A 56,152-nucleotide genomic window follows, 5' to 3' on the forward strand; every position below is an offset into this window, starting at 1 on the left:
TGCATCCGGGAGGATTCGAACCTCCGACCGCTCGGTTCGTAGCCGAGTACTCTATCCAGCTGAGCTACGGATGCATCGGGATTTACTACTGTACTGCTCGATATTCATATCACTTCGAAAGCAATATGAAGTAATAGATGGTGCATCCGGGAGGATTCGAACCTCCGACCGCTCGGTTCGTAGCCGAGTACTCTATCCAGCTGAGCTACGGATGCAAAATGGCGGTGAGGCGGGGATTCGAACCCCGGATGCAGCTTTTGACCGCATACTCCCTTAGCAGGGGAGCGCCTTCAGCCTCTCGGCCACCTCACCACACAACGCCTCTTTCGAGTGCTTCGAGTGACTCGTTAAGAGCTTCTCGTCGCTGCGTGGCGCATATATTACTTTCTGGGACTTATAAGTCAAACAATTTTCCAAAAGCTTTTATCGTTTGCACAAATCACACGCAATTCGCATGTAAAAGCCGCAAAGAGGGTGTTTTATAAGCGGATTTTGCAGGCAATGCCACAGAAAACATCTGCCGAAATGGCGGTATTGAGACGAGTTAAGGGTAACGGAGTGGTTAAAAAGAGAGCGATTGAAATTAAACGGTAACTTTGAGCAGGAAAAATACCGGGAGGGTTGCGTCTCGCCCGACAGCGAGACGCGACAATATCAGTAACTGGACTGCTGGGATTTTTCAGCCTGGATACGCTGGTAGATCTCTTCACGGTGGACAGATACTTCTTTAGGAGCGTTAACACCAATACGTACCTGGTTACCCTTTACCCCTAAAACTGTCACGGTGACCTCATCCCCAATCATGAGGGTCTCACCAACTCGACGAGTCAGAATCAGCATTCTTTGCTCCTTGAAAGATTAAAAGAGTCGGGTCTCTTGTATCCCGGCATTATCCATCATATAACGCCAAAAAGTAAGCGATGACAAACACGTAAAGTGTAAGCAGTCACGGCATCACATTCTGTTAAACGTAAGTTTAGCCGATATACACAAACTCAACCTGACTTTATCGTTATCGATAGCACAGTGAACAAGACGCCATAACGTTGCCGCTATGGCGTCTGCTTGTGCTTTGTAGTTATTACAGTTTCGCGCTTACCCAGCTTTCAACGCTGGCTAATGCCGCAGGAAGTGCCGCCGCATCCGTACCACCGGCTTGCGCCATGTCCGGACGACCGCCACCCTTGCCGCCCACCTGCTGAGCGACCATACCAATCAGTTCCCCTGCTTTAACGCGGTCGGTCACATCCTTAGAGACGCCCGCAATCAGAGAAACCTTACCTTCTGCCACCGTCGCCAGCACGATAACGGTAGAACCAAGCTGGTTCTTGAGATCGTCGACCATAGTACGCAGCATCTTAGGCTCAACGCCCGCCAGATCGCTGACCAGCAGTTTGACGCCCTTAATGTCTACCGCTTTACTGGAGAGGTTTGCACTCTCCTGCGCCGCAGCCTGTTCTTTCAGCTGCTGGAGTTCTTTTTCCAGCTGACGCGTGCGATCCAGCGCAACGCGCACTTTCTCGCCCAGATTCTGGCTATCGCCTTTCAGCAGCTGCGCGATGTCGTGCAGCTGATCGCTCTGCGCATGCAGACTGGCGATTGCGCCTTCACCGGTCACCGCTTCAATACGACGCACACCTGCAGCCGTACCGGATTCGGAAACAATGCGGAACAGGCCGATGTCACCGGTGCGCGAGGCGTGAGTACCGCCGCACAGTTCGGTAGAGAAGTCGCCCATGCTCAGCACGCGAACGCGCTCGTCATATTTCTCGCCAAACAGCGCCATCGCACCTTTTTTCTTCGCGTCCTCAAGATCCATGATGTGGGTCTCAATTGGCAGGTTACGACGGATCTGCGCGTTCACCAGGTCTTCCACCGCGCGAATTTCAGACGGCTTCATCGCTTCAAAATGCGAGAAGTCGAAGCGCAGCACTTTATCGTTTACCAGAGAACCTTTCTGTGCAACGTGGGTACCCAGCACGTCGCGCAGGGCTGCGTGCATCAGGTGGGTTGCAGAGTGGTTCAGACGAATGCGCGCACGGCGTGCTTCATCAACGTTAGCCTGTACGCCCTCGCCCACTTTCAGAGAACCGGATACCAGTTTGCCCTGGTGACCGATCGCCTGACCGTATTTCTGGGTGTCGCTGACGCTGAAGCTAAAACCGTTGCCTTTCAGTTCGCCTTTATCGCCAACCTGACCGCCGGATTCCGCATAGAACGGCGTTTTGTCCAGAATGACAACGGCTTCCTGACCCGCGCTGATGCTGTCTACGGCTTTACCGTCAACAAACAGGGCGGTCACTTTGCCGGTCAGTTCCAGCGCTTCATAACCTTTGAATTCAGACGCGCTATCAACGCGGATCATCGCGTTGTAGTCTGCACCGAAACCGCTGGACTCACGCGCACGACGACGCTGCTCTTCCATCGCAGCTTCAAATCCTGCTTCATCAACTTTGATGTTGCGCTCGCGGCAAACGTCCGCCGTCAGGTCAACCGGGAAGCCGTAGGTGTCGTACAGGCGGAAAGCGGTTTCGCCATCCAGCGTGTCACCCTTAAGCTTCGCCAGTTCTTCGTCCAGCAGCGCCAGACCGCGCTCCAGCGTACGAGCGAACTGCTCTTCTTCGGTTTTCAGAACCTGCTCAACCTGCGCCTGCTGGCGTTTCAGCTCGTCGCCGGCTGACCCCATCACGCCAATCAGTGGCCCAACGAGTTTATAAAAGAAGGTGTCCTTCGCGCCCAGCATGTTGCCGTGACGGATCGCACGGCGAATGATGCGACGCAGCACGTAGCCACGGTTTTCATTCGACGGAATAACGCCGTCGGCAATCAGGAACGCACAGGAACGAATATGGTCTGCGATAACGCGCAGCGATTTGTTGTTCAGATCGGTCGCGCCGGTAACGTTCGCAACGGCTTTGATCAGAGTGCTGAACAGGTCAATCTCGTAGTTGGAGTTAACGTGCTGCAGAACCGCGGCGATACGCTCCAGGCCCATACCGGTATCAACGGATGGCTTCGGCAGCGGCTCCATAGTGCCGTCAGCCTGGCGGTTGAACTGCATGAAGACGATGTTCCAGATCTCAATATAGCGATCGCCGTCTTCTTCCGGGCTGCCTGGAGGGCCGCCCCAGATATGGTCGCCGTGATCGTAGAAGATCTCGGTGCACGGACCGCAAGGACCGGTGTCGCCCATCTGCCAGAAGTTATCAGACGCATATGGCGCGCCTTTGTTATCACCGATGCGAATAATACGCTCGCGCGGGATACCCACTTCTTTTTCCCAGATTTCGAACGCTTCGTCATCGGTTTCGTAGACGGTCACCCACAGACGCTCTTTCGGCAGGTTGAACCAGTTTTCACCGGTCAGCAGCTCCCATGCGTATTGAATGGCATCATGTTTGAAGTAGTCGCCGAAGCTGAAGTTACCCAGCATTTCGAAGAAGGTGTGGTGGCGCGCGGTGTAACCGACGTTTTCCAGGTCGTTGTGTTTACCGCCCGCACGCACGCAACGCTGTGAGGTTGTGGCGCGGGAATAATTACGCTTGTCGAGACCAAGGAACACATCCTTGAACTGGTTCATCCCGGCGTTGGTAAACAGCAGAGTCGGATCGTTGTTCGGTACCAGGGAGCTGCTGGCAACAACCTGGTGTCCCTTACTATGGAAAAAATCGAGAAACGCCTGACGGATCTCAGCGGTGCTCTTGCTCATAATTATCCTGAAATCAAGCTAACGAAATGTCGTAGCCAGCCTGTATCGGTAAACCGTTGGACGGACCAGCTACTGGAAAAAGTGGGAATAAGATAAGTTTTCTTTAGTGGGAAGTAAAATCCCGCATGCGTTCAATCGGCAAAATTACGCCAGATATCCTGAATATCTTCCATCAGAAAGCCGCGGTAGAGCAAAAAGCGCTGGATTTTGACTTTTTCTGAAAATTCACGCGGCAGCGGTTCGCCGTACTTACGAATCGCCTGCTCTTTTGCCAGTTCGCACCAGTCCGTGTCGCTTTCGCGCATCGCTTTTTCGATGGACTCCCTGGCCACCCCTTTCTGGCTTAGCTCCTGGCGGATGCGCGCGGGCCCATACCCTTTGCGACCACGGCTGGCGAGAAAACGCGAGGCAAACCGGTCATCGTCCAGGTAATGATGCTCATAGCACCAGGCCACCACGCGGTCGTAGTCTTCCGCAGTGGCATCAATCTCTTCCGGCCCGTTTTTGCTCATGACGGGCGCTGACAGCTTCCGCCGCAGCTCCTGTTCACTGTGGTCGCGCACGGCGAGAATGCGTACCGCACGATCCAGCAAGCGCGCGTAGGCGGGTCGGCGTGATGTCGGTTCACTCATAAAAAACCTGCAGAATCAGAAATGCAAAAAGGGCCGCGTCAGCAGCCCTTCATTTTTATACGAGAGACTTAAAAGTCTTCGTTGGTTTCTTCAGCATCCGCGGCATCCACCACGAAATCAGGTTTGGAGTCCTGGTTGTTCAGCAGAAGCTCACGCACCTTCTTCTCAATCTCTTTCGCCGCAGCCGGGTTCTCTTTCAGCCAGGAGATAGCATTCGCTTTACCCTGACCAATCTTGTCACCGTTGTAGCTGTACCAGGCGCCCGCTTTTTCAATCAGCTTCTCTTTCACGCCCAGGTCAACCAGTTCGCCGAGAAAGTTGATACCTTCGCCGTAGAGGATCTGGAATTCAGCCTGTTTGAACGGTGCTGCGATTTTGTTCTTCACAACCTTCACGCGGGTTTCGCTACCCACCACATTCTCGCCCTCTTTCACCGCGCCGATACGGCGGATATCCAGACGGACAGAGGCGTAGAATTTCAGAGCGTTACCACCAGTGGTGGTTTCCGGGTTACCGAACATCACACCAATTTTCATACGGATCTGGTTGATGAAGATCAGCAGCGTATTGGACTGCTTCAGGTTACCGGCCAGCTTACGCATCGCCTGGCTCATCATACGTGCCGCGAGGCCCATGTGAGAGTCACCGATTTCACCTTCGATTTCCGCTTTTGGCGTCAGCGCCGCAACGGAGTCGACGATGATCACGTCAACCGCACCGGAGCGTGCCAGCGCGTCACAAATTTCCAGCGCCTGCTCGCCGGTGTCCGGCTGGGAACACAGCAGGTTGTCGATATCAACGCCCAGCTTACGGGCATAGACCGGGTCCAGCGCGTGCTCGGCATCGATAAACGCACAGGTTTTACCTTCGCGCTGCGCCGCTGCAACAACCTGCAGGGTCAGCGTCGTTTTACCTGAGGATTCCGGACCGTAGATTTCTACGATACGCCCCATCGGCAAACCGCCCGCGCCCAGTGCGATATCCAGAGAAAGCGAACCGGTGGAGATAGTTTCCACATCCATGGAACGGTCTTCACCCAGGCGCATGATGGAGCCTTTACCGAATTGCTTTTCGATCTGGCCCAGTGCTGCCGCCAACGCTTTCTGTTTGTTTTCGTCGATAGCCATTATTACTCCTGTCATGCCGGGAGAAGCAACTGCGCTTCACCATGGACTTCTGTTCTGTTGGTGCAATTATACTGTATAGTCATACAGTATCAAGTGTTTTGTAGAAATTGTTGCCAGAGCGTTTTTAACGCATAAACGGTAGCCTGACGACGCACGCTTTCGCGATCGCCGCTGAAGCACTCCCGGCGGGTGATCCCTTCCCCTTTGGACGTGGCAAACCCGAACCAGACGGTGCCGACAGGCTTCACGTCGCTGCCGCCGTCCGGCCCCGCGATGCCGCTGATGGAAATGGCGTAATCTGCCCGCGCCTCTTTCAGCGCGCCAATGGCCATTTCAATGACAACTGGTTCGCTGACCGCGCCATGCTGTTCCAGCGTGGCTTCGCGCACGCCAATCATCTGCGCCTTAGCTTCGTTACTGTAGGTCACAAAGCCACGTTCAAACCAGGCGGAACTGCCGGCGATATCGGTAATCGCTTTCGCCACCCAGCCGCCGGTGCAGGATTCCGCGGTGGTGATTGTCGCGCCACGCTGCTTCAGGGCAAGGCCAACGATCTCGCTTAGCTGCATCAATTCATGGTCAGTCATTCTAGCTCCAGGCTTGAGAAAAACGTGCAGCACAAGATAGCACTTTCTCGTCAGATATGGGGATGCGCTTCAGGTTTTACGAGGGGGCTTCAGAAAAAAGCCGGTGCGGGCGCACCGGCTGTAGAAATATTATTTCATGCTGTTCGCAAGCGTATCGACATTATGGCGAAACGCCTTAACGTAGGTGTCTGCTGCCCCACCTTTTGCCGACAGGGCTTCCGGGTAAAGTTCGCCGCCCGGCTGTGCGCCCGTCGCCGACGCAATCTGCTTCACCAGACGCGGATCGAGCTGGTTTTCCATAAACCACGTTTTCACGCCGTCGGCTTTAATCTGCTTGATAATCTCCGCCACCTGCGACGCGCTGGCCTCGCTCTCTGAAGAGAGTCCTTGAGGTGCCAGGAAGGTTACGCCGTAAGCGCGGCCAAAATAACCAAACGCGTCATGGCTGGTCAGCACTTTGCGCTTTTCCTGCGGGATCTGGCTAAAGCGCGTTTTGGCCCAGCTGTCCAGTTGGGTCAGTTGCTCAATGTAAGGTTTTCCTGAAGCCTCCAGCGCCGCTTTGTCTTCCGGATCGGCTTTCACCAGCCCGTTCAGAATATTTTGCGCATACAGCGCACCGTTCGCCGCGCTGTTCCAGGCGTGCGGATCGGTCACGGTCTTTCCATCTTCCTCAAGCGTGTGGGTTTTCACCCCGTTTGAGGCAACGACCAGCTGGCCTTTGAACCCGGAGGCTTTCACCAGGCGGTCGAGCCAGCCTTCCAGCCCTAAACCGTTGACCACGACCACGTCAGCCTTGCTCAGCGCCGCGCTGTCCTTAGGCGACGGTTCGAAGGTATGGGGATCGCCGTCCGGCCCCACCAGCGTCGTCACGTTTACACGATCGCCCCCCACCTCCTGCGCGATATCCCCCAGTATCGAAAAGCTGGTGACCACATTCAGCGTTTTCGCCATCACGCTATGCGACATCATCCCCAGCGCTAGCGCCATGATTAATCCTGTACTTTTCATCGTTTCCCCTTGCGTTAATAAAGCGCCCGCAGGCTGCCAGCCAGCCTGCTGCGCGTGCCAAATAAAACGGAAATAAAGAACAGCGCGCTGGCGGTCAGCACAATAGATGGCCCCGCGGGTAAACTTGCCGCCCAGGAGAGGCTTAGCCCCAGCCACGCGCAGAAAATACCGCTGATACCAGCCATCAGGAGTAATCCGGGTAAGGTGCGGACCCAACAGCGCGCCGCCACCGCCGGGAGCATCATCAGCCCGACGGCCATCAGCGTGCCGAGCACCTGAAAACCGGCCACCAGGTTCAGGACCAGCAGCGCCAGAAACAGACCGTGCAATAAGCCTGGTAGCCAGCGGGCATTCACCTGCAGCCAGGCGGTGTCAAACGCCTCCGTCACCAGCCCGCGGTAAAAAAGGGCCAGCATGATAAGGGTGAAGATGCACACGCCGGTCACAAACAGCGCGGCGTCGTTGTCCACCGCGAGGATTGAGCCAAACAGCAGATGCAGCAGATCGACATTCGAGCCGCGCAGAGATACCAGCGTGACGCCCAGCGCCAGTGACCCCAGGTAAAAACCGGCAAAGCTGGCATCCTCTTTCAGCGGCGTGCGGCGGCTGACCAGCCCGGCCACCAGCGCAACGGCAATCCCGGCGATAAACCCGCCGACGGTCATAGCCAACAGCGACATCCCGCTGAGCAAATACCCCACGGCGACGCCGGGCAAAATGGCGTGAGAAAGCGCATCTCCCATCAGGCTCATCCGGCGCAGCTGAAGAAACACGCCGAGCGCGGTGGTGCTGACGGAGAGCGCCAGGCAAACCACCAGCGCGCGGCGCATAAAGCCGAATTCGATAAACGGCTGGAAGAATGTGTGCCAGATCATGCCACCCTCACCCGTTCGGTTTTCCACTGGGGGGCGTCAGCATCCAGCCGCAGCGTCTGCGGGAAGTGGCGCGCCACGCGCTCGCTGTCGTGCAGTACCGCGAGCAGCGTTTGCCCCTGCATATACATCTCCAGCATCAGATCCATCAGCACGTTGCAGGTCGCTTCATCAACGCCGGTGAAGGGCTCGTCGAGCATCACCAGCGGCGCCTGCTGTACTAACACGCGGGCAAAAAGCATGCGCTGAAACTGGCCGCCGGAGAGTTCATCAATGGTGGAGAGCGCCATCGACTCCAGCCCCACGCGCTCAAGTGCACCACTAATGCGCAGACGCGCTTCGCGACGAAAACCGGCGAAAAGCGAAATTCCGGGCCAGCAGCCCATGCTCACCACGTCCTGGACGGTCAGCGGAAATTGCGCTTCCAGCGCGTGACGCTGCGCCAGCCAGCCGATTACCGGTCGTCTACCCTGCCAGTGAAATCTGCCGCTGACGGGCGGAATAAATCCGGCGAGGGTTTTCAGCAGCGTGGATTTGCCGCAGCCGTTGGCGCCGATAATCGCGGTCATGCTGCCGCGTTCAATCATGCCCGAAAGCGGACGCGTGACGGGCTGGCGGTCGTAGCCCGCAACCAGTGCGTTCATCACGATCATGGCAGCGCCACCGCCCAGCGCACGGCCAGCCCGAGAAACAGAATGAGCACCATCGCCAGCAGCAGCCGAACCGGGGATGAGAGAGAAAACAGGGACATGGATATTTCAACTCAAAAATAATGTTATAACATAACAATAATGAAAGACGATGAAGATGTAAACGGCGGGAATGAAATGGGAGTGTGGCGAAATGTTTCTGCGGGAAAGAGGTGCGCGCGGGTGCCCTCTCCCACAGGGAGAGGGCGGAATAAGGCGAGTTACTGACTAAACGGCGACGCCGCCGGGACGCGAGCCTGCGATACCGCCAGCCCCAGTTGCCACACCGCCATCGCATAGTGGGTGCTATGGTTGTAGCGGGTGATGGTGTAGAAGTTCGGCATGCCGTACCAGTACTGGTAGCCGGTTCCCACGTCCAGACGCAGCAGGCTCACCTGGTCAACATTGCCTAGCGGCTGGGTTGGCGTTAAGCCTGCCGCCGTCAGCTGCGCAACGCTGTATTTGGTTTTAAAGCCGTTTTCCAGACCAAACGCTTCGCCGTTCGCCTGCACGGCAACCTGGCCGCCCGGCGTCCAGCCGTGCGCTTTAAAGTAGTTCGCCACGCTGCCGATGGCATCCACCGGATCCCACAGGTTAATGTGACCATCCCCGTTAAAGTCGACGGCATACTGTTTATAGGACGACGGCATAAACTGGCCGTAACCCATCGCGCCGGCAAATGACCCTTTCAGATCGAGCGGATCGTCCTGCTCGTTGCGCGCCATCAGCAGGAAGGTTTCCAGCTCGGAAGAGAAATACTCCGCGCGGCGCGGGTAGTTAAAGGAGAGTGTCGCCAGTGCGTCGAGGATGCGGGTTTTGCCCATCACGCGCCCCCAGCGGGTCTCTACGCCGATAATCCCGACGATGATTTCCGGCGGCACGCCGTAAACCTGCCACGCGCGGTTGAGCGCATCTTCATACTGGTTCCAGAACGCCACGCCGTTTTGCACGTTGTCCGGGGTAATAAACTGTTTGCGGTAGCGCAGCCATGCGCCGTTCGGCCCGCTCGGCACCTGGGCGGATGGTGCCTGCCTGTCCATCAGGCGCAGAACGTAGTCCAGACGCTTCGCCTGAGACAAAATTTCATGCAGCTGCTGGCGGTCGAAACCGTGTTTGCTCACCATTTTATCGATGAACTGCTCGGCCGCCGGGTTATTCGCGAAGTCGCCTCCCATCTGCATCATATTGTGCTGCGGCTCCAGCAGGAATCCCCCGGAAGGCGCGCCCGCCGTTTGCTGAACGGCTTCGGTCTTAGGTTTGCTGCTACAGGCAGACAGCAGGATAAGCGCAGGCAACAGCGCTGCATAACGACGCTTGAACATGAGACATCCATTTAACGGGTTCGATAAGAACCCAGTATGGTAAAGCATCCGCAACACCTCAAGGAAGCGGTACGCGCCTCCACAACGCAAATCCGCGCTTTTTTCCACCGAATATCATTCACCCCACCAATTAACTTTCAAAATAATACATTTTTCTTTCATTGTGAGATCCAACTAACACTTTAAAACCTTTCAAAGTGATTATTATTAGCCGCAGTTATACAAAAACAAAAAAGCCCCACAGGAGAGAAGAATGATAGAGACCATTACCCACGGCGCCGAGTGGTTCATCGGGCTGTTTCAGAAAGGCGGAGAAGTGTTCACCGGCATGGTGACCGGGATCCTGCCCCTGCTGATCAGCCTGCTGGTGATCATGAACGCGCTGATCAACTTTATCGGCCAGCAGCGCATCGAACGCTTTGCCCAGCGCTGCGCCGGTAACCCGCTGTCCCGCTACCTGATATTGCCATTCATCGGCACCTTTGTTTTCTGTAACCCGATGACCTTAAGCCTCGGCCGCTTTATGCCGGAAAAGTACAAGCCGAGCTACTACGCCGCCGCCTCCTACAGCTGCCACTCGATGAACGGCCTGTTCCCGCACATCAACCCCGGAGAGCTGTTTGTCTACCTCGGGATCGCCAGCGGCCTTACCACGCTTGGCCTGCCGCTCGGCCCGCTGGCGGTGAGCTACCTGCTGGTTGGCCTGGTGACCAACTTCTTCCGCGGCTGGGTGACTGACCTCACCACCGCTATTTTCGAGAAAAAAATGGGCATCCAGCTTGAACAGAAGGTCCATCTTTCAGGAGCGACAGCATGAACCGGATCCGCATTGAGAAAGGCACGGGCGGCTGGGGCGGCCCGCTGGAGTTCGACGCCACCGAAGGCAAAAAGATCGTCTACATCACCGCGGGCACGCGCCCGGCGATTGTCGACAAGCTGCGCGAGCTGACCGGCTGGGAAGCGGTTGACGGCTTTAAAGAGGGCGAGCCGCCGGAAGCGGACATCGGCGTGGCGGTGATTGACTGCGGCGGCACGCTGCGCTGCGGCATCTATCCGAAGCGCCGCATTCCGACGGTGAATATTCACTCCACCGGGAAATCCGGCCCGCTGGCGCAGTACATCCTTGAGGACATTTATGTCTCGGGCGTGAAGGAGGACAACATCACTCTGGTGAATGGCACTGCCGCGCCGCAAAAAGCAGCCCCGCGCGAGTACGACACCAGCAAGAAAATCACCGAGCAGAGCGACGGCCTACTGGCGAAGGTCGGGATGGGGATGGGCTCCGCCGTGGCGGTGCTGTTCCAGTCCGGGCGCGACACTATCGACACGGTGCTGAAAACGATTCTGCCGTTTATGGCGTTCGTCTCGGCGCTGATCGGCATCATCATGGCGTCCGGCCTGGGCGACTGGATTGCCCACGGCCTCGCCCCGCTCGCCAGCCACCCGCTCGGGCTGGTGACGCTGGCGCTGATCTGCTCCTTCCCGCTGCTGTCGCCATTCCTCGGCCCGGGCGCGGTGATTGCCCAGGTCATCGGCGTGCTGATTGGCGTGCAGATTGGACTGGGGAACATTCCTCCGCACCTCGCCCTGCCCGCCCTGTTTGCCATTAACGCCCAGGCGGCGTGCGACTTCATCCCCGTGGGGCTGTCGCTGGCCGAAGCGCGCCAGGACACCGTGCGCGTGGGCGTGCCGTCCGTGCTGGTGAGCCGCTTCCTGACGGGCGCGCCGACGGTGCTGATTGCCTGGTTTGTCTCCGGCTTTATCTATCAATAAGAGGTTCCTGCAATGAACGTCATTTACCAGACCACCATTACCCGCATCGGCCAGAGCGCAGCGGACGCGCTGAGCGACCAGATGCTGATCACCTTCCGCGAAGGCGCTCCGGCGGATATCGAAGAGTTTTGCTTTATCCACTGCCACGGCGAACTGAACGGCGAGCTGAAGGCCGGAAGCCAACTGGAGCTGGGCGAGGCGCGCTATGCCGTCACCGCCGTCGGCGACGTGGCCGAACAAAACCTGCGCGAGCTCGGCCACATCACCCTGCGCTTCGACGGCCAGCCGCAGGCGGAATACCCCGGTACGGTTCACGTGGATGGCCCGGTTCCGCAGGCTGTCACCCCAGGCTGCACGTTAAAATTTGTTGCGTAATTAAGGAGAGTCACATGAGTCAGGTTGCCGTTGTCATTGGTGGGGGACAAACCTTAGGCGAGTTCCTCTGCCGTGGGCTTGCCGCAGAGGGCTACCGCGTGGCGGTAGTGGACATTCAGAGTGAAAAAGCCGCCCGCGTGGCGGACACCATTAACACCGAGTTTGGCGAAGGGATGGCGTACGGGTTTGGTGCCGACGCCACCAGCGAGCAGAGCGTGATGGCGCTGGCCCGCGGCGTGGACGAGATTTTTGGGCGCACCGACCTGCTGGTCTACAGCGCGGGGATTGCGAAAGCGGCGTTTATCAGCGATTTCGAACTGGGGGATTTTGACCGCTCGCTGCAGGTGAATCTGGTGGGCTATTTCCTTTGCGCCCGCGAGTTTTCCCGCCTGATGATCCGCGACGGGATTCAGGGGCGCATTATTCAGATCAACTCAAAATCGGGGAAAGTGGGCAGCAAGCACAACTCCGGCTACAGCGCGGCGAAGTTTGGCGGCGTGGGGCTGACCCAGTCCCTGGCGCTGGATCTGGCCGAATACGGGATTACCGTGCACTCGCTGATGCTGGGCAACCTGCTGAAATCGCCGATGTTCCAGTCCCTGCTGCCGCAATACGCCACCAAGCTCGGCATCAAGGCTGAGGAAGTGGAGCAGTACTACATCGATAAAGTGCCGCTGAAGCGCGGGTGTGACTATCAGGACGTGCTGAACATGCTGCTGTTTTACGCCAGTCCGAAAGCGTCGTACTGCACCGGACAGTCGATTAACGTCACCGGTGGGCAAGTGATGTTCTGATCGAGCGGCCTGATGCCCTCACCCTAACCCTCTCCCACAGGGAGAGGGACAATAAGGAGTCGATATGGTCACCGCACTCATCACCGTCGCCGCCCTCGCCTGGCTTTGCCAGATGGCGTTCGGCGGCTGGCAGATCCACCAGTTTAATCGCGCGTTTGATGCGCTGTGTCAGAAGGGCCGCGTGGGCGTCGGGCGTTCCGGCGGACGCTTTAAACCGCGCGTGGTCGTCGCCGTAGCGCTGGACGAGCACGACCGGGTGTGCGATTCCCTCCTCATGCGTGGCATGACGGTATTTGCCCGTCCGGCCAAAATCCAGGCAATCAACGGCTTCTTGTTACAGGAATTGCAGCCTGATGTGATCTTTCCCCATGATCCACTCTGTCAGAATGCACTATCATTAGCGCTCAATCTGAAACATGGATAATTTCGTTGTGAAAGTTATAGACTTGCGAAATTATCATTTCGCAACCTAAGGAACGAAGCGCCTATGAAACCACGTCAGCGGCAGGCGGCCATTCTCGAGCATCTGCAAAAGCAGGGAAAATGCTCGGTAGAGGATCTGGCCCACTACTTTGACACCACCGGCACGACAATACGCAAGGACCTGGTATTGCTCGAAAACTCTGGCGCCGTTATTCGCACCTACGGCGGCGTGGTGCTCAACAAGGACGAAGCGGACCCGCCAATCGATCACAAAACGCTGATCAATACCCACCAGAAAGCGCTGATTGCCGAAGCCGCCGTCAAATTTATCCAGGACGGCGATTCCATCATCCTCGACGCAGGCAGTACCGTCCTGCAGATGATCCCCCTGCTCAGCCGCTTTAACAACATCACGGTGATGACCAACAGCCTGCACATCGTCAACGCGCTGTCGGAGTTCGACAGCGAGCAGACCATCCTGATGCCCGGCGGCACCTTCCGCAAAAAATCGGCGTCCTTTCACGGCCAGCTGGCGGAGAACGCTTTCGACCACTTCAGCTTCGATAAACTGTTTATGGGCACCGACGGCATCGACCTGAACGCAGGCGTCACGACGTTTAACGAGGTGTTCAGCGTCAGTAAAGCGATGTGTAACGCCGCGCGGGAAGTGATTTTAATGGCCGACTCGTCGAAGTTTGGCCGCAAAAGCCCCAACATTGTCTGTAGTCTCGAAAGCGTTGATAAGCTGATTACCGACGCGGGTATCGATCCAGCGTTCAAAAAAGCGCTGGAAGAGAAAGGCATCGACGTGATCGTAACCGGAGAAAGAGATGAGTGATTTTCTGTTAGAAACGGGCCGCCAGACGCTGATGCTGGAGCTGCAGGAAGCCAGCCGCCTGCCGGAACGTCTGGGCGAGGATTTTGTCCGCGCCGCCAACACCATTATCCACTGCGAAGGCAAAGTGATTGTGGCGGGCATCGGTAAATCCGGCCATATCGGCAAGAAGATTGCCGCGACGCTCGCCAGCACCGGCACCCCGGCGTTCTTCGTGCATCCGGCAGAGGCGCTGCATGGCGATCTCGGGATGATCGAAAGCCGCGACGTGATGCTGTTTATCTCTTACTCCGGTTCGGCCAAAGAGCTGGATCTGATTATTCCGCGCCTGCAGGAAAAATCGGTCGCCCTGCTGGCGATGACCGGGAAACCCCGCTCGCCGCTGGCGCTGGCCGCCAAAGCGACGCTGGATATCTCCGTTGAGCGTGAAGCCTGCCCGATGCACCTCGCCCCGACCTCCAGCACCGTTAACACCCTGATGATGGGCGACGCGCTGGCGATGGCGGTAATGCAGGCGCGCGGATTCAATGAGGAAGATTTTGCCCGTTCGCATCCGGCAGGTGCGCTCGGCGCGCGGCTGCTCAACAAGGTTCACCATCTGATGCGCACCGACGATGCCATTCCGCAGGTCAAACTCGATACCAGCGTGATGGACGCGATGCTGGAGCTGAGCCGCACCGGTCTGGGGCTGGTGGCGGTCTGCGATGACGGCGGAAACGTGAAGGGCGTGTTCACCGACGGCGACCTGCGCCGCTGGCTGGTGGGCGGCGGCAGGCTGGAAACAAACGTGTCTGACGCCATGACCAAAGGCGGGCTGACGCTCAACGCCGACAGCCGCGCCATCGAAGCCAAAGAGGTGCTATTGAAGCGCAAAATCACCGCCGCACCGGTGGTGGACGAGCACGGCAGGCTGTGCGGCGCTATCAACCTGCAGGACTTCTACCAGGCCGGGATTATTTAACCCTTCAGCCCAAGCCGCTTCGCCAGCCGGTGCAGGTTGGCGACGTCCATCTCCAGCGCCCGCGCGCACGCCGCCCAGCTGCGGTTATTCTGCTCCAGCGCGCGGGTAATCATCTGACGCTGAAACGCTTCCGTCGCTTCGCGCAGGTTTTCGATTGCGCTCTCAGGCACAGCAGGCTTCACGGTCGGGGCATTTTCCTCATGCAGCGCAAAATGGCGCGCATGAATCACCACTTCATCCCCCGAGCGCGTCGCCCTCGCCAGCACCACCGCGCGGTGAATCGCATGCTCCAGCTCGCGCACGTTGCCCGGCCAGCCGTAGCTGAGCAGATGCGCTCTCGCCCCCGGGCTAAGCACCACGCGGGACAGCCCCATTTTGAGACGGCACTGTTCGCAGAAATAACCCGCCAGCAGCACCACGTCGTCTCCGCGCTCGCGCAGCGGCGGCACGGACAGCGGGAACACGCTCAGGCGATGGAACAGGTCGGCGCGGAACTGCCCGGCCAGCACCGCTTCGCGCAGATCCCGGTTGGTCGCAGCAAGGACCCGCACGTCCACCCGCAGGCTGCGGTCATCCCCCACGCGCTGAATGTCGCCGTACTGCAATACGCGCAGCAGCTTGGCCTGAAGTGAAAGGGAAAGCTCGCCAATCTCATCAAGAAACAGCGTGCCGTTATCGGCCATTTCAAACTTGCCGCTGCGGTTGCTGATGGCCCCGGTAAACGCCCCTTTGACGTGACCGAACAGCTCGCTCTCCGCCACGCTTTCCGGCAGCGCGGCGCAGTTGAGGTACACCAGCGGGTTGACCGCGCGCGGCGAAGCTTCATGGATGGACTTCGCCACCAGCTCCTTACCGGTACCGGTCTCTCCGAAGATCAGCACGTTCAGATCGGACGCGGCAACAATCTCAATCTCTTTTTTGAGCTGCGCCATGCCGGGCGAAAGGCCGATCATCTCCGTATGCGCCACCTGCTCAAACGCCGCCGGGCTTCCGGGAAGAATATTCTGGCTCTCCAGCTGCTCTATCAGCAGTGCATTGTTCAGCGCCCCGGCGGCCAGCGCCGCAATCAGCCGTAGCTCTTCGTCGCTGAAGGTGTCGAACTGATCCGGCGACATGCCGTCGAGGGTTAATGCGCCAATCAGATTCTGCCCGGCGAACAGCGGCAGGCCAATACAGGCGTGCACCTTCAGGCTCTCCTGCCCCGGAATCAGGCCGTCGTACGGATCGGGCAGATCGCTATCTGCCGGGAAACGCACCACGTCGCCCGCGCGGGCGATGGTTTCCAGACGCGGGTGGCCCTCCAGCGTAAAGCGCCGCCCGAGTACGTCCTTCGCCAGGCCGTCGATAGCCAGCGGAATAAACTGCCGCCCTTCGTAACGCAGCAGCGCCGACGCATCGCAATCCAGCACGTGGCGCAGCGTGGAGATCAGGCGCTGAAAGCGGTCCTGATGGCCGATACCGGTTTGCAGCTCAATGGCGATCTTCGCCAGGACGTCTACGGAAAAACTCATGCCTGCCTCACGGTCATTTTGACAATGCATAATGTCATATTGACTCTTTTTAGGATAGTCATAATGACTACTCATTATGGGGCATTAAATCACAACTTATTGAATATTAATAATTTAAAAAGTTGGCACGCAACTTGATATAAGCAAACCATCTTATTTAAAAACGCTGTATTAAGTTGAGGTTGCTATGTCTATTCTGGTTAAAAATAACATTCATTGGGTGGGTCAACGTGACTGGGAAGTGCGCGATTTCCACGGGACGGAATACAAAACGCTGCGCGGCAGCAGCTACAACAGCTATCTCATCCGCGAAGGTAAAAACGTCCTGATCGATACCGTCGATCACAAATTCAGCCGTGAGTTCGTGCAGAACCTGCGCGGTGAAATCGACCTGAATGACATCGACTACATCATCATCAACCATGCGGAAGAGGACCACGCCGGGGCGCTGACCGAGCTGATGTCCCACATTCCGGATACCCCAATCTACTGCACCACCAACGCCATTGATTCAATTAACGGCCACCACCATCATCCGGAGTGGAACTTCCACACCGTAAAAACCGGCGACACGCTGGATATCGGCAACGGCAAGCAGCTGATCTTCGTCGAAACCCCGATGCTGCACTGGCCGGACAGCATGATGACCTACATGACCGGCGACGCGGTGCTGTTCAGCAACGACGCCTTCGGCCAGCACTACTGCGACGAACGCCTGTTCAATGACGAAGTGGATCAGACCGAGCTGTTCGAACAGTGTCAGCGCTACTACGCCAATATCCTCACTCCGTTCAGCCGCCTGGTGACGCCTAAAATTACCGAAATCCTCGGCTTCAACCTGCCGGTGGAGATGATTGCCACCTCCCACGGCGTGGTGTGGCGTGAAAACCCCACCCAGATCGTCGAGCTGTACCTGAAGTGGGCCGCGGATTACCAGGAAGATCGCATCACTATCTTCTACGACACCATGTCCAACAACACCCGCATGATGGCGGACGCGATTGCCCAGGGGATCAATGAAGTTGACCCGAACGTAGCGGTGAAAATCTTCAACGTGGCGCGCAGCGATAAGAACGAGGTATTGACCAATGTCTTCCGCTCCAAGGGCGTGCTGGTGGGAACCTCCACCATGAATAACGTGATGATGCCGAAGATTGCCGGCCTGGTGGAAGAGATGACCGGCCTGCGCTTTCGTAACAAACGCGCCAGCGCCTTTGGTTCACACGGCTGGAGCGGCGGCGCGGTAGACCGTCTTTCCACCCGTTTACAGGATGCGGGTTTTGAGATGTCCATGAGCCTGAAGGCGAAATGGCGTCCTGATATCGACGCGCTGGAAATCTGCCGCCAGCATGGCCGCGACATCGCCCGTCAGTGGGCGCTCGCCCCGCTTCCTGAAGTCACCGCAAAACCTGCGGAACAGCCACAAACCTGTTCTACGGCAGCCAGCGCCGATCTCGGTCCGCGCATGCAGTGCAGCGTCTGCCAGTGGATCTACGATCCTGAGCTGGGCGAACCGCTGCAGGATGTTGCTCCGGGCACGCCGTGGAGCGAGGTGCCGGACAACTTCCTCTGCCCGGAATGCTCCCTCGGCAAAGACGTCTTTGATGAACTGGCAACGGAGGCAAAATGAGCAACAGCATCGTTATCATCGGCTCGGGCTTTGCTGCCCGCCAGCTGGTGAAAAATATCCGCAAACAGGATGCAAACGTGCCGTTGACGCTGATCGCCGCCGACAGCATGGACGAGTACAACAAGCCTGATTTAAGCCACGTCATTAGCCAGAATCAGCGCGCCGATGACCTCACCCGCCAGACGGCGGGGGAGTTCGCGGAGCAGTTCAACCTGCGTCTGTTTCCGTACACCTGGGTCACCGATATCGATGCCGACGCCCACGTGGTAAAAGCGAAAGAGAAAACCTGGCAGTACGACAGGCTGGTGCTGGCGACCGGGGCATCTGCGTTTGTGCCGCCGGTTGAGGGCCGCGAGCTGATGATTACCCTCAACAGCCAGCAGGAGTATCAGGCCAGCGAAACCCGGCTACGCGATGCCGCCAGAGTGATGATCGTCGGCGGCGGGCTGATCGGCACCGAGCTGGCGATGGATTTCTGCCGGGCGGGCAAATCCGTCACCCTGGTTGACCACGCGGCGAGCATTCTGTCGGCGCTGATGCCCGCAGAAGTAAGCAGTCGCTTACAACATCGTCTGACCGACATGGGCGTCCATCTGCTGTTGAAATCGCAGTTGCACAGCCTGAGCAGAACCGAAGGCGGTATCCGTGCCACGCTCGACCGAAGCCGCAGCGTAGAAGTGGATGCGGTGGTTGCCGCGACGGGCCTGCGCCCGGAAACCGCGCTGGCGCATCGCGCAGGGGCTGAAATAAACCGCGGCGTGAAGGTAAATAGCTACCTGCAAACCACGCGGCCGGATATTTATGCCCTGGGCGACTGCGCGGAAATTAACGGCCAGGTGCTGCCCTTCCTGCAGCCGATACAATTAAGCGCCATGTATCTGGCAAAAAACCTGCTCGGCGGCAGCGCGCCGCTGAAATTACCCGCCATGCTGGTAAAGGTCAAAACGCCGGAATTGCCGCTGCATCTTGCAGGTGAAACGCAGCGTCAGGATCTGGACTGGCAGATTGCCCTTTCGCCGCAGGGCATGGTGGCGCGCGGCACCGATGCAGACGGTCAGATGCGCGCCTTTGTCGTCAGCGAAGACCGGATGAAGGAGGCCTTCGCCCTGCTGAAATCGCTGCCTGCTTAACCCTCGTATTGCCGGGTAACGCTCCGCTTACCCGGCCTACATGCAGACCCGCGCAAGCGTAGCGCCGCCGGGTAAAACAGGGTGGGGAGTTCAGGAACGCACCACCAGCGCGTCGTAGCCGCGCCAGCGGTAGTTGACCATGGAGATCAGCCAGCAGGCGACAAACAACCCGACCACCACAAACCCGGCGTTGCCCAGGTTGTCGTTCACCGCGCCAATCAGATCCCAGACGCCGCCGCTGAGGGCGAATTTGTCCATCAGCAGACCCAGCGCTTCCAGCCCGCCGATAAACAGCGCCACCACCACGGAGGTGCCAGTGATGGTCATGTTGTAGTAGAGCTTGCGCTGCGGTTTATCAAACGCCCAGCCGTAGGCACCGACCATCAGCAGGTTATCGAGCGTATCCACCAGCGCCATGCCGCTGGCGAAGAGCGCCGGGAAGATCATGATTGACCACACGGACATCCCGCTGGAGGCGCTGGCGGCGGAGATCCCGAGCACGCCGATTTCCGTGGCAGTGTCAAACCCGAGGCCAAACAGAAAGCCCACCAGATACATCTGCCAGCTTTTATTGACGAGGCGGAAGGTTTTACCGAACAGCCAGTTCATAACGCCCCCCTGGGCAGGCAGCGTGACGTCACCCTGCACCGTCTGGCCCTTTTTCAGCGCCTGGAAACTGCGCCAGACGCCGCGCAGGATCACCATATTCACCAGCGCCATCGCCAGCAGGAAGGTGGCGGATACCGCAGTGCCAATCAGGCTGCCGGTTTCGTGGAACCATTCCATGTTTTTTTGAAACGCGGTTGCGGTGGCGGCGATGGCAATGGAGGCCAGCACCACGATGGTGGAGTGCCCCAGCGAGAACCACGCCCCCACGCCGGACGGGCGTTTGCCCTGCTGCATCATCTTACGCGTCACGGTATCAATGGCCGCGATGTGATCGGCGTCCACCGCGTGACGCAGCCCGTAGCACCACGCCAGCAGGCTCGCGGCCATCAGCGCCGTGCTGCCGCTAAAAGAGTGCCATGCCCATCCCCAGGCCAGCAGGTTTGCCATTACCAGAGCCAGCAGCAGAAGCGCGGCGCGAGGTTCGTTGCGTAACAGTCGTAACATTTTAAATCCTTTTTGAACATGACCGGGCAGCGGCAACCACCGCCTGCCCGAAGGAGATCGCTCCGTCACCTGCGGGCAGGCGCGAAGGAAAAAGAAGCGTAAAGTCAGAGAGATGATGACGCAGGCGCGCGCGCAGCAGGCGGTTGTGCAACACGCCGCCGCTGAAGCAGATTGTCGAAATCGATAAGCGTCGGGCATGACGCGCGGCAAGCTGAGCCAGCCCTTTTGCCAGCGCGTCGTGAAACGCCCACGCGCGCTCGCAGGGCTCCGCCTGCCAGTTCAGCCACTGCTGCCAGAAAAGCGCGAGGTTACCCGCATCCAGCGTCACCGGATGGTCGACGCCCGCGCACTGCGATGCCAGCGCTTCCAGTCTGCAGGCGGCTTCACCCTCCCAGGATTGCGCATTGATACCGATCGCACAGGCGACGGCATCAAACAGGCGACCACAGGATGAGGCACGCGGCGCGTTGATACCGCGCTGGATCGCCGTCGCCAGCAGCGGCCAGCTGTGGCGCTGAACCGCTCGCGTTTCCGGGTAGCGTTGCCAGTCCGGGACAAACGCCAGGCAGTGGGCGAGCAGATTACGCCACGGCTGTTTTGCCGCCAGATCGCCGCCCGGCAGCGCCACGGCAGGCAGGCCGCCGAGCCGTTCGCAGTCGAGATAGTTCACCCGCAGGCACTCTCCGCCCCACAGCGCGCCGTTCTCGCCCATGCCGATCCCGTCCAGCGTCAGAGCGATAGCGTCTCCGCCGTCGAGCGGCCAGCCGTTCTCCGCCAGGCACGCCGCCGCGTGAGCGTGATGATGCAGCACGGTTTCGACGGGCAGCGCCTGCTCCTGCGCCCACCGGCGCGCGCGATACCCCGGATGGGCATCGCACACCAGCTTATCAGGCTGGAAAGCGTAGATGCCCTGCATCGTCGAGAGCGCGCTGCGCCACTGCGCCTCTACGCCCTCGTCGCTCAGATCGCCAAAGTGCTGGCTCAGCACCGCCTGGTTGCCGCGCACCAGGCAGAAGGTGTTTTTCATCTCTGCACCGGTGCACAGCATGGCGGGGATATTCTCAAAACCCGCGGGCAACGTGACGGCATCGGGCACAAAACCCCGGGCGCGACGCAGGATAGCGCCATCCCGATCCATCACCGAATCATCCATGCGCTGCAGGATGTCGCGGTTGTGCAGCAGGAAGCCGTCCGCGATGCCGCTGAGATCCTCCAGCGCCTGCGCGTTGGTGACGGCAGGCGGCCTGCCACTGAGGTTGCCGGAAGTCATCACCAGCGGGCGCCGGCAGTCCATCAGCAAAAGATGCTGGAGCGGGTTCGCGGGCAGCATCACGCCAACGCAGTCGAGCCCTGGGGCAATTTCCTCGGGAAACGCGGGAAGCGAAGCTTTCGGCGTCAGCACGATCGGTGCCGCGGGCGAGCGTAACAGCGTCTGTATCGTCTCCGGCAGATCGTCCGCATCCGGTAGCATCACCGCCAGCGGCTTCGTCGGGCGCTGCTTGCGTGCCCGCAGCGTCGCCGCTGCCTGCGGGTTAAGCGCATCGCAGACCAGATGAAATCCCCCCAGCCCTTTAACCGCCACGATCCCGCCGTTTTTCAGCCTCTTCACCGCCGCGTTTAAGGCCGATTCGCGAGTGGCAATAGTGTCTCCGGCTCGCCATTCCAGTTGCGGCCCGCAGTCCGGGCAGGCCACCGGCTGGGCGTGGAAGCGGCGGTCGGCCGGGTTGCGGTACTCGGTTTCGCACGGCGCGCAGAGCGGGAATGCGGCCATCGACGTGGCCGGACGGTCGTACGGCATGGCGCGGATAATGGTAAACCGCGGCCCGCAGTGGGTGCAGTTGATAAACGGGTAACGATAGCGGCGCTCGCGGGGATCGCGCATTTCAGCCAGACACGCCGGGCAGGTGGCAGCATCCGGTACGATTTGCGTATCCATCGCCCCGCGATCGCTGTGGCGGATGGTAAAGTCCTCAGGCATGTCCGCCCAGGTGAACGGCTGCGTTTCAACGCGATCGATGCGCGCCAGCGGTGGGCAGTCCTGATGCAGCCTCGCGGTAAAGTCCCCCCCATTACCCGCGAGACGCACCAGGACACCCTCTCCGTCGTTGCAGACATCGCCCACAAGCTTCAGCCGGTGCGCCAGCTGCCAGACGAAGGGCCGAAACCCTACGCCCTGCACTTTGCCGCGCACCCGAAGCAGTACGCCGTTAACGCTCATCGCAGCTTAAAACAGCAGCGATGACGAGGTGTCGAACGCCGCGCGACGGCGTTTTTCTGTGCTCATCTGCTCAAGCTTGTCACGATCAACGCAGACCAGCGCGTGCGTCGGGCAGGCCTCCATACAGGCCGGGCCGGCTTCGCGGTGATAGCAAAGATCGCATTTATTGGCTTCGGCTTTCTCCGCCCGCACGCTCAGCCCCATGCCGCTGTTGCGCACCACCGGGCGGACAACCACCTCCATCGCGCCATACGGACAGGCCACCACGCAGGTTTTGCAGCCGATGCAGCGCTCTTGCATCACGTGCACAAAGCCCTTCTCGCGCTTAATCGCCCCGTTCGGGCAGACGTTCGCGCACGGCGCATCTTCGCACTGGCGACAGATGGCAGCGGTGGAAATATTCACACCTTTAATGACGTGAATGCGCGGCAGGAAGGTATCGGGAGTGAGAGAGGCGCAATCCTGCTCCGCCTGGTGGGAAACCACGCACGCCACTTCACAGGTACGGCAACCAATGCACTTGCTGGCATCGGCCATAATAAAACGGTTCATCTGCTTCTCCGGCATAACTGTTATGCGCGAAGCTATTCATAAACCGTGCCAATATTTAAGTTAATGATTTTTAATGATAATAAAAACGCAGCGTTTCTGTCATCGTCATTAGTGACGATGACAGATGTCGACGTCAGCGGTGCGGACCATCGGTAACGGAGTCGCGCAGGACAAGCTCGCCAGAAAAGGTTTGCTGATATTTGAACTCTCCGCCGTCGAGCATGAAAATCAGGCGACTGACGATCTCCTGGATCATCGCCGTCACCGGAATACGCACGCTGGAGAGCGACGGCACGATGTAGGGCGCAATCGCCACGTCGTCAAAGCCGATGACGGACACCGCGTCCGGCGTGGCGACGCCGCTGTCGTGCAGCTGCTTGATGGCGCCGATCGCCATATCGTCGTTGCTCGCCACCAGCGCGGTAAACGGTTCGCCGCGGGAGAGGAGTTGAGTGACTGCCGCCGCGCCGCTGGCCGGGTTCCACTTCCCTTCGGCGATAAGCGCGTCACGCGCTGCAATACCGTGCTGCGCCAGCGCATCCCTGTAACCGGAAAGACGCTCAACCCCGGTGGGGGAATCCAGCGAACCGGTGATAAAGGCAATCTCCCGGTGCCCTTTCGCAATCAGCTGCGACACCGCGTCCTGACACGAGGCTTTATGATCGGACCAGACGCTGTGGCTGCTGTTTTTCCGCAGGCGGCGGTTAAGCACCATAATCGGTTGCTCGCATTTCTCGACGAGCTCGTCCAGCTCTTCCACGCTCAGAAAACGCGGGTAGATAATTACCGCATCGCAGCGCATATCCAGCAGATACTGGATCGCCTCGCGCTCTTCTTCGGCGCTGTGCTTGCCGTCGGCGAGGATCAGCTGCCGCCCTTTTTCTTCCGTCATCCGCGCGGCGTTAAACAGCAGCTCGCTAAAGTAGACGCCGTGATACAGGGTGTTGGTCACTACCAGCCCAAGCGTCTGGGTGCGTTTGGTCGCCAGGTTTCGCGCCAGCAAGTTCGGGCGATAGCCGCTCTCTTCAATGGCCTGAAAAACCCGGTCTTTGGTCTCCTGGCTAACGTAGCCGTTGCCCGACAACACCCGGGAGACCGTCGCTTTCGATACGCCTGCCCGCTTCGCCACTTCCAGCATCGTGGTCATATTGTTCTTCCATCCGAAACTCATGCGGGCAGTGTACTGCACCGCGAAAAAATTGTCGCAGCGACGACGTCACGCTTTCTACACCCCACTGCGATCTTCATCACGAAAAGAAAAAATGTCCAAAAAGCGGTCTTGTTTCAAAAAAAGAAACTCATGATGATTATGTGGAACCGGTTTCCTACATTTCACACAACGATAACAGGAACAGATCCGATGGCCAAAAACTACGCTGCGCTGGCAAACGACGTTATCAGCGCGCTGGGCGGCAAAGAGAACATCGTCGCCGTTACCCACTGCATGACGCGCCTGCGTTTCGTACTGAAAGACGAAAATCTTACCGACGTTGCGCGCCTGAAAAGCATCAGCGGCGTGCTTGGCGTGGTGCGTAACGACAACCAGTGCCAGGTGATTATTGGCAACACGGTTTCACAGGCGTACCGCGAAGTAGTGAGCCTGCTGCCCGTTGACCTGCAGCCCGTGGTACCGGAAGGCCCGCAGAAGCTGACGTTACGCCGCATTGGTGCCGGGATCCTCGACGCGCTGATCGGCACCATGTCGCCGCTGATCCCGGCGATCATCGGCGGTTCGATGGTCAAGCTGCTGGCGATGATCCTCGAAATGACTGGCGTGCTGGAAAAAGGCGCGCCGACGCTCACCATTTTGACCGTCATAGGCGACGGGGCGTTCTTCTTCCTGCCGCTGATGGTGGCGGCCTCGGCGGCGGTGAAGTTTAAAACCAACATGTCGCTGGCGATTGCCATCGCGGGCGTGCTGGTGCACCCGAGCTTTATCGAGCTGATGGCGAAAGCCGCGCAGGGGGAGCACGTTGAGTTCGCCTTTATTCCGGTGACGGCGGTGAAATACACCTATACCGTTATCCCGGCGCTGGTCATGACCTGGTGCCTGTCGTATATCGAACGCTGGGTGGATCGCATCACCCCGGCGGTGACCAAAAACTTCCTCAAGCCGATGCTGATCGTGCTGATTGCCGCCCCGCTCGCCATCGTGCTGATTGGCCCGCTGGGGATCTGGATCGGTAGCGCCATCTCCGCGCTGGTTTACACCATTCACGGCTACCTGGGCTGGCTCTCCGTCGCCATCATGGGCGCACTGTGGCCGCTGCTGGTGATGACCGGGATGCACCGCGTGTTTACGCCGACCATCATTCAGACCATTGCCGAAACGGGCAAAGAAGGAATGGTGATGCCGTCAGAAATCGGCGCCAACCTGTCGCTCGGCGGCTCGTCGCTGGCGGTGGCATGGAAAACGAAAAACCCGGAACTGCGCCAGACGGCACTGGCCGCGGCGGCCTCCGCCATCATGGCGGGGATCTCTGAACCGGCCCTGTACGGCGTAGCGGTACGCCTGAAGCGTCCGCTGATTGCGAGCCTGATCAGCGGTTTTATCTGCGGCGCGGTGGCGGGTATGGCAGGCCTTGCCAGCCACTCGATGGCAGCGCCGGGGCTGTTTACCAGCGTGCAGTTCTTCGACCCGGCCAACCCGATGACCATCGTCTGGGTGTTTGGCGTAATGGGGCTGGCCGTGGTGCTGTCATTTGTTCTGACCCTGCTGTTAGGGTTTGAGGATATCCCGGTCGAAGACGAGGCTGAAAAAGCGCGCGCCCTGCAGACCGCACCGGTACAGAACAACGCAGCAAAAGCATAAATTGAAAGCGAGGTAAGAATGTCTGTTTTTCCACAAGGATTTTTATGGGGCGGCGCGCTTGCCGCCAACCAGAGTGAAGGTGCTTACCGTGAAGGCGGCAAAGGGCTGACGACGGTCGATATGATCCCCCACGGCGCAAACCGCCTGACGGTGAAGCTCGGTAAGGAAAAGCGTTTTTCGCTGCGTGACGATGAGTTTTACCCGAGCCATGAAGCGATTGATTTTTACCATCGCTATAAAGAAGACATCGCCCTGATGGCGGAGATGGGCTTTACGGTGTTCCGCACCTCGATTGCCTGGAGTCGCCTCTACCCGAACGGCGACGAGCCGCTGCCGAATAAAGAGGGCATCGCCTTCTACCGGGCGGTGTTTGAAGAGTGTAAAAAGTACAACATTGAGCCGCTGGTAACGCTTTGCCACTTCGACGTGCCGATGCACCTGGTGACGGAGTACGGCTCCTGGCGCAACCGTAAGATGGTCGATTTCTTCGCCCGCTACGCCCGCACCTGCTTCGAGGAATTTAACGGGCTGGTGAAATACTGGCTGACCTTCAACGAAATCAACATCATGCTGCACAGCCCGTTTTCCGGCGCGGGGCTGGTGTTTGAGGAAGGTGAAAACGAGGATCAGGTGAAATACCAGGCCGCGCACCACGAGCTGGTGGCGAGCGCGCTGGCGACAAAAATCGCTCACGAGGTGAACCCGGAAAACCAGGTCGGCTGCATGCTGGCGGGCGGAAATTTCTACCCGTACTCCTGCAAACCGGAAGACGTGTGGATGGCGCTGGAGAAAGACCGCGAGAACCTGTTCTTTATCGACGTGCAGGCGCGCGGCAGCTATCCGGCCTACTCCGCCCGCGTGTTCCGCGAGAAAGGCGTCGTGATTGTGAAAGACCCAGGCGATGACGAACTGCTGAAAAATACCGTCGACTTTGTCTCGTTCAGCTATTACGCCTCGCGCTGCGCGTCGGCGGACATGAACGCGGGCAACACCAGCGCGGCAAACATCGTGAAGTCCATGCGTAACCCGCATATTCAGGTAAGCGAGTGGGGCTGGGGCATCGATCCGCTCGGCCTGCGTATCACCATGAACATGATGTACGACCGCTACCAGAAGCCGCTGTTCCTGGTGGAAAACGGCCTGGGAGCGAAGGACGTCATTGATGAAAACGGCGAGATCAACGACGACTACCGCATCAGCTACCTGCGCGAGCATATCCGCGCGATGGGCGATGCGATTGAGGACGGCGTGCCGCTGATGGGCTACACCACCTGGGGCTGCATCGACCTGGTGTCGGCCTCAACGGGCGAGATGAGCAAGCGCTACGGGTTTGTGTACGTTGACCGCGACGATGCCGGCAACGGGACGCTGGACCGCAAGCGCAAGAAATCGTTCTGGTGGTATAAAAAGGTGATTGCGAGTAACGGGGCGGATCTGGCGTAGCCAGTTGCCCGGTGGCTCTGCGCTTACCGGGCCTACGGTTTTGTAGGCCGGGTAAGGCGTCGCCGCCACCCGGCACTGCTCAGAGCGGAGAAAACCCTCCATCCCCAACCCACTCCGCCAGCCGCGAATACACCTCTTCCACCGCCGCCTTCACCGGCGGCGTCATCGGGTAATAAAAGCCGACAATGTCCGGCTGAATTCCTAAAAACAGCACCTCGCCCACGTCGTCTTTAATCTGATCGACCAGGTAGTTCAGCGGCATATTGTGGGTGGTCATCATAAACATCTCGGCGATGTCGTCCGGATCAATCAGGCGGATTTCGCCCGGGTTCAGCCCCATATCGGTGGCATCGACGATTAGCAGCCTTTCCGGGTGCAGCTCGCGAATGGCGACCACATCGTTTTCCGGCGCGCTGCCGCCGTCAATCACCACCCAGTCGCCCTGCGGTTTTGCGGCGCACATCTCCGCCAGCAGCGGGCCCGCGCCGTCGTCGCCCATCATGCTGTTGCCGACACATAGTAAAACGTCAGTCACGTAATCTCCTCACCATCAGGTAGATGGCGCTCTCCTGATGAATATCGTGCAGCATGCCGAGCAGCGTTTTGCTCCACGCCTGCTGCGCCGGGGTTTGCCTGCCGAGCGCCGCGTCAAAGGCGTTGGCGAGCATTGTGATATGGTTGGCGTCGATGACGATCTCGCCATACTTCGGCACGCCCTCCATCTTGCGCCGCGCGGTGCTGCCCTCCTCCAGCGTGGCGATCCACGCCAGGTATTCCGGCCACGGGCAGGTTAGCGCCGCCTCCAGACAGTCGATCACCCCGAGGTGGTGCCCAATCGCCAGGCTGTAATAGACCACCTGCTGCGCCGCATCCGGCGTGGCATCGTTCTCATCAATAAACTTACGGCTCAGCTGGCTGAACACCACCGTTTCACTCATCGGATACGCGCCTCATCCACAATGCTGTTCAGGTTTGCCACGATCTCATTGAGACGCGGATCGTTTTCCGCTTCCAGCCAGCGCGCCACCTGATGGTCGCCCTGGCTCAGCAGGCGCAGGTAATCGTCGGCAATCTGACGCCCGTAGCGATAGCCCGCCAGCCTGCGCGCCGTGCGGTCCACCTTCACGCGCAGCGGCTGGACCATGTCCGGATGCAGAATGGCCGCGGGCTGGTTGTCGATCTCGCCAGGTGCGCGGGCGTGGATCTTCTGCTCCAGCAGGCCGAGCGCCATCGCAAAGCCGTACAGCGTGGCGGCAGGCGTCGGCGGGCAGCCCGGAATATAGACATCCACCGGCACGATTTTGTCGGTGCCGCCCCAGACGCAATAAAGATCGTGGAAGATGCCGCCGCTGTTGCCGCAGGCGCCGTAGGAGATGCAGATTTTCGGATCCGGCGCGGACTGCCAGGCGCGCAGCGCGGGCGATCGCATGGCGCGGGTCACCGCCCCGGTAAACAGCAGAATGTCCGCATGACGCGGGGACGGAACCACTTTGATGCCGAAGCGCTCGGCGTCAAACAGCGGCGACAGGGTGGCGAAGATCTCGATCTCACAGCCGTTGCAGCCGCCGCAGTCCACGCGGTAGACGTAGGCTGAGCGTTTGATTTTTTTCAGTAGCGACGCCTTCATGCTGGCGATGGACTCCTCCACCGTCAGCGGCACCGGAATGCCGTTATCGTCGCGCGGGCCGAGTAAGTTTTCCATCAGCTGGCCTCTCTCATATGGCGGGTAATATCAATGCGGTCGGACGGCAGCAGGCACTTCTGACGTTTGCACTCCGGGCAGGTTTCGAAGCTTTCGCGGTGATGCTCCGCGCGGGCGTCGCCGTTGTGCTGCAGCAGCGCGATGGCGTAGTCGATCTCTTTTTGCACGGCGAACGGACGCTTGCAGACGCGGCAATTGCACAGCGCGAAGCGCGACTGCTGGAGAAAATCCTCTTTTTTCCACACCGCCAGCTCGTACTCCTGAGAAAGTCGAATGGCGACCGTCGGGCAAACCTCCTCGCAGCGGCCGCAGAAGATGCAGCGCCCGAGGTTAAACTGCCAGGCCAGCTCGCCGGTTTTGAGGTCCGTTTCCACCGTTAAGGCGTTCGACGGGCAGGCGTTGACGCAGGCCGCGCAGCCGATGCACTGCTGCGGGTTGTGTTCCGGCTTGCCGCGAAAGTTTTTATCCACCGGGATCGGCTCCAGCGGATAACTGCTGGTCTGCGTACCGGTTTTGATCACTTTTTTGATAAAGGTAAACATGACGAGTCCTTATTTCAGCGGCGAGTTCTTACGCTCGATGCTGTAGCGCTCAAGCTCTTTGTACGGCACCACCTGGCTTTTCTTCTTGCGCACGTCCACGACGGTCATGCGGTCGGTGCAGGAGTAGCACGGATCGAGGCTGCCGATGATCAGCGGCGCGTCAGAGACGGTGTTACCGCGCAGCATGTAGCGCAGGGTTGGCCAGTTGGCGTAGGTCGCCGCGCGGCAGCGCCAGCGGTAGAGCTTCTGGTTGTCGCCGGTCATGCTCCAGTGGATATCATCCCCGCGCGGCGCTTCGGCAAAGCCGAGGGCAAAGCGGTTCGGGATGTAGGTGAAGCCCTCCACCATCAGCGGGCCGCCCGGCAGGTTATCGAGGCCGTAGTCGATCATGTTCAGCGCGGTGAACACCTCGTTAATGCGCACCTTCAGGCGGGAGATGACATCGCAGCCCTGCTCGCTGTGCACGGTCATCGGCAGCAGGCCATAGCCGACGAACGGGTGATCGGCACGTGTGTCGCGGGCGTGGCCGCTGGCGCGCACCATCGGGCCGACGTTGCTGAAGTCGCGGGCAATTTCCGGGTCAAGACGACCAATCCCGACGGTGCGCTGCTCGATGTTGGGGGTGCTGAGCAGCATATCCACCAGCTCCTGCACGTCGCGGCGCATCTGTTGCGCCAGCTGACGGGTCTGGATCATGTCGTTTTTCAGCAGGTCGCGGCGGATCCCGCCGATCAGGTTCAGGCCGTAGGTTTTACGCGCCCCGGTGAGGATCTCCGCCATCTTCATCGACGCTTCGCGCACGCGGAAGAACTGCATAAACCCGGAGTCAAAGCCGACGAAGTGACACGCCAGGCCGAGGTTCAGCAGGTGAGAGTGCAGGCGCTCCACCTCCAGCAGAATGGCGCGGATCATCTGCGCGCGCTCCGGCACCACGATCCCCATGCCGTTCTCCACCGAGGTGGTGTAGGCGGTGCTGTGGGCGAAGCCGCAGATGCCGCACACGCGGTCAGAGAGGAACGTGACCTCGTTGTAGCCCATGCGGGTTTCCGCCAGCTTCTCCATGCCGCGGTGGACGTAGAACAGGCGGTAGTCAGCGTCGATGATATTTTCGCCGTCGACGAACAGGCGGAAGTGGCCCGGTTCGTCGGAGGTGACGTGCAGCGGGCCGATCGGCACCACGTTGTTCTTCTTGCTGCCCAGCTCGTTGATGAACTCGTAGGTTTCGCTGTCGGTGGTCGGGGCCGGACGCTGGCGGTAATCCATGCTGTCCTTACGCAGCGGATAGAGTTCATCCGGCCAGTCATCCGGCAGCACCAGACGACGCTCGTCCGGCAGGCCGACCGGCACCAGGCCGTACATGTCGCGCACCTCGCGCTCACCCCAGACGGCGGCAGGAACGCGCGGCGTTACGGACGGGTATTCCGGCTTATTCGGGTCGACCTCGACGCGCACGGTGAGCCAGCACTTCTCGCCCTGCTCCATCGACATCACGTAGTACACCGCGTAGTTACCGCACAGCTGGCGCTCGTCGTTACCGAACAGCACCGACAGCCAGCCGCCCTGCTGGTAATAGAGAAACTCCACCACTTCCGGCAGGTAGTTCACCTTCACGGTAATGGTGATCTGATCTTTGGTTTGCCAGGACTCCTCCAGCACCACGCCGGGGAAAGCCTGATGCAACGCGGCGAGATACTGCTGACCTTTCTTTTCTTCAGACATAAACACTCTCTTTAATCACGCCACCAGCAAGGAGACGAACGCTAAAAATGCAAAACCAAAACCGGCCCAGGTGATGCGCGAGGTTGCCGCAAAACGCAGGCGTGCCATGCTGTTTTCAAACAGGGCGATGACCAGCACGCCGATCAGCAGCTTGAGGGCGGCCACCACCACGGCCAGCAGCAGGCCGCCTGCAGAGAAGTGCGTCATCTGCCCCCACGGGAAGAAAACGCCAACAAACATCTGCAACACCACCAATTGCTTAAGGCTGATGCCCCACTTCAGCACCGCGAAACCGTAGCCGCTGTACTCGGTGAGCGGCCCTTCCTGTAGCTCCTGCTCCGCTTCCGCGAGATCGAACGGCAGCTTGCCCATCTCAATAAACGTGGCGAACGCGCAGGCGCAGAGTGCCAGCACGAGCGGGATGGAGCGGGCCACCGGCCAGTGGTAAACGGTGTCGGTGATAAAACTGATGTGGGTCGAACCTGCAACCTGCGCGGCCACCCACAGCCCCAGCAGCAGGATCGGCTCCACCAGCACGCCGAGCATCGCCTCGCGGCTGGCGCCGATGCCGGTAAACGGGCTGCCGGTGTCCAGGCCCGCAATCGCAAAGAAGAAGCGCGCGATGGCGAAGAGGTAGATGAGCGTAATCAGATCGCCGAGCACCGGCAGCGGCGAGCCTACCGTGACCACTGGCAGCGCGGTGGCGATGGTGAGCATCACGCCGACCATCACGAACGGCGTCAGGCGGAACACCCAGCCCGCGGCATCCGGCGCGACGCTCTGGCGGGAGAGCAGTTTGAAGAGATCGCGGTACTCCTGGAGCACGCCAGGCCCGCGACGGTTGTGCATTCGGGCGCGCGCCACGCGCGTGATGCCCGACAGCAGCGGCGCGGCGGCGAACAGCACCAGCGCCTGAAGAATTGCCAGTAAAAGACTCATGTCAGGCTCCTCGTGAAATCACAATCACTACCAGCACCGCCAGCTCGATCAGCGCCAGCCGGCGGAACAGCACGGGCACGGCAGCACTCTGCCAGCCCGGCACCCAGCCCTGCGGGTTAAGCCACTGGCGCAGCTTCAGCACGGCGGCGAAGTTCTCCTTCACCGGCATGGCAAAACCGTGGGCGGTAATGACCATCGACGGCTCGTGTTCGTAGCCGCAGGCCCACGCCGCGCCGCGCGAGCGGGAGGCAAGACGGTCGCGTCTGAAGAACAGCATCAGCACGAACGGCAGGAGCGGCCCGGCGATCAGCAGCAGCGCCATCATCGGCTGGGAGACAACGGTATGCGCCGTCGCCAGCGGCAGCGGAACGGCGTGGCCCAGCAGCGGCAGCAGCCACGGCGCGGCAACCCCGCCCGCAATGCAGCACAGCGCCAGCGCGACCACGCTGGTGGTCATCAGTACCGGGGCGCAGCAGGCGTTCTCCGCTTCACGGGTGCGCGGCGCGCCGAGGAAGGTGACGCCATAGACTTTCGCCATGCACATCACCGCCAGCGCCCCGGTAATCGCCAGGCCCACCGCCAGCAGCGGGCCGAGCATCCGCGCGATAAACGCGTCGCTCTGGCCGAGCGCGAAGAAGGACTGGTAAATCACCCACTCTCCGGCAAAGCCGTTCAGCGGCGGCAGCGCGGCCATCGCCATCAGCCCCACCAGCATGGCGAGTGAAATCATCGGCATCTTTTTGCCAATCCCACCGAGCTTTTCGATATCGCGATGGCCGGTGCGGAACCAGACGCTGCCCGCGCCGAGAAACAGGGTGCTCTTGAACAGGCTATGGTTGACGAGGTGATACAGACCGCCGATAAACCCGGCGGCAATCAGCGCCGGTTGGTTGAGCGCCAGCCCGGTGACGCCCGCGCCCATGCCGAGCAGGATAATCCCGATGTTTTCCAGGGTGTGGTACGCCAGCAGACGCTGGATGTTGTGCTCCATCAGGGCGTACAGCCCGCCGACAAATGCGGTGATCATCCCCGCAATCAGCAGCGCTACCCCCCACCACAGCGGCGGCTGACCGCCCGTCAGGGTAATCGTCAGGATACCGAACAAACCGACCTTCATTACCACCGTCGAAAACAGCGCGGCGGCGGGCGCAGAGGCATTCGCGTGCGCCTGCGGGACCCAACCGTGCAACGGGATAATCCCGGCCAGCAGGCCAAAACCGACTGCGCCCAGCAGCCAGACGTCGTTCCCCAGCGGCTGGCCGTTAAGCGCGGCAAAGTCCAGGGTGCCGAAACGCTGCCACACCAGCCAGCAGGCCAGCGCCAGCAGCAGCGTGCCGAGGCGTCCGAGCGCAAACCACAGCTTGCCGGAGGCGCTGCAGCCGGTCAGGAACACGCCACACAGCGCCATGATTTCGGCCATCACCACCAGCGCGCCGAGGTTGCTGGCGATAACCGTGCAGACCGCGGCGGCCATCAGCAGATTGACCAGCAGGCCGTTGGCTTTGGTCTGCTGATGGCGGTGCCAGTCAATATTGAACAGGCTGATAAACAGCCCGCACAGGCCAAAGGTCACCAGCCAGATGGCGTTCAGCGGCGTAATCGCCACGGTGTGGCGAATCAGCGGCATGAGTGTTTCCACGGATTGTCCGCCGAGCAGGACGACACCGCCCGCCGCCAGCGTCATCAGGCTGCCGACCGCCCCGCCGATACCGGCTATCCAGCCGCTCAGGGTTTTATGGAAAGAGAACACCAGCGCCAGCGCGGCGGCAGCGGCAAAGTACGCCACGGCGCTGTTAATCATAAATATCGCGTTCATTTCGCCCCCTCGTTAAGCGCCTGCAGAAGCGAAAGATCGCCGACGTCGGTATTAATGGTCAGCTCGCGCTTGCGCCTGCTGGTGCGGGCGATATCGCGGATGTTAACCAGGATCAGCGCTTTGGTCGGGCAGGTCCGCACGCAGGCCGGACCCTGTTCGTCAAAGCTGCACAGATCGCACTTCACCGCAATAGCGCGGATGCCGGGCACCCAGTCCAGCAGCGTGCTCACGCGTGCCGGAGCCGGTGGCGCAGGCGGCGCTTTCGGGGTATTGGCGTTCGCCGGGATATGCAGCGGGCGGCTGCCGGAGAATTCAATGGCACCGAACGGGCAGGCGATGCCGCACAGCTTGCAGCTCACGCACAGGCTTTCGTTCAGCTGGACCGCGCCATCGACGCGGGTGATGGCATTGACGGGACACACGCCCGCGCAAGGGGCATCTTCACAGTGGTGGCAGAGCTGCGGCGCAGACTCTTTCTCATTACGCATGACGCGCAGGCGCGGCATGGACTGCAGCCCGTGCAGGCGGTGCGTTTCCGAACACGCCGCCTCACAGGTCCGACAGCCAATACAGACCGTCGAGTCAGCAATTACAAAACGGTTCACCGGGCAATCCTCTGGTGATGGTCATTTTTGACGACGAAAAACTGTCTCATCGACACTTTTCGACATTCGGTTATCTGGCAAGATTTGCGGGGGCCTTTCCCGCGACGAGCTGTTTGAGGTCGACCGGCAAGTCGTGCTCAACCGCGGCGTAGAGACCGTTGTAAACCGGCGCGATTTTCTCCAGATAGTGCTCAAGCACCTGCTGGCGATCGCGGTTGCTGACGTAACCGTCGACCATGCCGTCGGCCATCAGCTGCGCCTGCGCAATACATTGTTTTTCACCCTCTTTATTCTCAACGTAGTACTCGATGGTGTGGCTGTTAAAGCTGTCTGCCAGGGTCACAAAGACCGTGAAATGACCGAACAGGACAAAGCGCATATCCCCCTGCGCCGCACAGCTCATCGCATGATGCAGTCGGGCTTTTGACAGGGTGATCCCCTGAACCAGAGAGTTACAGTAGAGGTGCCACTGATCCTGAAGCTGCTGGTGGCGCTGCGCGATGTAATCCGCTTTTTCGCTAATTTCCCAAATAGTCATAGAAGGTATCCGGTTAATGGAGATAGCGGCTGTTAAGCAGATTCCGTGCCAGTTTTTAATATGTTGATTTGAATGATTTTTATTAAAAAAGACACTGTCAACGCCGCCGTGTCGACGTGTCATTTCGACAGCGCTGACATCGTCACGCCGTAACGCAAATCAAGCTGGCACCGTTATTGCATTTACTGGCGCAAATCATTGAGGAGGCGTCATGCACGAAATCACCCTCTGCCAGCGGGCTCTGGAACTTATCGAACAGCAGGCAGTGCAAAACCACGCGAAGCGCGTCACCGGCGTCTGGCTGAAGGTCGGGGCGTTTTCCTGCGTCGAGACCAGCGCCCTGTACTTTTGTTTTGAGCTGGTGTGCCGCGGCACGCTGGCGGAAGGCTGCGCGCTGCATATCGACGAGCAGCAGGCGGAGTGCTGGTGTGAGCAGTGCCAGCAGTACGTCACCCTGCTCTCATCAAAGGTTCAGCGCTGCCCGCAGTGTCAGAGCACGGGTCTTCGCATCGTGGCGGATGACGGTATGCAGATCCAACGCCTCGAAATTGAGAAGGAGTAATGTATGTGTAGCACCTGCGGTTGCGCCGAAGGCAACCTGTATATAGAAGGGGATGAACACCGTCCCCACTCCGCGTTTCGCTCCGCGCCCTTTTCCCCTGCCCCGCGTCCTGCGGCGGCCCTGACCGGCATCACCCTTGCGCCGCAGCGTTCCGACGCGGGCGACCTGCATTACGGCCACGGCGAAGCGGGCACCCACGCGCCGGGCATGAGCCAGCGCCAGATGCTGGAGGTGGAGATCGACGTGCTGGACAAAAATAACCAGCTTGCCGCCCGCAACCGCGCCCGCTTTGCCGCGCGTCAACAGCTGGTGCTCAACCTGGTCTCTAGCCCCGGCTCCGGTAAAACCACCCTGCTGACCGAAACCCTCAAACGGCTGAACCAACGCATCTCCTGCGCGGTGATCGAAGGCGATCAGCAAACCGTTAACGACGCGGCGCGCATCCGCGAAACCGGGACGCCCGCCATTCAGGTTAACACCGGCAAGGGCTGCCACCTGGATGCGCAGATGATTGTCGACGCCGCCCCTCGCCTGCCGCTGGCGGATAACGGCATCCTGTTTATCGAAAACGTCGGTAACCTGGTCTGCCCGGCAAGCTTCGACCTCGGCGAACGGCATAAAGTAGCGGTGCTCTCCGTGACCGAAGGGGAGGACAAGCCGCTGAAGTACCCGCACATGTTCGCCGCCGCCTCCCTCATGCTGCTGAACAAAGTCGATCTGCTGCCGTACCTGAACTTCGACGTGGATAAGTGCCTGGCCTATGCCCGCGAGGTGAACCCGGACATTCACATCCTGCTGGTTTCCGCCACGCGCGGCGACGGCATGGACGCCTGGCTGGACTGGCTGGAGAGCGAACGATGTGCATAGGCGTACCGGGACAAATCCATTCCCTCGACGGCAATCAGGCCAAAGTGGAGGTTTGCGGGATCCTGCGCGACGTCGACCTGACGCTGGTGGGCAGCACCGATGAGACGGGCGCGTCGCGCCTCGGCCAGTGGGTGCTGGTCCACGTGGGGTTTGCGATGAGCGTGATTAACGAAGCGGAAGCCCGCGACACGCTGGACGCGCTGCAAAACATGTTTGACGTGGAGCCGGACGTGGGCGCGCTCCTGTACGGCGAGGAGCGCTAGCCTATGCGTTACGTTGATGAATACCGCGCGCCAGAACAGGTGATGCAGCTTATCGGACATCTGAAAACGCGCGCGGCGCTGCTGGACTACACGAACGAAAGGCCGCTGCGGATCATGGAGGTGTGCGGCGGGCACACGCACGCCATCTTCAAGTTTGGCCTCGACCAGCTGCTGCCGGAGAACATCGAGTTTATTCACGGCCCCGGCTGCCCGGTGTGCGTTTTGCCGATGGGGCGCATCGACAGCTGTATTGAAATTGCCGGCCAGCCCGACGTCATTTTCTGCACCTTTGGCGACGCGATGCGCGTGCCGGGGAAAAACGGCTCGCTGTTGCAGGCGAAGGCGCGCGGCGCGGACGTGCGGATCGTTTACTCGCCGATGGATGCCCTGACGCTGGCAGAGGCTAACCCTGAGCGCAAGGTCGTCTTTTTCGGGCTGGGTTTTGAAACCACCATGCCCGCTACGGCCATCACGCTGCAGCAGGCGAAAGCGCGCAACGTCACTAACTTTTTCTTTTTCTGCCAGCATATTACGCTCATTCCCACGCTGCGCAGCCTGCTCGAAGAGCCAGACAACGGCATCGATGCGTTTCTGGCGCCGGGCCACGTCAGCATGGTGATTGGCACAGAGGCCTACGGTTTTATCGCTCAACAGTACAATCGTCCGTTAGTGGTGGCTGGTTTCGAACCGCTTGATCTACTGCAAGGCGTAGCCATGCTGGTTGAGCAGAAAATAGCGTCCCTGAGCGCGGTCGAAAACCAGTACCGCCGTGTGGTGCCCGGTGCGGGAAATGAACGGGCGCAGCAGGCGATTGCCGACGTGTTTAGCGTTGAGGGCGACAGCGAGTGGCGCGGGCTGGGGCTGATTGCGGAATCCGGCGTGCGCCTGACGCCTGCCTATTGCGAATTTGATGCCGAAGCGCACTTCCGCCCTCAGCCGCAGCAGGTGTGCGACGATCCCCGGTCCCGCTGTGGCGAGGTGCTTACCGGCAAATGCAAACCTCATCACTGCCCGCTATTTGGCAACACCTGTAACCCGCAAACCGCGTTTGGCGCGCTGATGGTCTCCTCTGAAGGGGCATGCGCCGCGTGGTATCAGTATCGCAACCAGGAGTGTGAAGCATGAACATGGTGGAAATGGCGCACGGAAGCGGTGGACAGGCGATGCAGCAGCTGATTAACAGGCTGTTCATGGAGGCCTTTAATAACCCCTGGCTCGCCGAGCAGGAGGATCAGGCGCGCATCGCGCTCTCAACCCTCACCGCACACGGCGACCGGCTGGCGTTCTCCACCGACAGCTACGTGATTGACCCGCTATTCTTCCCGGGCGGCGATATTGGCAAGCTCGCCGTCTGCGGTACGGCCAACGACGTGGCCGTCAGCGGCGCCATTCCGCGCTACCTCTCCTGCGGATTTATCCTCGAAGAAGGATTACCGATGGAGACGCTTGCGGCAGTGGTCAACAGCATGGCGCACACCGCCCGCGAGGCGGGGATCGCTATCGTCACCGGGGATACCAAAGTGGTCCAGCGCGGCGCGGCGGATAAACTCTTCATCAACACCGCCGGAATGGGGGCGATCCCCGCCGACGTTCACTGGGGCGCGCAACGCCTTAGCGCGGGCGACGTGCTGCTGGTAACCGGAACGCTGGGCTGCCACGGGGCAACCATCCTGAACCTGCGCGAAGGCTTAGGGCTGGACGGCGAGCTTCGCAGCGACTGCGCGGTGCTCACCCCGCTTATCCAGACGCTGCGCGACATCCCGGGCATCAAAGCCCTGCGCGACGCTACCCGGGGCGGGGTGAATGCCGTTGTCCACGAGTTCGCCGCAAGCAGCGGGTGCGGGATTGAACTGAGCGAGCGCGACCTGCCCGTTAAGCCTGCCGTGCGGGGGGTGTGTGAGCTTTTAGGGCTTGACCCGCTAAACTTTGCCAACGAGGGCAAGCTGGCGATCGGCGTGGAACGTTCGGCGGCGGAAGCCGTACTTGAACAGCTGAGAGCGCATCCCTTAGGGAAAGACGCGGCCATCATTGGCGACGTGGTTGAGCGCAAAGGGGTGCGCATGACCGGACTTTACGGCGTGAAGCGCACGCTGGATCTGCCGCACGCTGAGCCGTTACCCCGAATTTGCTAGAACCGCGCCATAAGCGGTCAGCAGTGAAGTCTCTTTTTTGCCAGTTTCTATTGGAAAGCAATAATGCCGTATACACCGATGAGCGATCTTGGACAGCAGGGCCTGTTTGACATCACGCGCACACTTTTACAACAGCCCGATCTCGGCGCGCTGAGCGATGCCCTGACGCGGCTGGTCAGGCAATCAGCGCTGGCGGACAGCGCGGCGATTGTGCTCTGGCATAGTGGAACGCACCGCGCGAGCTACTATTCCACGCGCGAGAATGGCAAAACGTTTGAATACGAAGACGAAACGTACCTCGCGCACGGCCCGGTGCGCCGCATTCTCTCCCGGCCTGAAGTGCTGCACTGCAATTTTGAAGAGTTTCGGATGGCATGGCCGCGGCTGGCAGAGAGCAATCTCTATCAGCCTTTCGGTCATTACGGCATGCTGCCGCTGGCGGCGGAGGGCCATATTTTTGGCGGCTGCGAGTTTATCCGCACTACCGACCAGCCCTGGAGCGAGGCGGAGTACGAGCGGCTGCACACCTTTACCCAGATTGTGGCCGTCGTCGCGGAGCAGATCCAAAGCCGCGTCACCAATAACGTGGATTACGACCTGCTGAGCCGCGAGCGCGATAACTTCCGCATTCTGGTTGCCATCACCAACGCCGTACTCTCAAGGCTCGACATGGACGAGCTGGTCAGCGAAGTCGCCAAGGAGATCCACCACTATTTCAGGATCGACGCCATCAGCATCGCGCTACGCGGGAACCGCAAAGGCAAGCTGAACATCTACTCCACCCACTATCTTGATGAGGCCAACCCGGCGCACGAGCAGAGCGAGGTGGACGAAGCGGGCACCCTTTCTGAGCGGGTATTTAAAAGCAAAGAGATCCTGCTGCTGAATCTCAGCGAGCAGGACCCGGTGGCGCCGTACGAGCGGATGCTGTTTAACACCTGGGGCAACAAAATTCAGACCCTGTGCCTCCTGCCGCTGATGTCCGGCAGCACCATGCTTGGGGTGCTCAAACTGGCGCAGTGCGATGAAGCCGTGTTTACCACCGCCAACCTGAAGCTGCTGCGCCAGATCGCCGAGCGTATTTCCATCGCGCTGGATAACGCCCTCGCCTATCAGGAGATCCACCGCCTGAAAGAGCGGCTGGTGGACGAAAACCTGGCCCTGACCGAACAGCTCAACAACGTGGACAGCGAGTTTGGCGAAATCATTGGGCGCAGCGATGCCATGTACAGCGTGCTTAAGCAGGTGGAGATGGTGGCCCAGAGCGACAGCACGGTGCTGATCCTCGGTGAAACCGGCACCGGTAAAGAGCTGATAGCCCGCGCCATTCATAACCTGAGCAACCGCAACAGCCGGCGGATGGTGAAGATGAACTGCGCGGCGATGCCCGCGGGTCTGCTGGAAAGTGACCTCTTCGGCCACGAGCGCGGCGCGTTTACCGGGGCCAGCAGCCAGCGGCTGGGCCGTTTCGAACTGGCGGATAAAAGCTCGCTGTTCCTCGACGAAGTGGGCGATATGCCGCTGGAGCTGCAGCCCAAGCTGCTGCGCGTTTTGCAGGAGCAGGAGTTTGAGCGCCTCGGCAGCAACAAGCTGATCCAGACCGACGTGCGGCTGATTGCCGCCACCAACCGCGATCTGAAAAAGATGGTCGCCGACCGCGAGTTTCGCAGCGATCTCTACTATCGCCTGAACGTCTTTCCGATCTGCCTGCCGCCGCTGCGCGAGCGCCCGGAAGATATTCCGCTGCTGGTGAAGGCCTTTACCGCGAAGATTGCCCGCCGGATGGGGAGGAATATCGACAGTATTCCTGCCGAAACGCTACGTACCCTTTCGGCGATGGAGTGGCCGGGGAACGTGCGCGAGCTGGAAAACGTCATTGAGCGCGCGGTACTGCTGACGCGCGGGAACGTTCTTCAGCTCTCTTTGCCTGAAGTCTCCCTTCAGGAAGCCCCCACGCTTTCGGCAGAGGTCGCGCAGGAAGGCGAAGATGAATATCAGCTCATTATGCGCGTACTGAAAGAGACCAACGGCGTGGTAGCCGGACCGAAGGGCGCAGCTCAGCGGCTGGGGCTGAAACGCACTACCCTGCTCTCTCGCATGAAGCGTCTGGGAATCGATAAAGAGAGCCTGCTTTAACCCGTCATTCCGGCGCCGCTTATGGCGCCGCTTTTCGTTACCCTGCGCAATTGTCCCTCATTGACACAATATATTTTCCTCTGTATAAAATTCCGCCTTAATAATGCGTTTCATTTGCATCAAAAATAATATTAATGAAGGGTAGCGTTTCATGAAGAAGGTCATCTGCGCGTTAGGCCTGGCGATTGCGTCGGTCAGTTCTGCTCTGGCAACCACATATCCTCTGACGATTGAAAACTGTGGCTATAAAGAGACATTCACTAAAGCGCCGGAACGCGTCGTGGCCCTCGGTCAGAACACCGTGGAAATTTTGCTCCTGCTGGGGCTGGAAGATAAGGTCAAAGCCAGCGCCTTCTGGCCGACCAAGGTGCTGCCGCAGCTGGCTGAGCAGAATGCAAAAATCAAAACCCTGACCGTCGAAATTCCGACTCTTGAATCCATCCTTGCGCAAAACCCCGATTTTGTTCCTGCACAGCTGCCGCTGCTGCTTGGGCCGGAAAGTAAGGTCGCAAAACGTGAAGATCTGGCTACCGTCAGCGTGAACAGCTATTTATCTCCAGGCATGTGCGCCACCAAAAAAGCGGCAGGCGATATGTACGGCAGCCGCCAGACGCTGTGGGATATGACGTACCTTTATAAAGAGATTGAAGATTTCGCGAAGATTTTCAACGTTGAAGCGCGCGGCCAGGCCGTTATCGCTGATTTCAAAAAACGTGAGGCCGACCTGCGTCAGGAATTTGGTAAAAACAAAAAAGATCTCTCGTTTGTTTTCTGGTTCTCAAGCGCCTCGCCTTCGGCAGATGCCTATGTCGGCGGGAAAAATAGCGCCTCCGGTTTTATTGCTAACGTGCTGGGTGGCCATAACGCCATTACCGCTGAGACCGAATGGCCGACCGTCGGCTGGGAAAGTATTATTGCCGCGAACCCTGATGTGATTGTCGTCTCCAGTCTGGACCGCAACCGCTGGGCGCTGGATAACGCGGATGAGAAAATCAAATTCCTGAAAAGCGATCCTGCCGTGAGCCAGCTTGATGCCGTCAAAAAAGGCCATATCGTGGTGATGGACGGTCAGGCGATGAACCCGACGATTCGTACGATTTACGGTGCTGAACAGGTGGGTGAACAGCTCAGAAAACTGGGGCTGAACTGATGACGGCAGCCGTACTTCAGGCCCGCCAGGGCCTGATCCTGACCACTTCCGCTCTGCTTGCCGTTGTCCTGCTGTTTTTAGTGATTGCTCTTGGCGTCAGCGTCGGCGAGCTGTCGATTCCGCTCTCCAACGTCTTTTACGCTATTGGTAATAAGCTGGGGCTGACCGACGTTCCGCTCAACCGCATCTATGAGAGCGTAATCTGGGACTTTCGCCTGAGCCGCGCGCTGGTGGCGGCCTGCTGCGGGGCCGGTTTAGCCATCTGCGGTGCCGTGCTGCAAAGCCTGCTGAAGAACGCGCTGGCGGAACCCTACGTGCTCGGCGTGTCGGCGGGTGCCTCAACCGGGGCGGTGTCGGTCGTCGTCCTGGGCATCGGCACCGGCGCGGTGTCGCTCTCTGCGGGCGCGTTTGCCGGGGCGTTCGCCGCCTTTGCGTTTGTCGCCTTTCTGACGAACGGCGCGCGCGGCGGCAATGAACGCACCATTCTGGCAGGCGTTGCTGCATCTCAGCTTTTCAACGCCATTACCGCCTACACCATCAGCACCTCCGCCAGCGCGCAGCAGGCGCGCGACGTGATGTTCTGGCTGCTGGGCAGCTTTAGCGGCGTGCGTTGGCCGGAATTCCAGCTGGCGCTGGTTGTCGTGCTGGCGGGCCTTGCCGTCTGCCTCTACTATTCCCGGGCGCTGGACGCCTTTACCTTTGGTGATGACGCGGCAGCCTCCTTAGGCATTGCCGTGCCCTGGGTGCGTCTTGCCCTGTTTACCACCACGGCACTGATCACCGCGACCATCGTCAGCATGGCGGGCTCAATCGGCTTTGTAGGGCTGGTGGTGCCGCACGTCATGCGCTTCCTGTTCGGGCCGCTGCACCGCACGCTGCTGATTGCCAGCGCGCTGGCGGGGGCGATCCTGATGGTGCTGGCCGATATCGCCTCGCGCATGCTGATTGCCCCGCAGAGCCTGCCCGTCGGCGTGGTCACCGCGCTGGTGGGCGTACCTTTCTTTGCCGTGATTATCTACCGCTCAAGGAATAAGTGATGAGTATCTGCGCTGAAAATATTACCTGGAAGGTAGGCAAAAAAGTTATCGTCAATGGTGTCTCGCTGAAGGTTTCACGCGGCGAAACGGTGGGTTTGCTTGGTCCTAACGGCTGCGGCAAATCGTCCCTTTTGCGTATCCTGGCAGGCCTGCGTCGCCCGGATTCGGGCAGCGTGACCCTGGACGGGCAGGACATTTCCCGCATCGTCAAAAAGCAGCTTGCCCGCCGGGTGGCGTTCGTTGAGCAGCACGGGATGACCGACGCCAATATGCGCGTGCGCGACGTGGTCAAACTTGGACGTATTCCGCACCACTCCCCTTTTTCTAACTGGAGCGCGCAGGATGACGACACCGTCACCGCGGCTCTGCAGCGTGTCGATATGCTGGACCGCAGCGAGCAGGGCTGGCTGAGCCTATCCGGCGGCGAGCGTCAGCGGGTGCATATTGCCCGCGCGCTGGCGCAAACGCCAACCGAAATCCTGCTGGATGAACCGACCAACCACCTGGATATCCATCATCAGATGCAGCTGATGCAGTTGATCAGCCAATTACCCGTTACCAGTATCGTCGCCATCCACGATCTCAACCACGCTTCAATGTTCTGCGACTCGCTGATTGTGATGCAGAAAGGGCAAATTGTGGCGACCGGAACGCCGCAGGACATCTTATCCGAGTCGTTGCTCTGGGATGTGTTCCGGGTCAAAACCAAAATTGAGATCTCGCCGTTTCATGGCAAAAAGCACATTCACTTTATCGTTTAGGGACGAGTGATCGACAATGTCCCTTCGCCCCGCCACCACGCTCTGGCCGCCCGTTTTACTGGGTAGCCAGTTTGTTTTTAACATTGGTTTTTACGCCGTCGTTCCCTTCCTGGCGATATTTCTGCGTGACGACATGCTGCTCTCCGGCGGGCTTATCGGGCTGATCCTGGGTCTGCGCACGTTCTCGCAGCAGGGGATGTTTATCGTTGGCGGTGCGCTCTCGGACCGGTTTGGCGCGAAGGTCATCATCCTCAGCGGCTGTATAGTTCGTGTTTCAGGCTATCTGCTGCTGGCCTTCGGGGGATCGCTGTGGCCGATTATTCTGGGCGCGTGTCTGACGGGCGTCGGCGGCGCGTTATTTTCTCCCTCAATTGAGGCTCTGCTGGCGAAAGCGGGTACCCACAGCGAGGCGAAAGGGAAACGAAGCCGGGCGGAGTGGTTCGCGCTCTTTGCCGTCTGCGGGGAGCTCGGCGCGGTACTGGGCCCGGTTGCTGGCGCTCTGCTAACGGGGCTTGGCTTCCGCCAGGTAGCGCTGGCGGGGGCAGGCGTCTTTATCATTGCGCTAGTGGTGCTTTACTTCTGTCTGCCTGCTGCCGGGCAACGTTCACAGAAGATAAAAATAGAGCCCTGGTGGACGACGTTCCGCCAGCCGCGCTTTGTCGCCTTTATCATTGCCTACAGCTCCTGGCTGTTAAGCTATAACCAGCTCTATCTGGCGCTGCCGGTGGAGATCCAGCGCTCCGGCGGTAACGAGAAAGATCTCGGCCCGCTTTTTATGCTGGCCTCCGTTCTGATCATTACCTTACAGCTGCCGCTGGCGCGTTTCGCCCGACGCGTGGGCGCGGTGAACATTCTTCCGGTGGGCTTTTTGCTGCTTTCCGCCGCCTTTGCGAGCGTGGCAATGTTTGCGGCAACAGAACCGCCTGAAGGCTGGCTGCGGCTTCTGCCCTCGGTCTCGTTTGTCACGCTGCTGACGCTGGGGCAGATGCTGCTGGTGCCGTCGGCAAAAGATCTCATTCCGCGGTTCGCCGATGAATCCACGCTGGGCGCGCACTATGGCGCACTCTCCACCGCCGGAGGTATTGCGGTACTGGCTGGAAATTTGTTATTTGGCAGCCTGCTGGATCGCGCGCTGGTGCCTTCAACGCAGGCGATTTATCCGTGGCTGCTGCTGGCGCTCTTTCCACTCTGCAGCGCGCTGGCCCTGAACATGATTTGCCGTCCGCTACGAAGCTGATCGGTTCACTTTTTCGGTCGATACTTCTCCGGCAGTTCCGGCACCGGACGACGGTCATCCATCAGATGGAGGACGGTCAGAATGGGGTGACGCCATAACATACGCGGGCCTGCCCAGCGCATAATCTGCTTCATCTCTTCACGTCTGGCAGGCTGGTAGCAGTGCACCGGGCATTGTTTACAGGCGGGCTTTTCTTCACCAAAAACGCACTTATCCAGGCGCTTATCAGCATACGCGTTGAGCGCCTGATAATGCCCCGCTTCCTGAGAAGCCTGTGGACACTGCTTTGCGTACAACGCGATCATTTTCGCGATGGTCTCTTTTTCACGTGATATGCGTTTACCGGTCATAGCGACTTACCAAATAATAAGATGCATCAATAATACACTTTAAAACTGTGGATTTCAGGTGTTGCATTCCGTTTTCTGAAGCCTGATTCCACTATTAACCCTGCACCTCCTGGAAATCACTGGTATTTTATACAGGCATCAGGAATGACCGTTGTCCGTATAGTCTGGAGACCCTATGAAAGAGATCGCGATCGGCAAACCCTACCGCCATTTAAAAGTGGGATATTTCAGAAAACGTCACGAGGATCGAAAAACGAAGATACCAAAGCGATACAGCGTGCATGCGGCGCTGAGCTTAAAAGGAGACTGGCTTGAAAAGGCGGGCTTTACCACCAACTCCCAGGTCAGGGTGGGCGTTGAGCATGGAAAAATCGTCATAGAGTTAATGTCTGAAGGCGCCTCGTAAAGCCGCCACATTTTTCTGCGCCGTACCTTTTTTTCATGCGACAATAGAACGAACAAACGGCCACTGAGCCGCTCAAAACGGTTTATTTTCAAAGAAATGGACATCATAACTCCATGAGCACAATCGACAATTTCGACGCACATACGCCGATGATGCAGCAGTACCTGAAGCTGAAGGCACAGCATCCGGAAATCCTGCTGTTTTACCGCATGGGCGATTTTTACGAGCTGTTTTATGACGATGCTAAACGTGCGTCGCAGTTGCTCGACATCTCGCTAACCAAACGTGGCGCATCCGCAGGCGAGCCCATTCCGATGGCCGGTATCCCGCACCACGCGGTTGAAAACTATTTGGCCAAGCTGGTGAATCAGGGTGAGTCCGTTGCCATCTGCGAACAAATCGGCGATCCGGCAACCTCGAAAGGCCCGGTTGAGCGCAAAGTCGTACGCATCGTCACGCCAGGCACCATCAGTGATGAAGCCCTGCTTCAGGAGCGCCAGGATAACCTGCTGGCGGCGCTGTGGCAGGACGGCAAAGGGTTTGGCTACGCCACGCTGGACATCAGCTCCGGGCGTTTTCGCCTGAGTGAGCCGGCTGACCGCGAAACGATGGCTGCCGAACTGCAGCGCACCAACCCGGCAGAATTGCTCTACGCCGAAGACTTCGCCGAAATGGCGCTGATTGAAGGCCGTCGCGGATTGCGCCGTCGCCCGCTGTGGGAATTCGAAATTGATACCGCGCGCCAGCAGCTGAACCTGCAGTTCGGTACCCGCGATCTGATTGGCTTTGGCGTGGAAAATGCTCCACGCGGGCTGTGTGCCGCTGGTTGCCTGCTGCAGTACGTGAAAGACACCCAGCGCACCGCCCTGCCGCATATCCGCTCTATCACCATGGAGCGCCAGCAGGACAGCATCATCATGGATGCCGCCACGCGCCGTAACCTGGAGATAACTCAGAATCTGGCGGGTGGCGTCGAAAACACCCTGGCTTCCGTCCTCGACAGTACCGTTACGCCGATGGGCAGTCGCATGCTGAAACGCTGGCTGCATATGCCGATTCGCGATACCGATACGCTGGTTTGCCGCCAGCAGACGATTGCTGCGTTGCAGGATCGCTATACCGAGCTGCAGCCGGTCCTGCGTCAGGTGGGCGATCTGGAGCGTATCCTGGCCCGTCTGGCATTGCGCACCGCGCGCCCGCGTGACCTCGCGCGGATGCGTCATGCTTTCCAGCAGCTGCCGGAACTGCGTGCGCAGCTGAGTGACGTTGACAGCGCGCCGGTACAGAAACTCCGTGAAACCATGGGTGAATTCACCGAGCTTCGCGAGCTGCTGGAGCGCGCCATTATCGATGCCCCTCCGGTTCTGGTGCGCGACGGCGGCGTGATTGCTCCAGGCTACAACGAAGAGCTGGACGAATGGCGCGCGCTGGCCGACGGCGCGACGGACTATCTCGATAAGCTGGAAATTCGCGAACGCGAGCGTCTTGGGCTCGACACGCTGAAAGTGGGGTATAACGCGGTACACGGTTACTACATTCAGATCAGCCGCGGGCAAAGCCATCTGGCGCCGATTCACTACGTACGTCGTCAGACCTTAAAAAACGCCGAGCGTTACATCATTCCCGAGCTGAAAGAGTACGAGGACAAAGTACTCACCTCGAAAGGTAAAGCCCTGGCGCTGGAAAAACAGCTGTATGACGAGCTGTTTGACATGCTGATGCCACACCTGGCTGACCTGCAGCTCAGCGCCAGCGCGCTGGCGGAGCTGGACGTGCTGGTGAACCTGGCAGAACGGGCTGAAACGCTGAACTATACCTGCCCGACCTTTACCGACAAGCCCGGCATTCGCATTACGGAAGGCCGTCACCCGGTCGTTGAGCAGGTGCTGAACGAACCGTTCATCGCCAACCCGCTGAGCCTGTCGCCGCAGAGAAGAATGCTGATCATTACCGGCCCGAACATGGGCGGTAAGAGTACCTACATGCGCCAGACGGCGCTGATTGCTTTGCTCGCGTATATCGGCAGCTACGTCCCGGCGCAAAAAGTGGAGATTGGCCCCATCGATCGTATCTTCACCCGCGTTGGGGCAGCGGACGATCTGGCGAGCGGTCGCTCAACCTTCATGGTCGAGATGACCGAAACGGCTAATATTCTGCATAACGCGACGGAGCACAGCCTGGTGCTGATGGACGAAGTGGGACGCGGAACCTCAACCTATGACGGCCTGTCTCTGGCCTGGGCCTGTGCTGAAAGCCTCGCGAATAAAATCAAGGCCATGACGCTGTTCGCCACCCACTACTTCGAGCTGACGCAGCTGCCGGAGAAAATGGAAGGCGTGGCTAACGTTCATCTTGATGCGCTGGAGCACGGCGATACCATTGCCTTTATGCACACGGTGCAGGATGGCGCGGCGAGCAAGAGCTATGGCCTAGCCGTTGCGGCGCTGGCAGGTGTACCAAAAGAGGTGATCAAGCGCGCTCGCCAGAAGCTGCGTGAGCTGGAAAGCCTCTCGCCGAATGCGGCGGCGACGCAGATCGATGGCACCCAGATGTCGCTGTTGGCGCCACCGGAAGAAACGTCGCCTGCGGTGGAAGCGCTGGAGAACCTCGACCCGGATTCACTGACGCCGCGTCAGGCGCTGGAGTGGATTTATCGGTTGAAGAGTCTGGTTTAGTTTTCTGCGGTCAGTTTTGTCGGGTGGCGGCTTCGCCTTACCCGACCTACAAAACCCGTAGGCCCGGTAAGCGCAGCGCTACCGGGCTTATTTTTACAACAGCGGCGGGATCGTCGGCACCTGCGGTGCTTCATCAATATCCTTCTGCGTCATGCGGAACGCTTCCGGGTAATGCTCGCGGCTGGTACGACGCAGCGGTTCGGTATCGCGCCAGGTATAAAGACAATGCTGGCACTGATAAACGGTCCAGACCCCTTTCACCGGTGACGTCGCCATCACTTCAATATGCTCATCGGCACAACGTGGACAAATCATCTTTTCCTCCTTATTGGCGTGCTGCCAGCATCGCGGTCAGTTTTTCAGCCCAGGCTTTAGTTTCAGGCAGATCCTGTACCGGCTGGCTGTAGTGGCCACGGGTGTCCGGTGCAACAGGCGTGGTGGCATCAATAATCAGTTTGTCGGTAATGCCCGCCGGGCTGGAGCCAGGGTCGAGTTCAAGCACTGACATGTTCGGCAGCTGCACCAGATCCCCTGCCGGATTGACCTTCGATGAGAGCGCCCACATCACCTGCGGGAGGTTGAACGGATCGACATCCTCATCCACCATAATCACCATCTTCACGTAGCCCAGACCGTGCGGCGTGGTCATGGCGCGTAAACCGACCGCGCGGGCAAAACCACCGTAGCGTTTTTTGGTGGAGATAATTGCCAGCAGACCGTGGGTGTACATCGCGTTCACCGCCTGCACTTCCGGGAATTCCGCCTTCAGCTGCTGGTAAAGCGGCACGCAGGTGGCAGGTCCCATCAGATAGTCAATCTCGGTCCACGGCATGCCGAGGTAAAGGGATTCGAAGATCGGTTTGGTGCGGTAAGAAACTTTGTCGATACGGACCACCGTCATATTGCGGCCACCGGAATAGTGTCCGGTAAACTCGCCGAACGGCCCTTCGATTTCACGTTTGCGGCCTTCAATCACCCCTTCCAGGATCACTTCAGACCCCCACGGCACGTCGAAGCCGGTCAGCGGCGCGGTGGCAATCGGGTACGGGCTTTCGCGCAGCGCGCCGGCCATTTCATACTCAGACTGATCGTATTTCAGCGGCGTGGCGCCCATCAGGGTGATGATCGGGTCGTTGCCGAGAGTAATCGCGATCGGCAGATCTTGTCCGCGCTCTTCCGCTTTGTGCAGATGGAGGGCGATATCGTGCATCGGTACCGGCTGCAGGCCGAGCTTGCGCTTGCCCTTGACCTCCATGCGGTAGATCCCGACGTTCTGCTTGCCGAAATGGTCCGGGTCGAGCGGATCGCGCGAGACAACGCACGCTTTATCGAGATAAAAACCGCCGTCACCGTCGTTCAGGCGAAACAGCGGCAGGATATCGAACAGGTTAATGTCTTCACCGTCGACCGTATTTTGCGCCCAGGCCGGGTTAGCGCGGCGCTCCGGCGTAACGGGGAATTTATCCCAGCGGCGAATAAACTCGTCGATCTGTTTTTTTACCGGGGTGTTCGCTGGCAGCCCCATCGATATGGCGTGGTTTTGCCACGAGCCGATGGTGTTCATCACCACGCGGGCGTCGGTAAAGCCACGAATATTGTCGAACCACAGCGCGGGCGCGCCGTCGCCAATACGGCCTGTGGCGTTGGCTGCCGCCGCCAGATCCGGCTCCGCATTCACCTCTTCCTCAATTTTCAGCAGTTGCCCTTGCTCATCGAGCGCCTGCAGGAAGCTTCTCAAATCATCAAATGCCATCTTTGTTCTCCTGTGAAAAATGTTTCGCCTCCCGCAACCCGTTCCATCGGCGCGCCTTTTTGTGCTCCAGACCAAACTGGTCGAGCACACGAGTGACGATATGCTGGGTGATGTCATCGGCGGTTTGCGGGTGGTTGTAATACGCAGGCATGGGCGGCACCATCGCCACGCCCATGCGGGAAAGCGCCAGCATGTTCTCCAGATGAATGGTGCTGAGCGGCGTTTCGCGGGGAACGAGCACCAGCTTGCGCCCCTCTTTCAGCACCACATCTGCCGCACGGCCCACCAGCCCTTCGGCGTAGCCCGCGCGGATCCCCGCCAGCGTTTTCATGCTGCAGGGAATGACGATCATGCCGTCGGTGCGAAACGAGCCGGAGGAGATAGTGGCGGCCTGGTCTGCCGGGCTGTGAACAACGTCAGCCAGCGCAGCAACGTCCTGCACGCTGTAAGGCGTTTCCAGCTCAATGGTTGTTTTTGCCCACTTCGACATGACCAGATGGGTCTCTACCTCCGGCATTTCCTTCAGCGCCAGCAACAGCGCCACGCCGAGCGGAGCCCCCGTTGCTCCTGTCATTCCCACGATCAATCTCATTCATCACCTCAATCAATTTGTTCGTGTACGAACATTTACAGATAAACTACTCCCGGATCGCTCTACTGACAAGATGGTTCGTACACGATCACACTAATTGCTAAAAAATCCCGCGTTATCATCCCGGGCTTTAGCGGCTATCATAGGGGGTGATTTTTTCTGTCGGAGTGTTCATGGAACTAAGACAAGAGGCGTTCCACCTGTTACGTCAGCTTTTTCAACAGCATACCGCTAAGTGGCAACATGCCCTGCCGGAACTGACCAAGCCGCAGTATGCGGTTATGCGCTCCATTGCCGAGCACCCGGGCATTGAGCAGGTGGCATTGACCGAAGTGGCGGTCAGCACGAAGGCGACGCTGGCGGAGATGCTCAGCCGAATGGAGGCGCGCGGGCTGGTCAAACGCGAGCACGATCCCGCAGATAAGCGCCGCCGGTTTGTCTTCCTGACGCCGGAAGGCGAAGCCCTGCTTGCAGACTGCCAGCCGGTCGGCAACGAGGTGGATGAGGCGTTTTTAGGGCGTCTTAATAAGGCCGAACGGGAGCAGTTCTCTGCGCTCATCAAAAAGATGATGCACGATTAATTCACGCTGGCGCGCATAAAATCAATAAAGGTGCGCACTTTCGCAGGCACGTGCCGGGCATCCGGATAAACCGCGTGAATGCCCTGCCGCGCGAAGGTATATTCCGGTAAAACCGGGACCAGTTTTCCCGCATCAAGCGCATCGCGCACCAGCCATTCCGGCAGTAACGCCACGCCACTTCCCGCAAGCGCAAAAGCCATAAGCGCCTGCGCGCTGTCGGCAAACAGGCGCGGCGCTTTTTTTATCTCAAGCATTTCAGGCGCACCGCTGGCATCTTTCACCTGCCAGCGCAGCGGCGACGCTAAGCGCTCGTGAATAATCCAGTCGGCTTGCGCCAGCTGTGCAAGCGATTCAACCGGATGATTCATCCGCCATTCCGGCGTCGCGACGGGCAGGATGGAAAAATGTGAAATCAATGCGGCGTGGTAGCGCGAGTCGGTAAGCGTTCCCAACCGAATAGCCACGTCAAAGCGCTCTGAGATCAGGTCGGCATGGAGTGAAGACGAAACATGACGCACGCGAAGCTCCGGGTGCAGCTGGCTAAACCTTGCCAGCAAGGGTACCACGACCCGCGAACCATACTCAGGCGTGGTGGTGATCCGCAATTCCCCCGTGAGTCCTGCATGATTCGCGCGAACATCATCCTGCAGCCGTTCTGCGTCCTTCAGAAGCGCCACGCTGCGCTGATGAAAAAGCGCTCCCGCCTCGGTTAACGTCAGGCGGCGGGTGGAGCGCAGCAGCAGCGTCACCCCCAGCTCGGCTTCGAGCTGGCGAATATTGAAGCTGACCACGGCTTTTGTCAGACCCAGCGCATCGGCTGCGGCAGTAAAACTGCCGGTATCGGCCACCGCAACAAACATCTGCGTCCGCTGTAGGTTAATCATCATTACGCCTTTTACCGTCAAAATTTTTTTGACAGTATATCGCGCTTTGTCAGGTTTATCCGTGCTTCCGGGGTCGATACGATACGCCACCTCACGGGAGGATCCACCATGACGTATCGCAGCAAAGTCGCCGCTGTCTATCTGCTGGGCTTTTTTCTTGATTTGATCAACATGTTTATTGCCAGCGTCGCTTTTCCGGCGATGGCGCAAGCTCTTAACGCCACGCCTTCAGCGCTTGCCTGGGTCAGTAACGGGTACATTGCCGGCCTGACGCTGGCGATCCCGTTCAGCAGCATGCTCACGCGCCGCTTAGGACCAAAGCGGGTCATCCTGATCTCGCTTTTTCTGTTCAGCGCGGCTTCTGCTGCGGCAGGCTTGTCTGCAACGCTGGAAAGTCTGATCGCCTGGCGCGTGCTGCAGGGCGTGGGCGGTGGCTTACTGATCCCCGTCGGACAGGCGCTGACCTGGCAACTGTTTCAGCCTCACGAGCGAGCCAGACTCTCCTCGGCGGTCATGCTGGTCGCGCTGCTTGCTCCTGCCTGCTCCCCCGCTATCGGGGGCCTGCTGGTGCAGATGCTAAGCTGGCGGTGGATATTTTTCGCGACGCTTCCAGTGGCCATCGTGACCTTTGTGTTGGCCTGCCTGTGGCTTAAACATGAAATACCCGCGATGAAAGCGGCCAGGCTGCTCAACCTGCGGTTGCTCGCGGACCCGCTTTTGCGTTTTGCCATGCTTGTCTATGTATGCGTTCCTGGCGTATTTATCGGGGTGAACGTTACGGGCATGTTTTATCTTCAGCACGAGGCGAACATGAGTCCAGCCGCAACGGGTATGCTCATGCTGCCGTGGTCCGTGGCATCGTTTATCGCCATCACGGCGACGGGACGCTATTTTAACCGTATCGGCCCACAGCCGCTGATTGTTATCGGCTGCCTGCTGCAGGCGACGGGCATTCTGCTTTTGCTTAACGTCAGTTCGGCTACGCTGCTTCCTGTCGTTGCGTTTACCCTGATGGGCGCGGGGGGAAGCCTGTGCAGCAGTACCGCTCAGAGCAGCGCTTTTCTGACAACGCGCAGGGAAGAGATGCCGGATGCCAGCGCGCTGTGGAATCTCAATCGTCAGTTGAGCTTTTTTGCCGGTGCCCTGCTGCTGGCAGAGGTGCTGAGTCTGGCGCAGAGTTATCTGGCGCCGCTCGCCGCCTGGCACGGAATGTTTCTTTTTGCCGCAGGCATGACCCTATTGCCTGTACTGTACGTTTTCCGACTTAACAATACGCAGGTGCTCGACCAGCTGCGACAGGAGAATTCATGACGCCTTTTGAACACGACATTATCGACCTCCACATTGCGCTTGAAAACTGGTTAGGCAAAGGCGAAGGCGACTCTGACGCCCTGCTCGCCCGTTTCCGGCCAGATTTTCTGATGATCCCACCGGGTGGCGTTCATATCGACTATCACGGCCTTGTGGGCTTTCTGCACAGTCAGCGAGGAAGCCGCCCCGGACTGAAGATCGTCATTGACGAATTATCCACGATCGAGCGCTGGGATCGTGGCGCGGTACTGCACTACCGGGAGACGCAAACCCGGCCGGACCTGCCCGTCAACGTGCGTTGGTCAACCGCGGTGCTTAATCAGGAAGGCGGCGGGATTACATGGCGTCTGCTGCACGAAACGGCCAAGCCGTAGCACAAAAGAAAAAGGCCCGTCTCACGACGGGCCTTTTTTGACGAAAGGATGCTTATTCGCGGAACAGCGCTTCGATATTCAGACCTTGCCCCTGCAGGATTTCACGCAGGCGGCGCAGACCTTCTACCTGAATCTGACGAACACGTTCACGGGTCAGGCCAATTTCGCGGCCGACGTCTTCCAGTGTCGCAGCTTCATACCCCAGTAAACCGAAACGACGTGCCAGCACTTCACGCTGTTTGGCGTTCAGTTCGAACAGCCATTTGACGATGCTCTGCTTCATGTCATCGTCCTGCGTGGTGTCTTCCGGGCCGTTGTCTTTTTCATCGGCCAGGATGTCCAGCAGCGCTTTTTCGGAGTCGCCACCCAGCGGGGTGTCAACCGAGGTAATGCGCTCGTTGAGACGCAGCATACGGCTTACGTCATCAACCGGTTTGTCGAGTTGTTCGGCAATTTCTTCTGCGCTTGGCTCGTGGTCCAGTTTATGGGACAACTCGCGCGCGGTACGCAGATAGACGTTCAACTCTTTGACGATGTGGATCGGCAGTCGGATCGTACGGGTCTGGTTCATAATAGCCCGTTCGATGGTCTGACGAATCCACCAGGTCGCGTAGGTTGAGAAACGGAACCCGCGTTCCGGGTCAAACTTCTCAACTGCGCGGATGAGACCTAAGTTGCCCTCTTCAATCAGATCCAGCAGAGCCAGACCACGGTTGCCGTAACGGCGGGCAATTTTCACGACCAGTCGCAGGTTACTTTCGATCATGCGACGACGCGAGGCAACATCACCACGCAAAGCACGACGTGCGAAATAGACTTCTTCTTCGGCCGTTAGCAGTGGGGAGTAACCAATCTCCCCAAGGTAAAGCTGAGTCGCGTCCAGTACACGCTGTGTGGCGCCCTGCGATAACAGCTCTTCTTCAGCCAAATCGTTATCACTGGGTTCCTCTTCTACTAAGGCTTTTTCGTCAAAAGCCTCTGCTCCGTTCTCATCAAATTCCGCGTCTTCATTTAAATCATGAACTTTCAGCGTATTCTGACTCATAAGGTGGCTCCTACCCGTGATCCCTGAACGAGACACCCTGGCTGGCATGCCCCGTCAATTTATCGCTGCGGCAAGTACTGCAGCGGGTTTACGGATTTCCCCTTGTAACGAATTTCAAAATGCAAGCGTGTAGAACTGGTTCCGGTGCTACCCATGGTAGCGATTTTTTGCCCCGCCTTAACTTCTTGTTGTTCCCGGACCAGCATTGTGTCGTTATGGGCGTAGGCACTCAGGTAATCATCGTTATGTTTGATGATAATCAGATTACCGTAACCGCGCAGCGCGTTACCGGCGTACACAACGCGTCCGTCTGCGGTCGCGATGATAGCCTGTCCTTTACTGCCTGCGATATCGATCCCTTTGTTCCCACCCTCAGAGGTTGCGAAGTTCTCGATAATCTTGCCGTCGGTTGGCCAGCGCCATGCGGTGATGGACGAACTGGCATTCTGACTGCTTGCAGTCGGTTCAGTAGAGCTAACCACAGGTGCCGTGGTCGGTGCTGTGACAACAGTCGCAGTCCCTTTATTATTCGGCAACATTTTGTTAGCAGTCTGATCACCTGAATCCTCAGAATACGTAATTACAGGTTGTGAAGCAACCACCGTGGTGGATTTTTGTGCAGGCTTAACGCTGTTATTTTGAGCCGTCACATCGGCCGC

The 56,152-nt window shown here is 59.0% G+C and carries 56 protein-coding genes and 3 tRNA genes (1 of these 59 cut by a window edge); 26 read left to right on the forward strand and 33 right to left on the reverse strand.

The window, feature by feature from the left end; translation table 11 throughout:
• From IM314_RS05920 to mltB, 12 genes are all read right to left on the reverse strand, one after another.
• Positions 1–74 (reverse strand) — tRNA-Arg (locus tag IM314_RS05920).
• Between the two features lie 64 nt (positions 75–138).
• A tRNA-Arg gene (locus IM314_RS05925) sits at positions 139–215 on the reverse strand.
• Between the two features lie 4 nt (positions 216–219).
• Positions 220–312: transfer RNA gene (locus tag IM314_RS05930), tRNA-Ser, on the reverse strand.
• A gap of 342 nt (positions 313–654) precedes the next feature.
• Positions 655–840, reverse strand: coding sequence for a carbon storage regulator CsrA (gene csrA, locus IM314_RS05935; RefSeq protein ID WP_000906486.1), 186 nt, complete (start codon positions 838–840; stop codon positions 655–657).
• 241 nt (positions 841–1,081) lie between these two features.
• Positions 1,082–3,709, reverse strand: a complete 2,628-nt coding sequence (gene alaS, locus IM314_RS05940; protein ID WP_028014187.1) for an alanine--tRNA ligase — start codon at positions 3,707–3,709, stop codon at positions 1,082–1,084.
• A 131-nt stretch (positions 3,710–3,840) separates the two neighbouring features.
• Positions 3,841–4,341, reverse strand: a complete 501-nt coding sequence (recX, locus tag IM314_RS05945) for a recombination regulator RecX (RefSeq protein ID WP_045629917.1) — start codon at positions 4,339–4,341, stop codon at positions 3,841–3,843.
• Between the two features lie 68 nt (positions 4,342–4,409).
• Entirely contained in the window at positions 4,410–5,468 is a 1,059-nt protein-coding gene (gene recA / locus IM314_RS05950) for a recombinase RecA (RefSeq protein WP_028014189.1), read from the reverse strand.
• An 89-nt stretch (positions 5,469–5,557) separates the two neighbouring features.
• Positions 5,558–6,055, reverse strand: a complete 498-nt coding sequence (gene pncC / locus IM314_RS05955; protein ID WP_028014190.1) for a nicotinamide-nucleotide amidase — start codon at positions 6,053–6,055, stop codon at positions 5,558–5,560.
• A 129-nt stretch (positions 6,056–6,184) separates the two neighbouring features.
• The gene (locus IM314_RS05960) at positions 6,185–7,063 is read right to left on the reverse strand and encodes a metal ABC transporter substrate-binding protein (protein ID WP_188246053.1); all 879 of its coding nucleotides are present in this window, start codon (positions 7,061–7,063) and stop codon (positions 6,185–6,187) included.
• Positions 7,064–7,077: 14 nt separating this feature from the next.
• Positions 7,078–7,938 (reverse strand): metal ABC transporter permease, encoded by an 861-nt coding sequence (locus IM314_RS05965; RefSeq protein ID WP_041908508.1) that lies wholly within the window; start codon positions 7,936–7,938, stop codon positions 7,078–7,080.
• Positions 7,935–8,588, reverse strand: a complete 654-nt coding sequence (locus IM314_RS05970) for a metal ABC transporter ATP-binding protein (RefSeq protein WP_193358399.1) — start codon at positions 8,586–8,588, stop codon at positions 7,935–7,937. Before IM314_RS05970 ends, IM314_RS05965 begins: the two co-directional genes overlap by 4 nt.
• Positions 8,589–8,845: 257 nt before the next feature.
• The gene (gene mltB / locus IM314_RS05975; RefSeq protein ID WP_168733281.1) at positions 8,846–9,946 is read right to left on the reverse strand and encodes a lytic murein transglycosylase B; all 1,101 of its coding nucleotides are present in this window, start codon (positions 9,944–9,946) and stop codon (positions 8,846–8,848) included.
• 253 nt (positions 9,947–10,199) lie between these two features.
• On the opposite strand from mltB, the gene srlA reads away from it, so the two are divergent.
• From srlA to gutQ, 7 genes are all read left to right on the forward strand, one after another.
• The gene (gene srlA, locus IM314_RS05980; protein WP_003862164.1) at positions 10,200–10,763 is read left to right on the forward strand and encodes a PTS glucitol/sorbitol transporter subunit IIC; all 564 of its coding nucleotides are present in this window, start codon (positions 10,200–10,202) and stop codon (positions 10,761–10,763) included.
• Complete coding sequence (locus IM314_RS05985; RefSeq protein WP_045261264.1) at positions 10,760–11,719, forward strand: PTS glucitol/sorbitol transporter subunit IIB; 960 nt, start codon at positions 10,760–10,762, stop codon at positions 11,717–11,719. Before srlA ends, IM314_RS05985 begins: the two co-directional genes overlap by 4 nt.
• 12 nt (positions 11,720–11,731) lie before the next feature.
• Positions 11,732–12,094 (forward strand): PTS glucitol/sorbitol transporter subunit IIA, encoded by a 363-nt coding sequence (gene srlB / locus IM314_RS05990; protein ID WP_045261263.1) that lies wholly within the window; start codon positions 11,732–11,734, stop codon positions 12,092–12,094.
• 14 nt (positions 12,095–12,108) lie between these two features.
• Complete coding sequence (gene srlD / locus IM314_RS05995) at positions 12,109–12,888, forward strand: sorbitol-6-phosphate dehydrogenase (RefSeq protein ID WP_023294411.1); 780 nt, start codon at positions 12,109–12,111, stop codon at positions 12,886–12,888.
• A gap of 64 nt (positions 12,889–12,952) precedes the next feature.
• Complete coding sequence (gutM, locus tag IM314_RS06000) at positions 12,953–13,312, forward strand: transcriptional regulator GutM (RefSeq protein WP_193358400.1); 360 nt, start codon at positions 12,953–12,955, stop codon at positions 13,310–13,312.
• 63 nt (positions 13,313–13,375) lie between these two features.
• Positions 13,376–14,149, forward strand: coding sequence for a DNA-binding transcriptional repressor (locus tag IM314_RS06005; RefSeq protein ID WP_010434430.1), 774 nt, complete (start codon positions 13,376–13,378; stop codon positions 14,147–14,149).
• Positions 14,142–15,107 carry an arabinose-5-phosphate isomerase GutQ gene (gene gutQ, locus IM314_RS06010; RefSeq protein WP_193358401.1) on the forward strand — a complete coding sequence of 322 codons (966 nt, stop codon included), beginning with the start codon at positions 14,142–14,144 and terminating at the stop codon, positions 15,105–15,107. Before IM314_RS06005 ends, gutQ begins: the two co-directional genes overlap by 8 nt.
• Here gutQ and norR read toward each other — a convergent pair.
• Positions 15,104–16,618 (reverse strand): nitric oxide reductase transcriptional regulator NorR, encoded by a 1,515-nt coding sequence (gene norR, locus IM314_RS06015; protein WP_193358402.1) that lies wholly within the window; start codon positions 16,616–16,618, stop codon positions 15,104–15,106. The genes gutQ and norR overlap by 4 nt on opposite strands.
• A gap of 187 nt (positions 16,619–16,805) precedes the next feature.
• On the opposite strand from norR, the gene norV reads away from it, so the two are divergent.
• Together norV and norW are read left to right on the forward strand one after the other, a co-directional pair.
• The gene (gene norV / locus IM314_RS06020; RefSeq protein ID WP_045629922.1) at positions 16,806–18,248 is read left to right on the forward strand and encodes an anaerobic nitric oxide reductase flavorubredoxin; all 1,443 of its coding nucleotides are present in this window, start codon (positions 16,806–16,808) and stop codon (positions 18,246–18,248) included.
• Positions 18,245–19,378 carry an NADH:flavorubredoxin reductase NorW gene (gene norW / locus IM314_RS06025; protein ID WP_193358403.1) on the forward strand — a complete coding sequence of 378 codons (1,134 nt, stop codon included), beginning with the start codon at positions 18,245–18,247 and terminating at the stop codon, positions 19,376–19,378. The genes norV and norW overlap by 4 nt, the downstream gene beginning before the upstream one ends.
• 90 nt (positions 19,379–19,468) lie before the next feature.
• Here the strand turns inward: norW and IM314_RS06030 are convergent, their stop codons facing one another.
• The 4 genes from IM314_RS06030 to IM314_RS06045 all read right to left on the reverse strand — a co-directional run bounded on the left by IM314_RS06030 (position 19,469) and on the right by IM314_RS06045 (position 24,408).
• Positions 19,469–20,491 carry a HoxN/HupN/NixA family nickel/cobalt transporter gene (locus IM314_RS06030; protein WP_193358404.1) on the reverse strand — a complete coding sequence of 341 codons (1,023 nt, stop codon included), beginning with the start codon at positions 20,489–20,491 and terminating at the stop codon, positions 19,469–19,471.
• 1 nt (position 20,492) lies between these two features.
• Positions 20,493–22,709 carry a carbamoyltransferase HypF gene (hypF, locus tag IM314_RS06035; protein ID WP_193358405.1) on the reverse strand — a complete coding sequence of 739 codons (2,217 nt, stop codon included), beginning with the start codon at positions 22,707–22,709 and terminating at the stop codon, positions 20,493–20,495.
• A gap of 6 nt (positions 22,710–22,715) precedes the next feature.
• The gene (gene hydN, locus IM314_RS06040; protein ID WP_096218291.1) at positions 22,716–23,261 is read right to left on the reverse strand and encodes an electron transport protein HydN; all 546 of its coding nucleotides are present in this window, start codon (positions 23,259–23,261) and stop codon (positions 22,716–22,718) included.
• A 133-nt stretch (positions 23,262–23,394) separates the two neighbouring features.
• Positions 23,395–24,408 carry a LacI family DNA-binding transcriptional regulator gene (locus tag IM314_RS06045; RefSeq protein WP_032644912.1) on the reverse strand — a complete coding sequence of 338 codons (1,014 nt, stop codon included), beginning with the start codon at positions 24,406–24,408 and terminating at the stop codon, positions 23,395–23,397.
• Between the two features lie 213 nt (positions 24,409–24,621).
• Between IM314_RS06045 and ascF the strand changes: the two genes are divergently transcribed.
• A complete protein-coding gene (gene ascF, locus IM314_RS06050; RefSeq protein WP_045261256.1) occupies positions 24,622–26,073 on the forward strand; it encodes a PTS cellobiose/arbutin/salicin transporter subunit IIBC in 1,452 nt (483 codons plus the stop codon).
• Positions 26,074–26,091: 18 nt separating this feature from the next.
• Positions 26,092–27,516: a 6-phospho-beta-glucosidase gene (locus IM314_RS06055; RefSeq protein ID WP_193358406.1), complete on the forward strand. Its 1,425-nt coding sequence runs from the start codon at positions 26,092–26,094 to the stop codon at positions 27,514–27,516.
• A gap of 79 nt (positions 27,517–27,595) precedes the next feature.
• On the opposite strand, the gene hycI is transcribed toward IM314_RS06055, so the two are convergent.
• From hycI to hycA, 9 genes are all read right to left on the reverse strand, one after another.
• Entirely contained in the window at positions 27,596–28,051 is a 456-nt protein-coding gene (gene hycI, locus IM314_RS06060) for a hydrogenase maturation peptidase HycI (protein ID WP_126817298.1), read from the reverse strand.
• Positions 28,044–28,454 carry a formate hydrogenlyase maturation HycH family protein gene (locus IM314_RS06065; RefSeq protein WP_041908479.1) on the reverse strand — a complete coding sequence of 137 codons (411 nt, stop codon included), beginning with the start codon at positions 28,452–28,454 and terminating at the stop codon, positions 28,044–28,046. Before IM314_RS06065 ends, hycI begins: the two co-directional genes overlap by 8 nt.
• Complete coding sequence (locus IM314_RS06070) at positions 28,451–29,218, reverse strand: NADH-quinone oxidoreductase subunit B family protein (RefSeq protein ID WP_028014210.1); 768 nt, start codon at positions 29,216–29,218, stop codon at positions 28,451–28,453. The genes IM314_RS06065 and IM314_RS06070 overlap by 4 nt, the downstream gene beginning before the upstream one ends.
• Positions 29,218–29,760, reverse strand: a complete 543-nt coding sequence (locus tag IM314_RS06075; RefSeq protein ID WP_193358407.1) for a formate hydrogenlyase complex iron-sulfur subunit — start codon at positions 29,758–29,760, stop codon at positions 29,218–29,220. Before IM314_RS06075 ends, IM314_RS06070 begins: the two co-directional genes overlap by 1 nt.
• Before the next feature lie 9 nt (positions 29,761–29,769).
• On the reverse strand, positions 29,770–31,479 hold the full coding sequence (gene hycE, locus IM314_RS06080; protein ID WP_193358408.1) for a formate hydrogenlyase subunit HycE: 1,710 nt from the start codon (positions 31,477–31,479) through the stop codon (positions 29,770–29,772).
• Positions 31,480–31,494: 15 nt separating this feature from the next.
• On the reverse strand, positions 31,495–32,418 hold the full coding sequence (locus IM314_RS06085) for a respiratory chain complex I subunit 1 family protein (RefSeq protein WP_193358409.1): 924 nt from the start codon (positions 32,416–32,418) through the stop codon (positions 31,495–31,497).
• A gap of 1 nt (position 32,419) precedes the next feature.
• Positions 32,420–34,234, reverse strand: coding sequence for a formate hydrogenlyase subunit 3 (hycC, locus tag IM314_RS06090; RefSeq protein ID WP_193358410.1), 1,815 nt, complete (start codon positions 34,232–34,234; stop codon positions 32,420–32,422).
• On the reverse strand, positions 34,231–34,839 hold the full coding sequence (locus IM314_RS06095) for a 4Fe-4S dicluster domain-containing protein (protein ID WP_028014215.1): 609 nt from the start codon (positions 34,837–34,839) through the stop codon (positions 34,231–34,233). The genes hycC and IM314_RS06095 overlap by 4 nt, the downstream gene beginning before the upstream one ends.
• 70 nt (positions 34,840–34,909) lie before the next feature.
• A complete protein-coding gene (hycA, locus tag IM314_RS06100; protein ID WP_193358411.1) occupies positions 34,910–35,377 on the reverse strand; it encodes a formate hydrogenlyase regulator HycA in 468 nt (155 codons plus the stop codon).
• Between the two features lie 211 nt (positions 35,378–35,588).
• Between hycA and hypA the strand changes: the two genes are divergently transcribed.
• The 10 genes from hypA to IM314_RS06150 all read left to right on the forward strand — a co-directional run bounded on the left by hypA (position 35,589) and on the right by IM314_RS06150 (position 45,522).
• On the forward strand, positions 35,589–35,939 hold the full coding sequence (hypA, locus tag IM314_RS06105; RefSeq protein WP_193358412.1) for a hydrogenase maturation nickel metallochaperone HypA: 351 nt from the start codon (positions 35,589–35,591) through the stop codon (positions 35,937–35,939).
• A gap of 3 nt (positions 35,940–35,942) precedes the next feature.
• Positions 35,943–36,806, forward strand: a complete 864-nt coding sequence (hypB, locus tag IM314_RS06110; RefSeq protein ID WP_193358413.1) for a hydrogenase nickel incorporation protein HypB — start codon at positions 35,943–35,945, stop codon at positions 36,804–36,806.
• Positions 36,797–37,069 (forward strand): HypC/HybG/HupF family hydrogenase formation chaperone, encoded by a 273-nt coding sequence (locus IM314_RS06115; protein ID WP_028014219.1) that lies wholly within the window; start codon positions 36,797–36,799, stop codon positions 37,067–37,069. Before hypB ends, IM314_RS06115 begins: the two co-directional genes overlap by 10 nt.
• 3 nt (positions 37,070–37,072) lie before the next feature.
• Positions 37,073–38,194 (forward strand): hydrogenase formation protein HypD, encoded by a 1,122-nt coding sequence (hypD, locus tag IM314_RS06120; protein WP_193358414.1) that lies wholly within the window; start codon positions 37,073–37,075, stop codon positions 38,192–38,194.
• Positions 38,191–39,201, forward strand: coding sequence for a hydrogenase expression/formation protein HypE (gene hypE / locus IM314_RS06125; protein WP_193358415.1), 1,011 nt, complete (start codon positions 38,191–38,193; stop codon positions 39,199–39,201). Before hypD ends, hypE begins: the two co-directional genes overlap by 4 nt.
• A gap of 63 nt (positions 39,202–39,264) precedes the next feature.
• Positions 39,265–41,337, forward strand: a complete 2,073-nt coding sequence (gene flhA / locus IM314_RS06130; RefSeq protein ID WP_193358416.1) for a formate hydrogenlyase transcriptional activator FlhA — start codon at positions 39,265–39,267, stop codon at positions 41,335–41,337.
• Positions 41,338–41,488: 151 nt separating this feature from the next.
• Positions 41,489–42,487 carry an ABC transporter substrate-binding protein gene (locus IM314_RS06135; protein ID WP_193358417.1) on the forward strand — a complete coding sequence of 333 codons (999 nt, stop codon included), beginning with the start codon at positions 41,489–41,491 and terminating at the stop codon, positions 42,485–42,487.
• The gene (locus tag IM314_RS06140; protein WP_028014224.1) at positions 42,487–43,524 is read left to right on the forward strand and encodes an iron ABC transporter permease; all 1,038 of its coding nucleotides are present in this window, start codon (positions 42,487–42,489) and stop codon (positions 43,522–43,524) included. Before IM314_RS06135 ends, IM314_RS06140 begins: the two co-directional genes overlap by 1 nt.
• On the forward strand, positions 43,524–44,285 hold the full coding sequence (locus tag IM314_RS06145; RefSeq protein WP_045629937.1) for an ABC transporter ATP-binding protein: 762 nt from the start codon (positions 43,524–43,526) through the stop codon (positions 44,283–44,285). Before IM314_RS06140 ends, IM314_RS06145 begins: the two co-directional genes overlap by 1 nt.
• 16 nt (positions 44,286–44,301) lie before the next feature.
• Positions 44,302–45,522, forward strand: a complete 1,221-nt coding sequence (locus IM314_RS06150; RefSeq protein ID WP_045629938.1) for an MFS transporter — start codon at positions 44,302–44,304, stop codon at positions 45,520–45,522.
• A gap of 5 nt (positions 45,523–45,527) precedes the next feature.
• Here the strand turns inward: IM314_RS06150 and IM314_RS06155 are convergent, their stop codons facing one another.
• Positions 45,528–45,872: a nitrous oxide-stimulated promoter family protein gene (locus IM314_RS06155; RefSeq protein WP_028014227.1), complete on the reverse strand. Its 345-nt coding sequence runs from the start codon at positions 45,870–45,872 to the stop codon at positions 45,528–45,530.
• A gap of 175 nt (positions 45,873–46,047) precedes the next feature.
• On the opposite strand from IM314_RS06155, the gene IM314_RS06160 reads away from it, so the two are divergent.
• Both IM314_RS06160 and mutS read left to right on the forward strand, forming a co-directional pair.
• On the forward strand, positions 46,048–46,278 hold the full coding sequence (locus IM314_RS06160; RefSeq protein ID WP_041908449.1) for a SymE family type I addiction module toxin: 231 nt from the start codon (positions 46,048–46,050) through the stop codon (positions 46,276–46,278).
• Between the two features lie 113 nt (positions 46,279–46,391).
• Positions 46,392–48,953, forward strand: a complete 2,562-nt coding sequence (mutS, locus tag IM314_RS06165; RefSeq protein WP_041908448.1) for a DNA mismatch repair protein MutS — start codon at positions 46,392–46,394, stop codon at positions 48,951–48,953.
• Between the two features lie 93 nt (positions 48,954–49,046).
• On the opposite strand, the gene IM314_RS06170 is transcribed toward mutS, so the two are convergent.
• Genes IM314_RS06170 through IM314_RS06180 form a run of 3 tightly spaced genes read right to left on the reverse strand, consistent with a single transcriptional unit; the run spans position 49,047 to position 51,298 of the window.
• Complete coding sequence (locus IM314_RS06170; protein WP_003862116.1) at positions 49,047–49,268, reverse strand: non-oxidative hydroxyarylic acid decarboxylases subunit D; 222 nt, start codon at positions 49,266–49,268, stop codon at positions 49,047–49,049.
• A 10-nt stretch (positions 49,269–49,278) separates the two neighbouring features.
• Entirely contained in the window at positions 49,279–50,706 is a 1,428-nt protein-coding gene (locus IM314_RS06175; RefSeq protein ID WP_041908445.1) for a non-oxidative hydroxyarylic acid decarboxylases subunit C, read from the reverse strand.
• Entirely contained in the window at positions 50,696–51,298 is a 603-nt protein-coding gene (locus tag IM314_RS06180; RefSeq protein WP_045629940.1) for a non-oxidative hydroxyarylic acid decarboxylases subunit B, read from the reverse strand. Before IM314_RS06180 ends, IM314_RS06175 begins: the two co-directional genes overlap by 11 nt.
• A 173-nt stretch (positions 51,299–51,471) precedes the next feature.
• On the opposite strand from IM314_RS06180, the gene IM314_RS06185 reads away from it, so the two are divergent.
• A complete protein-coding gene (locus IM314_RS06185; protein WP_045629941.1) occupies positions 51,472–51,879 on the forward strand; it encodes a MarR family winged helix-turn-helix transcriptional regulator in 408 nt (135 codons plus the stop codon).
• Here the strand turns inward: IM314_RS06185 and IM314_RS06190 are convergent.
• The gene (locus IM314_RS06190; protein ID WP_041908443.1) at positions 51,876–52,763 is read right to left on the reverse strand and encodes a LysR family transcriptional regulator; all 888 of its coding nucleotides are present in this window, start codon (positions 52,761–52,763) and stop codon (positions 51,876–51,878) included. The genes IM314_RS06185 and IM314_RS06190 overlap by 4 nt on opposite strands.
• A gap of 108 nt (positions 52,764–52,871) precedes the next feature.
• On the opposite strand from IM314_RS06190, the gene IM314_RS06195 reads away from it, so the two are divergent.
• Positions 52,872–54,074, forward strand: coding sequence for an MFS transporter (locus IM314_RS06195; RefSeq protein ID WP_193358418.1), 1,203 nt, complete (start codon positions 52,872–52,874; stop codon positions 54,072–54,074).
• Positions 54,071–54,448: a DUF4440 domain-containing protein gene (locus IM314_RS06200; protein ID WP_045629943.1), complete on the forward strand. Its 378-nt coding sequence runs from the start codon at positions 54,071–54,073 to the stop codon at positions 54,446–54,448. Before IM314_RS06195 ends, IM314_RS06200 begins: the two co-directional genes overlap by 4 nt.
• A gap of 52 nt (positions 54,449–54,500) precedes the next feature.
• Here IM314_RS06200 and rpoS read toward each other — a convergent pair whose 3' ends face one another.
• A complete protein-coding gene (gene rpoS / locus IM314_RS06205) occupies positions 54,501–55,493 on the reverse strand; it encodes an RNA polymerase sigma factor RpoS (protein WP_013098493.1) in 993 nt (330 codons plus the stop codon).
• Between the two features lie 59 nt (positions 55,494–55,552).
• Positions 55,553–56,152, reverse strand: the 3' portion of a protein-coding gene (gene nlpD / locus IM314_RS06210; protein ID WP_041908436.1) for a murein hydrolase activator NlpD. The gene runs 525 nt beyond the window's last position; 600 of the gene's 1,125 nt are visible here — the last part of the coding sequence; the start codon falls outside the window, past its right edge — the gene reads right to left on this strand; the stop codon is at positions 55,553–55,555.

Source organism: Enterobacter cloacae complex sp. P42RS, from assembly GCF_014930595.1.
Lineage (GTDB): Bacteria > Pseudomonadota > Gammaproteobacteria > Enterobacterales > Enterobacteriaceae > Enterobacter > Enterobacter bugandensis.

Coding starts and splice junctions, on each gene's coding strand:
- IM314_RS06200 (WP_045629943.1), top strand. CDS start 54,071: ATGACGCCTTTTGAACACGACATTATCGACCTCCACATTGCGCTTGAA.
- srlB (WP_045261263.1), top strand. CDS start 11,732: ATGAACGTCATTTACCAGACCACCATTACCCGCATCGGCCAGAGCGCA.
- IM314_RS06065 (WP_041908479.1), bottom strand. CDS start 28,454: ATGAGTGAAACGGTGGTGTTCAGCCAGCTGAGCCGTAAGTTTATTGAT.
- hycC (WP_193358410.1), bottom strand. CDS start 34,234: ATGAACGCGATATTTATGATTAACAGCGCCGTGGCGTACTTTGCCGCT.
- mltB (WP_168733281.1), bottom strand. CDS start 9,946: ATGTTCAAGCGTCGTTATGCAGCGCTGTTGCCTGCGCTTATCCTGCTG.
- IM314_RS06150 (WP_045629938.1), top strand. CDS start 44,302: ATGTCCCTTCGCCCCGCCACCACGCTCTGGCCGCCCGTTTTACTGGGT.
- IM314_RS06070 (WP_028014210.1), bottom strand. CDS start 29,218: ATGGAAAACTTACTCGGCCCGCGCGACGATAACGGCATTCCGGTGCCG.
- hypD (WP_193358414.1), top strand. CDS start 37,073: ATGCGTTACGTTGATGAATACCGCGCGCCAGAACAGGTGATGCAGCTT.
- IM314_RS06175 (WP_041908445.1), bottom strand. CDS start 50,706: ATGGCATTTGATGATTTGAGAAGCTTCCTGCAGGCGCTCGATGAGCAA.
- hycE (WP_193358408.1), bottom strand. CDS start 31,479: ATGTCTGAAGAAAAGAAAGGTCAGCAGTATCTCGCCGCGTTGCATCAG.
- IM314_RS06075 (WP_193358407.1), bottom strand. CDS start 29,760: ATGTTTACCTTTATCAAAAAAGTGATCAAAACCGGTACGCAGACCAGC.
- IM314_RS05960 (WP_188246053.1), bottom strand. CDS start 7,063: ATGAAAAGTACAGGATTAATCATGGCGCTAGCGCTGGGGATGATGTCG.
- IM314_RS06190 (WP_041908443.1), bottom strand. CDS start 52,763: ATGATTAACCTACAGCGGACGCAGATGTTTGTTGCGGTGGCCGATACC.
- IM314_RS06180 (WP_045629940.1), bottom strand. CDS start 51,298: ATGAGATTGATCGTGGGAATGACAGGAGCAACGGGGGCTCCGCTCGGC.
- alaS (WP_028014187.1), bottom strand. CDS start 3,709: ATGAGCAAGAGCACCGCTGAGATCCGTCAGGCGTTTCTCGATTTTTTC.
- IM314_RS06135 (WP_193358417.1), top strand. CDS start 41,489: ATGAAGAAGGTCATCTGCGCGTTAGGCCTGGCGATTGCGTCGGTCAGT.
- IM314_RS06170 (WP_003862116.1), bottom strand. CDS start 49,268: ATGATTTGTCCACGTTGTGCCGATGAGCATATTGAAGTGATGGCGACG.
- srlA (WP_003862164.1), top strand. CDS start 10,200: ATGATAGAGACCATTACCCACGGCGCCGAGTGGTTCATCGGGCTGTTT.
- IM314_RS06115 (WP_028014219.1), top strand. CDS start 36,797: ATGTGCATAGGCGTACCGGGACAAATCCATTCCCTCGACGGCAATCAG.
- IM314_RS06055 (WP_193358406.1), top strand. CDS start 26,092: ATGTCTGTTTTTCCACAAGGATTTTTATGGGGCGGCGCGCTTGCCGCC.
- gutQ (WP_193358401.1), top strand. CDS start 14,142: ATGAGTGATTTTCTGTTAGAAACGGGCCGCCAGACGCTGATGCTGGAG.
- gutM (WP_193358400.1), top strand. CDS start 12,953: ATGGTCACCGCACTCATCACCGTCGCCGCCCTCGCCTGGCTTTGCCAG.
- IM314_RS06195 (WP_193358418.1), top strand. CDS start 52,872: ATGACGTATCGCAGCAAAGTCGCCGCTGTCTATCTGCTGGGCTTTTTT.
- mutS (WP_041908448.1), top strand. CDS start 46,392: ATGAGCACAATCGACAATTTCGACGCACATACGCCGATGATGCAGCAG.
- IM314_RS06185 (WP_045629941.1), top strand. CDS start 51,472: ATGGAACTAAGACAAGAGGCGTTCCACCTGTTACGTCAGCTTTTTCAA.
- norR (WP_193358402.1), bottom strand. CDS start 16,618: ATGAGTTTTTCCGTAGACGTCCTGGCGAAGATCGCCATTGAGCTGCAA.
- norW (WP_193358403.1), top strand. CDS start 18,245: ATGAGCAACAGCATCGTTATCATCGGCTCGGGCTTTGCTGCCCGCCAG.
- IM314_RS06155 (WP_028014227.1), bottom strand. CDS start 45,872: ATGACCGGTAAACGCATATCACGTGAAAAAGAGACCATCGCGAAAATG.
- hydN (WP_096218291.1), bottom strand. CDS start 23,261: ATGAACCGTTTTATTATGGCCGATGCCAGCAAGTGCATTGGTTGCCGT.
- IM314_RS05965 (WP_041908508.1), bottom strand. CDS start 7,938: ATGATCTGGCACACATTCTTCCAGCCGTTTATCGAATTCGGCTTTATG.
- hypB (WP_193358413.1), top strand. CDS start 35,943: ATGTGTAGCACCTGCGGTTGCGCCGAAGGCAACCTGTATATAGAAGGG.
- ascF (WP_045261256.1), top strand. CDS start 24,622: ATGGCCAAAAACTACGCTGCGCTGGCAAACGACGTTATCAGCGCGCTG.
- hypA (WP_193358412.1), top strand. CDS start 35,589: ATGCACGAAATCACCCTCTGCCAGCGGGCTCTGGAACTTATCGAACAG.
- srlD (WP_023294411.1), top strand. CDS start 12,109: ATGAGTCAGGTTGCCGTTGTCATTGGTGGGGGACAAACCTTAGGCGAG.
- hypE (WP_193358415.1), top strand. CDS start 38,191: ATGAACATGGTGGAAATGGCGCACGGAAGCGGTGGACAGGCGATGCAG.
- csrA (WP_000906486.1), bottom strand. CDS start 840: ATGCTGATTCTGACTCGTCGAGTTGGTGAGACCCTCATGATTGGGGAT.
- flhA (WP_193358416.1), top strand. CDS start 39,265: ATGCCGTATACACCGATGAGCGATCTTGGACAGCAGGGCCTGTTTGAC.
- rpoS (WP_013098493.1), bottom strand. CDS start 55,493: ATGAGTCAGAATACGCTGAAAGTTCATGATTTAAATGAAGACGCGGAA.
- IM314_RS06005 (WP_010434430.1), top strand. CDS start 13,376: ATGAAACCACGTCAGCGGCAGGCGGCCATTCTCGAGCATCTGCAAAAG.
- IM314_RS06160 (WP_041908449.1), top strand. CDS start 46,048: ATGAAAGAGATCGCGATCGGCAAACCCTACCGCCATTTAAAAGTGGGA.
- norV (WP_045629922.1), top strand. CDS start 16,806: ATGTCTATTCTGGTTAAAAATAACATTCATTGGGTGGGTCAACGTGAC.
- recX (WP_045629917.1), bottom strand. CDS start 4,341: ATGAGTGAACCGACATCACGCCGACCCGCCTACGCGCGCTTGCTGGAT.
- hypF (WP_193358405.1), bottom strand. CDS start 22,709: ATGAGCGTTAACGGCGTACTGCTTCGGGTGCGCGGCAAAGTGCAGGGC.
- recA (WP_028014189.1), bottom strand. CDS start 5,468: ATGGCTATCGACGAAAACAAACAGAAAGCGTTGGCGGCAGCACTGGGC.
- pncC (WP_028014190.1), bottom strand. CDS start 6,055: ATGACTGACCATGAATTGATGCAGCTAAGCGAGATCGTTGGCCTTGCC.
- IM314_RS06145 (WP_045629937.1), top strand. CDS start 43,524: ATGAGTATCTGCGCTGAAAATATTACCTGGAAGGTAGGCAAAAAAGTT.
- IM314_RS05985 (WP_045261264.1), top strand. CDS start 10,760: ATGAACCGGATCCGCATTGAGAAAGGCACGGGCGGCTGGGGCGGCCCG.
- IM314_RS06085 (WP_193358409.1), bottom strand. CDS start 32,418: ATGAGTCTTTTACTGGCAATTCTTCAGGCGCTGGTGCTGTTCGCCGCC.
- hycA (WP_193358411.1), bottom strand. CDS start 35,377: ATGACTATTTGGGAAATTAGCGAAAAAGCGGATTACATCGCGCAGCGC.
- IM314_RS05970 (WP_193358399.1), bottom strand. CDS start 8,588: ATGATCGTGATGAACGCACTGGTTGCGGGCTACGACCGCCAGCCCGTC.
- IM314_RS06140 (WP_028014224.1), top strand. CDS start 42,487: ATGACGGCAGCCGTACTTCAGGCCCGCCAGGGCCTGATCCTGACCACT.
- IM314_RS06030 (WP_193358404.1), bottom strand. CDS start 20,491: ATGTTACGACTGTTACGCAACGAACCTCGCGCCGCGCTTCTGCTGCTG.
- IM314_RS06045 (WP_032644912.1), bottom strand. CDS start 24,408: ATGACCACGATGCTGGAAGTGGCGAAGCGGGCAGGCGTATCGAAAGCG.